Raw genomic sequence first — 57,671 nt, forward strand, 5'->3', positions numbered from 1 at the left:
ACCTCCATCCAACCGGACCGGAACACGCCCGCGCGCCTCTTCCACCTGCAAAACACCACGTCACAGGCCTACAGAACGACTTTGCCGGGGCCCTGGGCGCGGATCAGCCAGACAGGGCGCCGCGACGAGCGGCAGCCGTGGCGCAGCACATGGACATATCACAGCGGTGATGTGCTCGACCTTCGCCCATGGGTCACGCTTGGCATTCGATCGGTGACAGCTCATAGGAATCCCGTCGTCGTCACAAGGGTGGGCTCATGCAGAAGGCAGTCGGGGCGATCCAACGGCTTGTAGCGAAGTGGACCGCGGCCATTGAGGCACACCGCCATCTCGACAGAGAACCGATTTCTCCTCTGTCTGTGGAGTGGTCCTGTGAGCCCGCCTGGGAGACTTGGACCGCGGCGCGACAGATTGAGACTGTTCCGTTTGCCCGCAGACCAATCCGCGATGTAGCTCAGGGCCGTATCTCGACAACCAGTTACCCGCTGGCATGAGTAGGGCCATGAACGTCCTCGGAGTATCTGCGTACTTCCACGACAGCGCCGCCTGCCTGATCCGCGATGGCGAAATCGTCGCAGCTGCCCAGGAAGAGGCCTTCACTCGGCGAAAGCATGACCAGTCCTTCCCTGCACAAGCTGCGCAGTGGTGTCTGCAGTCTGCTGGCATCGACTGGTCAGATGTCGACTGGTTCGCCTACTACGAGTTGCCCTTGCTCAAGATGCGTAGGGTGTTGGCGTCAGCCGCAGCAGCCGGACAGCAGGAGCCGATTCGCGGAACGGAGCTCTGGGCGCAGCTCAACGTCAGCAGCAGGCGTGATGTCGGAGCGATGTTCCCTCCGGGCCGGCGCCGTGGGCGTGTGCTCGCGGTAGAACATCATCTGTCTCATGCAGCCTCTGCGTTCTTCCCGAGTCCTTTCGATGAGGCCGCGGTCGTGACCGTTGATGGCGTCGGCGAGTACACGACGACATCGATCAGTCTTGGCCGGGATCACAGCCTCACCCCCCTAAGGCGGCAGACGTTCCCCCACTCTCTGGGGCTGTTCTACTCAGCCTTCACTCACTATTGCGGATTCCGTGTAAACAGCGGTGAGTACAAGCTCATGGGCCTCGCCCCCTACGGCACGCCGCGCTACAGCTCCCTGATCGAAGACCGGATCATCCGAATCTCGCAGGACGGCTCGTTCCGGCTGAATATGGACTACTTCGACTTTCTCATCCCCTCCTCCCAGCGGCTGTCGGCGGATCGACTCGAAGAACTGATGGGCCGTCCCCGCCGCTCTGAAGAGACCGACCTCGACGAGTTCTATGCCGATGTTGCAGCGTCGGCGCAGGCCACCTTCGAGAAGGCGGTCGTTCGAATCACGCGCCACGCACGATCGATCACAGGGGCAAGGAACCTGTGCCTGGCTGGCGGTGGCGCGCTCAACTGCGTTGCGAACAGCAAGATTCAGGCCGAGAGCGGCTTCGAAGGGATCTGGGTTCAGCCAGCGGCAAGCGATGCCGGCGGATCTCTCGGGGCTGCTTCGTACGTTTGGCACCAGCGGCTGTCGAACCCACGTCGGCCTGAGGGGAGGGACGCCATGCGGGGTTCGCTCCTCGGCCCATCGTTCGACAACACGACCATCCGTAGCTACCTCGACAGCATTGACGCCCAGTACAACCAGGTCGAACACGAGGAACTGGCCCGCACTGCAGCCGAACTGCTTGCCGAAGGGAAGATCGTCGCATGGTTCCAGGGAAGGCAGGAGTTTGGACCTAGGGCGCTCGGCAGCCGGTCCATTCTCGGGGATCCAAGATCACCTGGTCTCCAGCGGCATCTCAATTTGGCGGTGAAGAATCGGGAATCGTTCCGACCGTTCGCGCCTGCCGTACCTGTTGAGGATGCGAAGGACTACTTCGAGGCTCCAAACGGCTCGCCCTACATGCTGTTCGTAGCGCCAGTCAGGAAGGACCTTCGGGTACCGGTGACCCATAAGGATGGCGGTCTCAGACCAGAGGAGCGTGTCAGGCAGGTCCGCAGCGTTCTGCCGGCCATCACACATGTCGATCACTCGGCGCGCCTTCAGACAGTCGACCGTGCCACCCATCCACTGTTCTGGGATCTACTTCGTGCATTCGGCTCCATAACAGGAACTCCGGTGCTAGTGAACACATCGTTCAACGTCAGAGGCGAACCCATTGTCTGCACTCCCGAAGATGCCATGAAGACGTTTCTTCGCACAGAGATTGACTATCTGTGCATCGGAGACAACCTTCTGGACCGTCGGAAGCAGTCTGCCGTCGACATCACCATCTCCCCTGTCGCAGACTTGGATTGAGTGGCGGAGCATGAGACCTCTCGATATGTACTATCAGGCGCTCTCGCTCATAGCGCCCCGCACTCCTCTGGTGCGCTCAAGAATCTTGAATGAGGCCCTGCACGGGATCCCCTACACTCGCCTTAGGAAGCCGCACCTCGGTATGTTCCAGCCGGACTCCCTGCTTGGCTGGTCGCACGTGGAGGGTACTCAGGCCGTCCATCCGTCGTTTGAGTTTCGCGCACGATACAAGATCGATGGCTCCGGCAGGCGTGAGACAGGATACTCCGGAAAATCATCGAAGGTTGCGATCCTGGGCTGCTCTTGGGCATTTGGGCACGGAGTCAACGACGACGAGACTTTTGCTGCTCGACTGTTTAGAGACCAGAGCGTACCCGTCCACAATTATGCGTGCATGGGCTATGGGCCTGCACAGGCCTATCTTCAGCTACTTCATCGAGTGGACCTGAAGCAGGCCGTGGAGAGCGACGGCGTCGTTGCGTACGTTTGGGTACCTGACCAACTCATGCGAGCTTGGCGCCGGCTGGAGTGGATCGTCCTGAATTCGTGGGTAAACCCACACGGGCCCAGCCACCCTGTGTTTGACCTGGATAATCAGGGGCTCCGGCATGTTGGACTTGTCGGGCGTGAAGGAGCCACAGTCGACTCGCCGCTTCTGCCGGGAGTCGTCGAGCGGACAGAGTGGCGAATAACCACTCTCCTTATCAGGGCAATGCATGAACTGGTCACTGCGACGGGGCGGCAGTTCATGGTGGTGGTGCCTCCCCTCCCTGACCGGAAGCAGGACCAGGCCGCTGGACAGATGCTGGCAGGACTCCTGGCGTGTAGCGGAGTTCCCTGTATAGACATGAACCACGAGGCGAATCTCAGGCGTAGCGACAGCGGTGCGATGTTCTACCGATTCGACGAACACCCAACTGCTACGTGGCATGCAATTGTCGCTGATTCCCTGGCGAAGGCAATCCTCGAATATACCGCCGCAAAAGAGAGCTGAGGCAAGGACACCATGATGAACTCATCGACAGTCATCAACCTCGAGCCGGCACGTCGCCTGGTGGACCGGCACCTGGCGCACGAGACTCCCTTCGAAGTCGCCATCGACTCTCTGAACCTGACCATCTTCCCTGGAGTGTTCTGCCCTGCGTACACCAAGACCAGCGCGTTCCTCGCGAAACATGTTCGGGTTGACCCCGGGGAGACTGTCCTCGATGTCTTCAGTGGGTCCGGCTACCAAGGGTTGCTAACCGCACATACTGCCGCCAAGGTGCTTTGTGTCGACAGCTCCCCCGAGGCAGTCCGCTGCGCCATGGCCAACGCCGAGAGCCAGCAGGTGTCTGACAGGGTTACTGCCCTGGTAGGCGATCTCTTTGATCCAGTGACCGAGCGGTATGACGTCGTCATCGCGAACCCCCCGCTACTGCCTGGAACCCCGGCCAATGCGATCGAAGCAGCGATCTTTGATCCCGAGCTCATCCACTCCAAGAGGTTCCTTGAGCAGGTCGGTGACTACCTGACCGACCGAGGGCGGGCGTACCTGATCGCCACCGATGCTCATCAGGGCATGGGGATCCTCGACGTCATCGCCTACAGCGAGGAGTGCGGCCTCAGCGCGTCGGCCATCGCCCGCCTGCCCCTTCCCTACGAGACTTATACCGTCTATCGGGTCAGCTCACCGAGGTCTCACTGATGGCGCGCATCATTGCCACCGCCGAGAACTTCGCCTTCGGTCCCGCCGGCAAGCTCATCACTGTTGCGGAGAGGCTTTCACAGCAGGGGCATCAGCTCACATTCGTTGGGTATGGCACGGCCTTCCAGCTCGCTCGGCGTTCCGGGTTTTGGGAGGAATTGGTGGAGCGAGACACCGACGGGGAGAGCTTCGGCCGGTACTGCCAGAATTCTCTTCGCGGCTTCGACCTCCTCGTCTCCTGCGTAGATCGATCAAGCGCCGAAGAGGCCAAGAGACTGGGCGTCCCCGTCGTCTGGCTCGATCCTCTCTCCTGGTGGTGGGATGAGCTACCGAACTGGGTCTCAGATCTCGACCTGCGGATCACACAACGGAGCATTGGTTCAGAGCCGGCAGGACACCCGTCTCATCAGCACAACAGTCGCAATCACGTCGTCGTGGGGCCGATCGTCGAGTCGATACCTCGCCCGGATACGCCTCCAAACGCCGTTGACCTGCTCGTCAACTTTGGCGGCGGGGAAGCAGCAGGATGGTACGAGTTGGGCAAGGACACCAATTACCCCCTTGTAGTGGTTGAAGTTCTGCATTCACATGTAGACCTGAATAGATTCAGCTCAGTCACCATCACTGGCGGCGAACGGTTTGTGTCTGAATGCAGTCGACAGTGGCCTGACAGCCCATACTCATTCGATTGTCTCGGGCATGAGGAATTTCTGACGCGACTCGCGTCTTCCTGTGCCTTCCTCACTGTGCCGGGGCTCGAAGCTCCCTTGGAGGCGTGGTCTGCCGACATTCCCACACTGTTCCTGCCCCCTTCCAATAGCAGCCAGTACGTTCAACTCGACGAGTACCGAAGGCAGGGGGTTGCTGCCGCCAGTATCCACCTGAGAGATCACCTGCCCGGGCTGGACCTGATGCGACTCCCGTTGCGGGATCGCTCAGCGCGCTTCCTGCAGCAGTTGACTAGGTTTGAAGTCGACCCGGAACTCCGTCGGTCGTGGGGCAGGCAACTCGAAGCGATGCTGAACGACAGCGACTCATGGCCTCAGTTGGTCAGTGACGCCCATGCATTCATCGAGCGGCTCGGCCGGAATGGGCTTGATGACTGCGTCGAAGCCATCGAAGCTCTACTGCGGCGGAAGGGGATCTGAGCCATGCGTGTATTCCTAGCAGGCATCATCCAGGGTGCTCGTACTGATGACGGTATACATCACCAGGGCTACCGCAAGGAGATCCGTGATGCTGTATCGGCCTCCTATCCGGAGGCTCAGTTCGTGGATCCCCACGAGGAGAACCTCGGCCGGTTGGAGTGGTCGCGAGACCTCCAGAGGGAGATGTTCCTCCGCTACGTGACGGAGGCGGGACGGTGCGACGTTCTCGTCGCTTGGCTCCCCGAACCCAGCATGGGGACATCGGTCGAGATGTACGAGGCCTACCGCATGGGGGTCCCTGTGCTCACGATCAGCCCCATGGCGGGGACTTGGGCAGTTTTCTCGCTCGCGACTAGAACTTTTCGGGATATGAAGGCGTTCTCGGCGTTCGTTCGCAGTTCAGGCTTGACCGAGTTGATGCCCTCTCCCCGAGGCAGGGGGACATCAGAGGTGGGTGGCATGAATGAATGAGATCATCAACAGCTGTGCGGACTGGCAGTGGAACGTCAACTCCTGGTCGAAGCAGGACAGCCCCGCTGCTGCGATCAATCACTTCCTGGCGCGCCGGCACACAGGCGCAACTGAACACTCTGATCGCCCCTTCGCATGGCTCTGCTACGGGCAGCGAGGTGATGCGACCGCGGTGGCTGCCTACCGTGCATACCGTGACTCGATGGGGGATGAGGGGCTGTTCGCCGCAGTACTCAAGGCTCACGGTCACCGGAAGGCGGACCTTGAGGAAGCCGCGGTGCATCTGGAGTGGCAGGCGCACAACCAGCCTCTCTCCCTGACTACAGGATGGGCCGCCTGGCGGGCCGGCGCCGCAAGCTCCGTCGAGGCCATGTTCCAGATACTGCTTGGCCAGAGCCACAATGGGAGCGCCTGTCAGCTGTACCGGGCGTGCTTCGACGAGAACCTTGCTGCGTTCTTCGAGGTGGTCAGCGTCAACGTGGCACAGCTCAAAGTGGGTGGGCACGACCACCCCTATCTCCACGGAGCGACACCGGATGCTTCCGTCCTGCGCGATCAGGTACCAACCGCAGTGGACGATCGCACCAGTCGAGGGGGCTGCTGAGTGCAGAAGTCACCGCGGGTGGATGTCATCGTCCCGTATGGGCACTCACCCGGTCAGCCTGAGCGTCAGGAGAATCTCCAACAGGTATTGGCAAGCCTGCAGAACAATCTTAAGTACAAGAACTGCCGTGTGATCTTGGCCGAGTTGGGGCCGAGGGCCACTCAACAGGACCTGGCTCGCAGCCTGAAGGCGGACTACGTCTTCACCAGATCGGATGAGGAGTTCTCACCTGGGCGGGCGATGAACGCGGGCTTCCTCAGCCGGCAACATCCGGCTGATCTGGTGTACTTCCACCAGGCTGACTTCCTCGTTGCCCCGGACGTCCTTGACCGCGCGGTACAGCTGATGCTGCGACTGGACTGTCCGTTCGTCTATCCCTACTGGGGAGAAGTGCATCTCTCGCGGATGATGAGCGAGGCGGTGCGCTGCTCCGTGGTGGAGCCGGGGCAGGTCTTCGACGTCCTTCAGCGGTGCGTCGCACATCGGCGTGCCAGTCAGGGGGCGGAGCAGGCCGCCTCTGATGCGTATGACGAGGTCGCCCTGAACAATGACGAGTTGGAGTCCCTCGTCAGCTCGCTCCCGGCTAGTCTCCGACAAGAGATCATCGAGGCCGACCAGGTCCGGTTGTGGGGAGCGGATGACCGCTCGTACGCGCCCTACCGGTGGGTCGCGAAGGGGACTCTCGCTGCCCGGCTCTGCCGGATCAGCGGAGGGCCCCGTGCCAGTGCCGCCTATCTCTGCTCCGATGCCGCATTCCGCCAAGCCGGCGGGGTGCCAGAACTTCCTGGCTGGGGATACGAGGATCTCATCTTCTGGCACACGGTACAGGCCTTCCATCCCTATACAGGCGACCGCAATGGGATCTCGTTCAGAGACAGCACCATCACGATGAATTACCCACTTATTCATCTATGGCATCCCATCAGCGGGCGTCCTGACTACTACGCCGCCACGGAACAGAACGAGCGGATCTTTCACGAGTTCCGCACCCTCACCACTGATCAACGACGCGCTGCCGTAAGACCGCTACCGCCTCGCGGCGAGTAAACCAACGGCACTCCAAGTAATGGAGGTGAAAATAGGATGGAAACCGCGCTAGGAATAGACCTGAACGCCCTCACGCCTATCGGACGATCCTCCTATCTTGGGTTGCTGGCATCTACAGGACAGCAGGTCAAGATAATTCTCGTCAAGGGTGCAGAGGTGCCGCCGCTTCAAAAGGCAGCTGCGCTCCGTCGGGAGCTCATCGAGGAATTAGCCGGCAAGGTTAGCTTGCCGGTGCCGTTTCCCGTCGAGATCAAATCCGGCCCGTGCATATTCGAAGGCTCTACTGCGTGGGCCTTCGTCAACTCCTACGTCCCAGGGTCAGATCTCACCAATATCATCCGACTGCTCACCCCTGGCCAGGACTCCGAACTTGTCCACGCGATGGGACAGGCCGCGGGGGTGTCCCTCGCAGTGCTGCATAGCACGTCCCAGCGTTGGATCAGAGCTCGACGCAAGGAAGACGCCGAATCCGTTTATCAAGAGAATGTCTGGCGAGACGCCACACTCGCCAGACAAGAGGCCCTGGCACGCCGAGTATCGGACGCCAGCAAGATCACGGCGTTGGATGACCGGCAGCTGCGACAGGCCCGTTCACTGGCCGGCGCATTCACCAACCGTTTCAAGACCACACGCCACCACGCCGCCGGTGAAACAACGGGCTGCTTGATCCATACGGATCTGCACGGTGGAAACATCATTCTGGACACCAGCGCACCAGCAGATGCCAGGATCGCTTCGTTCATCGATGACCAGCTATCCGTGGGCGATAGCGGATACGACATTGCCAGCATCCAGAACTGGGCGTTCGAAGTTATGGACGAGCAATCCTTCATAGCGTTCATCCATGGGCTCGAAATCGGATACAAGAGTCTCATTCCGCACTACACCCTGCGAAGTTCTGATCTGCTTCTCTATCTCACTGCCCGTTCCCTCGGGCGACTGGCCTATTACGCACGGTCTGCTCCACAGTGGGTCGAGCCGTATGGATCGGAGCGACTGTTCCGCCATCTCGACCTGCTCGACGGGATTGCCAGTGCGGCGGCCTCAACCGACAGTTTCACCGACCCTTTCGTAACCGTTAGGAGACTGGCTACATGAATGAGATCTCCCCGGATGGGACCGTTAAGGCACCCACTGGCGCACGCGTAACTGAAGCCCAGCTGGTGCAGTTCCAAGAGGAGGGCTATTGCGTGCTGCCCGCCATCGTTCCTCAAAGGTTGATGAACCTGCTCGACGAGGAATGTGAGCAGGCCGTTCGCAAAGTGCATAGTGAAATGGGCGCCAAAGGTGTGGACGTCCTGGGCGGTAGCAGGCGAGGATTGCAGTACACACCCGGTGGCTGCCGGAACGCACAGCCGCGGCTCCGCGAGTTCCTGTTCAGCGACCTACTCCAGGGGATCTGCGCTCAACTGATCGGGCCTGAGGCCTATCTGGTATGGGAACAGTTCTCGGTAAAGATGGGTGCCAAGGGCTCCGATGGAGCGGGTGCCCGCTTCGAGAACGATGGGAACCCTCAGTCGCTCGGCTACTTTTCGTGGCATCAGGATTCGGGCTACGTGCCCCTGGATCACGTCCCGTACCTGTCCTGCTGGGTCGCGTTGGACGACATCACTGCCGACAACGGTCCCCTCCGGGTCATCCCCTTCTCAGAACTCGGCATCCGAACCCGAGTCACACACACGCCGGACCCCCTCAATGGCGACCTGGTCGGGTACTTCGGAAGTCTGCCGGGGGTTGCAATCGAGATCCCAAGGGGCAGCGTGATCTGCTTCAGCAGCACCCTGTTCCACTCAAGCTCGACGAACGACACCAGCTCCCCCAGGCGCGCCTACTTGGCTCAATACGCGTCGACCACCAGTGCAGCCAGTGGGAACGTTCTCTGGCGGGATGCCGAACGCGTCCCCTCCGGGCCCGATGTCCCTGCGGAAGAAGGAAGCGCATGAACCAGCCACCTGCCCAGCCCGAGGACGAGAGGTCACTTGATGCCGCTGTAATCAGCAAGGTGTGGCCTCGCTTCCACGATGCCGAACTCGCCGGTACCCGGAGACTGAAGGGGCGCAGCCATCGCGTCTACGAGTGCACTGACGCACGTGGTGCTGCTGTTGTGGTGCGTTTCTCGGCTCCTCAACGTGCACGATTCGACATCGAGGCCTCCCTCGTTGAGCGGTGCCGCGATGCCGGCGTCCCCGTGCCAGCGATCAGATACGTCGGCAGCGAGGACACCGTGGCCGGGCCAGTCTCGATCATGGTGCAGGACAGAGTGGCGGGCGAGACGCTCAGGGAGCATGCCAAGCGAATCGGGCCGGAGGGCGCCGGTAACGCGGTGCGACAAGCAGGCGAGGTCCTGGCCAGGATCCACCAGTTGAGCACCACGGGGTTCGGCTCCGTGGACGCCAGCCTTCATGGAACCGACAGCAAGTTCGGCAACTGGTTTATTGACGGTCTGCAGGCAAAGCTCGACGACGCCCGGCGCATTGAGCCGACCTCTGATCGGATCCTGGACAGGGCAATGGCTCTAATGCACGCCCATCGGGCTATGCTCGATGACTGTTCTCCTAGACTGCTGCATGGCGATTTCAGCCCTGACAACGTCATTGTGGAGAGCGGGAGCATTGCCGCCGTCATCGACTGGGAGGCAGCAAAGAGCGGTCCACCAGAGATGGATGTTGGCTGGTGGGATTGCTTCTTTGACTCTCCCCTGACTCAAGCACGCGAGCTGGTCTCTGGTTACGAACGGCGGAGCAAGTTCGATCCCGGGCGCCTGACGACGCTGAGGCACCTCGCCGTACTCCGGATCATGATTGGTCACTTCTCTTGGACGCTCTCGGTAGGTGATCCAGATGGGATCAAACATGCTGCCGAACGCATCGCGCTAGAAGTTGACACAGCAGCTTCCTGGGCCAGCGCATGACGTGGTGACAGCCCCATCACTCCCTGCCTCATGGGTCAAGGAGCAACAGAGATACACGCATACGGCGATGTGCGCGTCTGTATCAGTTCAGCAGACGCGCACATCGCCGTATTAAGGGCCTAACGCAGGTTCAAAATGATCGGCTCTCCATGCCGCCCTCAAACCCGCTTTGGATTCACGTGACTCGCTGATAGTCGCTGCTTGCCGCTCGAGTAACCAGCTTCAGATCGACAAGGAGCCGCCGCAATGCTGCATAGTCCGAGTGCACTTGGCCCAGCAAGTCGTTCACTTCGGACTCCGACAAATGCCGGTCCGCGGGCAGGAGTCGAGCAAGGAGCTGTGCAACACGCCACCGGAAGTCGGGATTCTCCGGAAGCTTTACGAGTCTCCCGTGCTTGAAGAACCGTTCGAGATCGGGGTCCTCAGTAAGCAATCCAGTCACTGGCAAGGTTGCGTCGATCGCGTCAGCAGCCACGCTGAGCACTGAGAGGTCCGCCGCAAGGATGTGCCCCTCGATGGACACCAGTCCGACTTCCTTGAGCCGCACAGCGTCCTTCACCATTGACTTCGGATCTCGGCCGACCGCAGCCGCGACAGCACTCAGGGAACAGTCATCGCCTCTACTCTGCCGCTCGGCTACAGCCGCGAGCAGAGTCAGCCGGCTGGATACAGAGAGAGCGCCAAGCATCTCTGCCGCGCTGCTGAGTTCAGACATGCGAACTTCCTAAGAGTCGGTCTATCTTGCGTCAAGACGGCTTCTAGCGACCTCATCGACCCGACGTCGACAGGTTGCGGCGCCCGCAGATCCGCCGAATCAGACAGTGGAGCTGTCATCGTCGCCGTTCCAAGGCATGGGCAATCCGCGACGCCGCGCGAGCACGAACGGACAGCGATCCCCCCGTCGTCTGACACGCAAGCGTATGGGCGAGTTCCACTATAAGGACATCACTCCAGTGATATGGCCCTCCTTGACAGCCCGTTCGGGCGGGCACAAGCAAGGCGCATCGGGACCCTGGGCAGGCTGGAGATGGGACGGCGCATGCTGCACGCGACGGAGTGGTGAGACCTCGGTTGAATTGCGAAGCATGGGGCCTGTGATCTCGACTGGTACATCCAGACCGTCGAGGAGCATGACTATCTTGTCGATGTTGGTCAGCTTGCGATCCCCGGACTCGAGCATCGACAGGAACGCCTGGCTCAGGCCCGTCAGCTGAGCTATGTCATCCTGCCGCAGCCTTCCTAAGCTTCGTACCAGTGTGCAGAGCCTCCCGAAATCTCGCCCCTTCAGGGCTGACCGGACTTCTGGCATATTCCAGACGTACTCGGGTACACAGAGGGGGGCTGGGACATCTGCCCGCAGCCCGCGGAGACAGGCGCTGCAGCAGTCCTCGTTGTTATACCTGCTCAGTTGGCACCCACACTCTGTACAGCGACGCCTGTGCACGGCAGTCACGGTTCCCTCAGCGGTGCGCAGTCCCGACACGGACATCCACTCCTTGGTGAACTGACACCGATGGCGCACCGCTACGACCGCAGTGAGCTGGCCAGCATGTGACCGTTCCCGCTCATGGCCGTGCGTTGCGCTCACCAGCGCAGTCGCTCGTTGGACGGGCGATGTCCTCAAGACTGGCTCCAGTCAAAGCGAAGGACCCGGACAGACTGTCCAGGTCCGATTCCTTTTGCCATCAAGGCCATTACTCGCGGGTCAGGCATCCGCCCTTCCAGCCTCATCCAGCACGGCTTCCCACGGGTACCGACGACCCGGCATCCCAGCCCGCGGCTCAACGAGTGGCCACACCTCGTCCCCGTAGATCAACCGAACCCCCGCATCGCGCAAGGCCTTGATGTGGCCATCCCAAGCGGGGTGGCGAGCGTGCGCTGCGTTCACCCGTGGCCAGACCACAACCGGGAGGTCACGTGTCCCGATAGCCTCATTGACCTGTGTCAACGCCTGGTTGTCCGAGATGCCCAATGCGAGCTTGGCGACGATGTTGGCGCTCGCGGGGGCAACGACGTAGCAGTCCACTGGGGGATGTGGGCGGGAGTCGCCGGGAAGACGCGATTCAGTGCGAACGGGCAGGCCCGTCAGCTCCTCAAGCCTGGCGGCCTCTCCGCTGGAACGGAGCCACTCACCTGCTGTCGGCGTGAGCGTGACCGCGACAGTCCAGCCGCGTTCGAGGGCGGGAACAACGATTCCCGTACGCAGCTCCTCGACGCCGCCGGCGCCCGACCCCACGACGCCCAGCACCTTGCCCTGCATCAACCTCATTGCACCGCCCTGCACCGTTGGGCCATGGCCAGCAGCCCGGACGAGTGTCTGCCGCCAGTAACCGGGGACTGCTTCCTCAGATCACGAAGAGTCTCTCGTACCCGTGGGTTGTTCCGCACGAGCTGCGGCGACGCGTGCTCAGCCTCTCGCAGCTCGCTGAAGGCGTCGTCGACGCGTCCGCTGAGGCACAGGGCGCGGGCGTAGTCGATGCGGTGGGACACCGCGCGTTCCGGCGGCATGTGGTCGACGTCGATGTGGCCGTTGTCGATGACGTAGGGGATGTTCTCCAGGTCCAGCTCGATGGAGACGCGATGTAGTTCGACGTTCGTCGGGCCGAAGCAGGTCTGCCAGTAGTTCTCGTTGGAACCGAGCCGCTCAGCCAGCCTTGTCGCACGCTCAAGCAAAGAGCTGGCCGTGGACCTGTCCTGGTGACGCGCCGCGGCCACCGCCGCGCGCAGGTGAATCATCCCGAGCAGGCTCAGGGCGGCGGGCTCATCCTCGTCGACCTGACGCACAAGCCAGGCCGCCGCGGTGTCGCCCAATTCGAGGGCGTCTTCGTAACGCCCGTTGGCCAGGAGCGCATGAGTACCGGATCGCGCGGCAGAGGCGAGTGACAGCGGATCCTCGGACTCGTCGGCAGCCCGCATAGCACGTTCGGCCGCGAGCCACGACAGGTCCGACTCACCGATCTTGGCGAGGGTGGTTGCCGCCAGGTGGTGCGTACGGGCGGAGACCGCGAGGCCGCGCCGCCGTTGATCGCCGTGGGGAAGGTCTTCGAGTTCCTGGGCGGTCTGGAGCAGACCGGGGAGCGCAGCGATGACCTCCCCGAGAACGCCTGCTTGGTAGTCACCCCAGCTGCGTTCCACAAGCATCTGGGCTTGCTCCGGCCTGGGCAATTCCCGCTGTGCCGTCGGCCCGAACAGCAGCTTCGAGAGACGGCGAGGGCTCATCAACGCATCACGAACAGCGGGTACGTCGTCCATGTGCTTCTGATCGTCCTCCATGAGGAGTGGCTGCCCCATGAGGTCACCGAGAGGGACGCGTAGCACGCGGGCGAGCTCGGCGAGCTTGTCGACCCTCGGAGCTTTCCGCACACCTCGTTCGATCTTCGACAGCCAGTCGGTGCTACGCCCAACGAGTCCTGCGAGCACGGGCTGCGTGTAGCCCCGGCGCTCGCGGTAGTACGCGATCCGCTCTCCTATGCTGAGGTGATCTCCAAGACCCCGCATGTGGGCTGCCTCCCCGACTCTCCGTCTGCAATTCACAGTAGCGGCCGACCAGATCCCGGGATCAGGGAGTGATTCGGGTAGGTGGAGCCGGGCTCAGCATCCGCGCCCGGGTCAAGCGCGGGCCGGACACTCTGTCCGGCTTCGAGAGGCTCAGTGGATGCCTTGCTGTACTGGATGCCTGGGGCGCCGGAATCACCCGGCCGTTATGGGCTAACTTGGGCTAGGAGTCGTCAAGGACAGGGAGGCTGGCAGCCACCTCTCTAATCGCGTCGAACCGTCACTCTCTCAATGGACGCTTGAAGTTTGGAGAAATCTTCAAGGCTGTCGAGGACGATGTCGGCCCCTGCGGCAACAAGTTCGGCTCCCGTGGTCTTGCCCGAGGTCACACCGATTACCGAAGCGCCGCCCTCAAGGCCGGTGCGGACGTCCTCAAGGGAGTCTCCAATGATCACGGTGTTGTCGTGAGTGAAGACCGTCCCGTATTTGGCCTGGGCGCGCTTCTGCGCGATGCCGACGAGGGCGGGGCGATGGTCGTCGTCGGACGCGTACGCTCCGATCTCGGTTTCAAGGTAGGTATCGAGCTTGAAGGCCGAGAGCTTCAGAAGCGCGTTTGGCTTGAGATTGCCGGTGACGGCCGTAGGCACCCAGTTCCCGTGAGCGCGCACTGCTTCCAGCGCGACAACGGCTCCGGGCATGAGGTGACCATCGCGGCGGAGGTCGTCCGCGTGGGCTGCGAGCCGCTCGGGCAGCAGCTCCACCATACGCGGCAGTAGATCCGCGACCGCCTCTTCGGCCACGCCGTTGTCCAGGAGCAGGGATCGGACGGCGAGGGGCATGGTGACGCCGGTGCCGCGCGCCGGCAGACGTTTGGCCGGGCGGCCGACGACTTCGGCAAACGTCTCGCGGTACACCTGGCGGTCGATATCTCCGACGTAGAGCAGCGTGCGGTCGATGTCCCACAGGATGAGGGTCTGCTGGGCATCGGTCACGTTCACGTCTTCGCTCCCGTCACGGCGGTACGGTCCAGTAGTCCCCGAGCGTACGTATCATTCGCCACCGCTTGGAGATCGCTGAGCATCGGCTCTGTGTGCTCGTTCAGACGGGCTGGCTGGAGCTGCTCGGCGAGATCCAGAGTTTGGTGCGCGGCCCGGGGCCAAGAGGCAGGCCGAGCAATGTGTTCTTAAGTTCTACCGGCTCAGTTGGCAGCAGCACTGTTCGTTAGCGTCGTGGCGACCGCGCAAGCACGTCTTCATCGCCCGTTGAGCACGCACCTGCCACCTCAACTTTCCCTGGTAAGCCTTCAATCACTCCGGTGATATCACCCGGGGAATGTGTGCATCGGGCGCTTTCCCGTCACTCTGGGACTCCCGCAGTGAACAGCGTCGACGAACCCGTCCGGAAGCGGATCATTCTCGTGCACACCCTTTGTCCTGCGGGCGCGTAGTTGTCCCTGAATCCGTCTACCGGAGTCCAAGGTGTCCTCGGCCTTACACGTACGGCTCGCTCAGTCCCTGCTGCTGGTTCGGTCGCGGAATTCGGCACGCTGGCCTCTCTTCGACGGCGGCACGGTCTCCTCGGGGGTGAACCTTGGTCGTTAGCCTCTCCGCTGTCGTACTCCTCGGCGTCATTGTCTTCCTCCTCGTAAAGAAGGCTGGCCTGAACGTGGCACACGCCGTCATCTGTGTCCTGTTCGGCTTCTTCCTGGCCGGAAGCTCCGCGGCACCGAGCATCAGGAACGGCGTTCAGGGCGCGGTTCAGCTGATCGGAAAGATCAGCTTCTAGACCGGCCGTCGGGGCGCAGACGAGGCTCTGGCCCCCTCCCTCTCCCTGGGCCCTGACGGCCTTTCCAATCACTGGACGTAACCCATGGACCGTTGATGACACCGATACCAGCTGTGTCCCAGAGCCTGACCGAGGGTACGGCCGCCGTCGCTGTACCCCTGCCGTACATGCGAGCCATGCCGGCCACGACGCACGGTGAGCGTCACCAGGTCATGCGGGGAAGCGCCCTGTGCGTGGGGCCGCAGAATCTGTGCCTGCATAAGCGGGGCGGTCCGAGACGGGGGCAGTCGTGAAGCGTCGAGCATCGACTCTGGACAGGCATCCAGCCCGTGACGATACGCGACTGCAGGTAGTGGTTGAGGATGCGGCGATGGGCCGCTGGGAGGGTGCCCGAGAGCTGCTGGCTTCGACGGGGACGGACTGGGATCGGCGTATCTTCCGTCTTCAGGTGCTTGCCCGTGTCGGGGTGCGGCTGACGTTTGCCGATACTTGGGAGCAGGCCGAGCCGCGGTCTCCGCATGCTCTTGCGCTTTTGGCCCACGTGTTGGCCCTGCGGTCGATGGCAAACGGTCGGGGGCAGGGCCGCAGTGAGCTGATGGAGCAGGCTTGGGGGGTTTGTGTCGACGCTGCTGAAGCAATGCCCAGCGACCCATCCCCGCACATTGTCATGCTCGCGTTAATACGGTTTCACTCGCCTCACCGTGACCGCGAGTGGCGCGCGACTTTGCGGCACGTGTGGGGGCAGGTGATGCAGCGCGATCCGTGGAATCGGGAGGCGCACCACGAGCTCCTCACCTACATGTTCCCCTCCTGGCATGGCGTAGGAGGCGAGATGTTCCACTGGGCGCAGGAGCGATGCGCGCTCGCCCCTCGCGGTCTCCCGCTCCACACCCTTCCTTTGGCCGCTCTCGCCGAGTCCCACCGCCTGCGGATGGAGCAGGAGGGTCACCGCTATGGACTGACGGTCCACCCGTGGACGGACAATCCGTCGACGCGGCAGGCGTGGGAGAACTGGTGGGCGTACCGGGCTCCTGGCCGACCGCATGCCGCCTTCCACGAGGACGCCAACTACTTGGCCCACGCCTTGTGCTTTGCGAATCAGCACAGGGAAGCCGCGGAGGTCTTCGACGCGATCGGCCCGTACGCCACCGATGTCCCCTGGAGCTACTGCGGAGACGCGCAGACGCTCTTCACCCGCCACCGCACCTGGGCGGTCAAGGCGTCCGCGCCGTAACGCCCTCGCGTGACCCGTGGGCCACAAACCGTCTCATCCCCGTCCAGTTACTGCTGACAGAGAAGGGCATCGCCATGCCATTGGACATACCGAGCGTCACGCCATCGGAAGAGGAGCGCCTCGCAGAGCTCGGGATCAGACAGACTCTGGACCGTTCCATGTCGGGGCGCCAGAACTTCGCCGTCTCGTTCACGATCATCAGCATCCTGTCCGGCTGCCTGACCATGTACGGGTTCGGCATGAATACCGGCGGTCCTGCGCTGATCATGTGGGGCTGGGTGCTCGTCGGTCTCATGACGCTCCTCGTCGGCCTGGCCATGGCCGAGGTCTGCTCCTCCTACCCGACCTCCGCCGGGCTCTACTTCTGGGCCCACAAACTCGCCCCGCGCAAGTCAGCCCCGGCCTGGGCCTGGTTCACTGGCTGGTTCAACACCCTCGGCCAGGTCGCCGTCACCGCAGGCATCGACTTCGGCGCCGCATCGTTCCTCAACGCGTACCTGAACCTTCAGTTCGGGTACGCCGCGACCCCCGGTCACACCATCACTCTCTTCGGTCTCATCCTCCTGCTGCACGCCGTCGTGAACACCTTCCGGGTACGCGTCGTGGGCTTCTTCAACACCGTCTCCGTGTGGTGGCATCTGATCGGCGTCGTGGTGATCGTCGGCGCGCTGTTGGCCGTTCCCGCCAAGCACCAGTCGCCCGGGTTTGTGTTCACCGAGTTCGTCAACAACACCGGCTGGGGCTCCACGGTCTACGTCGCCCTCATTGGCTTGCTCATGGCCCAGTACACCTTCACCGGCTACGACGCGTCCGCCCACATGACTGAGGAAACGAAGAACGCCTCCGTGGAGGGGCCGAAGGGTATCGTCCGATCCATCCTCGTCTCCTGGGCCGCCGGGCTCGTCCTCCTCTTCGGCTTGACTTTCGCCATCCAGTCCTACACCGGTGCTCTGGAATCACAGACGGGTGTGCCGCCGGCGCAGATCTTCATGGACGCACTGGGCGCGAGCACCGGCAAGCTGATGCTTCTTATCGTCATCGGTGCTCAGCTCTTCTGCGGCATGGCCTCCGTGACCGCGAACTCCCGCATGATCTACGCCTTCTCCCGCGACGGCGCGCTGCCGTTCTCGACCGTGTGGCACAAGCTGCACCCGGGAACCCGCACCCCGACCAGTGCCGTCTGGCTAGCTGCCGGTGCTGCGTTCGTCCTCGGCTTGCCCTACCTGTTCAACACCACCGCGTACGCCGCCGTCACCTCCATCGCGACGATCGGTCTCTACATCGCCTACGTCGTCCCAACCCTCCTGCGCCTTCGCCAAGGAGAAGACTTCCGACGGGGTCCCTGGCACCTGGGCCGCTGGTCCAAGCCCGTCGGCGTGATCGCGGTGATGTGGGTGGCTCTGATCACAGTCCTGTTCATGCTGCCCCCGTCCCGCCCTGTGACTGTCGAGACGTTCAACTACGCGCCCCTCGCCGTCGGCGTGGTTCTCGCCTTCGCGGGAACCTGGTGGCTCGTTTCCGCCCGTAAGTGGTTCCTCAACCCACACCATCCACGGAACGCCGCACCGCTCAGCCCCGCGTCAGAGAGGGCCACTCGATGACACACACCAAGATCGGCGGCGTACGAACGTCGTGACAGGGCCGCAGGCGTGATTGCGGGCAGATCCATAGCCCACCACTTGGTCCAATGAGCCGATGCTCGCTCGGACTGGTCCCACGGGCGACCGGACCTCGTTTCTCGTTCCCCTGCTATGGCTCGTGTGGGTGCTGGAGGACGCCGGTCCTCCAGCACCCACACGAGTCCGCATAACCAGACCCGTCTCCTGTACGCACGGAAGCGAAGGGATGCCTGATCTCAGCGGAATTCCAGCGAGTGGATGACCTGCCAGCGGTAGGCCTGCCCTTCACGACGCAGTTCGACCAGCCGAACGTTCTGCACCGCTACATCCACCGCACCGAGTTCCCGGAGGGGCCGTATGGCGTTGCGCACGATGTCGGCGGATACGGGGCGGTTGCAGTAGGCGATGCCCAGGTGCGGGCGAAGAAGCGATGTCGGCTTGCGCTGCGGAATCCCCGACCCGGCGCCGGCTGCGAATAGGGCCTCATGCAGATGAAGGACGGGGTTCCAGGGGGCAACGCTGTAGCGGATCGCGCCGCGGGATGCAGTGAGCGGCACCGCCTGGAGGGTGAAACTCTCTGGTCTGCGTTCATGCGCCTTGGCGACCAGGCGGTCCAGATGTCCGGAGTCGATCTCGTCGACGCGGCCGATACGTCCAAGGGTCAGGTGCAGGCCGTCCGCATGAATGTCGTCGAAGGCGAGGTGGCGCAGCTCCTTCTGGCAATGGCCTGCGTGGTCGATGAGCGGGGTCGCGTCTGGGAAGGTGAGCATCCAGTAATAGGCGCGGGTCGAGGACGTCCAGCCGGGCCGGTCCCAGTGGTCCTTCATCTCCTCGACGGCATCGAAGGCGGCCCAGTCGTGCTCCGCGATCACGGTCGCGTCAGTTGTGCTGGGTGGTGGAGTGGGAGGAAATGCGCCCGGGTCGGCTGTGAGCTGCATCCGCGGCCCTTCTCGTCTGCTCCATCGGGCGTGTCAGTTTGGCAGACTTCGCCAGGTCCCTCGTTTGCGGGGCGGATTGCCATGAGCGCAGGGCGTCGTCGTACTCCCGTACGGCCGGCAGTTCCTGCCATCTGCTGGCTCCGGCGTAGAGTTCACTGGCGCGTTGGACCACGGAGCGGATGGGCGGACCACCACCGGCTTCGAGGACCTGGCGGCCGAGAACCATCGCGTGCTCGACGTCGGGGCGTGGGCCGGCCAGGAGAGCGGTGGCGACGTCCAGGCGGACCAGGGCCTGGCTCCAGGCGGAGTCGGATTGCTCGACGAGTTCGTCGATCTGATCGGCGTAAGCGAGAACCCGTGGGGCGTTGGCGAGCGAGACATGGACCGTCGCGGCGTTGGCCAATGTGCGAGCCATGCCGTACGGCTCGAAGGAGATACACGAGGTCAGCCCCACAGGAACAAGATGCTGGCTGCTCAGTTCTTCAGCGGCGGCGATCGCGCGTTCCGCGCCGGAGCGGTCGCCGAACTTACCCAGGGCCCGCGCGCGTCCATTTGACTGGAGTCGGATGGCTTGCGGATGCTTTGGGTCGGCCTGGAGGCCTGTTTCTGCCCACTGGACGGCCTGGTCGTAGTGGCCCGCGTAGTAGGCGTTCAGGGATCGCGTGCCTTGGATCCACATGATCAGCTCACGGTCTGCGATCTCCTTCGCCAGTTCCTCTGCTTCCTTGCAGTACGCCTCCGCCACGGCTTCACGGCCGGCATTGACGGCCATGTAGCCGAGCAGGCCTGAGGCTTGAGCTGCCAGCCGGAACAGGGCTTCGCGCTGGCGAGGTGGCTGCCGACCCTCCAGCCGATCCTGGATGAACTTTCGTAGATCGACGACTTCGGGGGCGAGGCGGTGCGGCCCTTCGGCCTCATAGCGGGCGACGAGGTCCGCCACGCCTTGTTCCAGGACCGCGACGGTCGCCGGATCGGTATTTGACGAGGTGGTGGCGTTCAGTCTCTTCGCGATGTCGAGAGGGCTCTCCCACTCAGGGGTGGGTAACAGCGTGGATTGTGTGCCGGAAGCCCGCAGATGATGCTGGGCGGCAGAGTCCTGGACGGGACGTGGTGCCACATGCGGAGAGACACCCAGTCGCTCAAGGACGGGGATGATCTTGTCGATGTTGACCAGTCGCCGCGTCCCGGATTCGAGCATGGACAGAAACGACTGACTCAGGCCGGTGATTGCCGACATGTCTTCCTGGCGGAGTGACCCAAGCTGGCGTATCAGGCGGAATGCAGTGCCGAAGTCCCAATCGGCCAGAGCAGCAGTCACCGTCGGGTTCTGCCATACGTGATCCGGAACGCTCAACGCCGCGGTGACCTCGTTGCCCGCAGCTCGGGTGCACGCGGCGCATCGCTCGTCAGTGTTGTACCGGCTCAGGAGGTTGCCGCAACGGGTGCATCGGCGATCGTCCTCGTGTGCCACTGCCACCTCCCATCAGGGCACCGAGATCATGGTCAGTGATCTTCGTGGGCGCAATCACCTCAGTGATATCACCAGGGGGATGTGCCAACGCGGGCTTTCCGTCAGACCCTTGGTTCCCAGCCAGCAAGAACGCGTGACCCGCAGACCACTCGCAACGTGACGGTGATCGTCTTGCAGAGAGATCACCCGGTCCGCATCGTCAGTGGCGGCTAGCAAGCTGCACACCCGTAGGGAAGCGCCATGTGTGTTCCGGTGATCACGCTGGGTGTCACGGGTAGGTTCCATGAACGGGAGGATGTGCCACAGTGACCGACATGCCCGAAACGGTCCGCCGCTTTGGCGACGTCGGTGACCAACAGTTTCCGCATCGTCGCCGACCCTTCATCGGCTGGCGAAGGACGCTCTGCCGCGCGGCAGAGCGAAGGCTCGGACGGGTGCCGGTGGCTTGGCGAACGCCATCTCGGACACAGGCCGTATCGGCGCGAAATCGACGAGACGTGCACCATGCTGTGGCATCTCCACGCCAAGTACAACGTCTGCCCAAGCCGAGTATCCCCGACGCGATGACCACCGCTCGCTGCCCCTCCTCACACGGAAGCCGGTGAGGGGCATGGACGATGCAGACTGGGATGAACTGGCGGCCGACGTATTGGCAGAGCAGTACGGGGTTACCGCCGAGGCGGTGGAGCGTGTGCCGATGGGCACGGACACCATCAACCGGCGGGTCCTGACTACCGATGGTCGCAGATTGTTCGTGAAGGAGTACGAACCGACAGCTGACTTGGACGCGGCTAGATCGGCGTGGGACATGTCTGAGTTCTGCCGGGCGGCCGATCTTCCCGTGCCACGTGTCTGGCCCGACCGCCACGGCAATCTGGTTGCCTTGGCCGAAGGGAGTGCCTGGGCCGTGGTCGACGAACATCCCGGCCGGGTGACCACCTCGGCGATGGGCGTGGCGCGTGCGGAGCACATCGGCATGGTGCTGGGACGTATGCACCGAGCTCTGGCCGCCTATCCGCTGCCCCGGCTCCGGCAGCACACACGGTGGCGAACCGGTTCGGTCGAAGACGCCATGGTCAAAGCCGGCGCCGTGCTGGCGGCCGCTAAGCGGCAGCAACACCCGGACGTGGTGCTTCTGAGCCATGAACTGAACCAGAGGTGCGATGACTTGCGCGCACACGTGGACGGTCTGCGAGCTGGGCTTCCCGAGGAGTTCGTGGAGCAGGCCGTGCACGCCGACTTCACCCGCACCAACATGCTCGTCCTCGCCGATGTCGTCACCGGCGTCATCGACTTCCGCGGAGCGAGGGCGATTCCGGCCTGGGAGCTGGGACGCGCTGCCTTCGATCCCCGTACGGTCGCCACCAGCGACCAGTGGGCTGACTGCGCTCTGGTGATGATTCAGGCCTACCGATCGGAGAACCCCACTCTGCCGTTGGCCGACGTCGTGGCGTGCGTACGTGTTGCGCTGCTCTACATGCTGTTCAGCTTCTACGGCGCGGTCACATCCGATTACGGCCTGCCTGCGGAAGCGGAAGCGGACTTGCAGCGGCACTGGCACGAGCGGCAGACCAGCATCCGCCGACTCCTGGACCGCTTTGAGGATCTCGAAGATGCGCTCCGCTCCTCCGCTGAGCAACTTGGAGGCCGACCGTGATCAATGCGCGGCACTGGCTCGTCTTGCCCCTGCCATCTGCAGGCCGTCTCGCGGACCGCGGGGCCCGCCAAGGGGTTGCACGAAAGGGTGCTGAAGGTGGCACGTTCCGGCGCTGAAGTGCGCCCTGGCTCAGTTTTGCGCCTCACCCCAGTAGTCCGAAAGCATCTCCGCTGGCCACTTCGGCTCCCGGACTTCGCCACGGGGACCCATTTCCGCGAAGTATGGCCCCAGGTCGTAGACGGGGGTGCCGTCGATAGCGTCGAGGTCGGTGACGTGCAGGTCCAGGCCGACGACCTTAAGGAGGCGTGGGAAGGACTGCGCGAGCTGGTTCGGGCGACGATGGTTTCGGTGGACGAACGTGCCGGTGGCTGGCCACCGCGGGTTGTTACGAGGGCTGCGTGCATGCAGGGCGACATCACTGGGAGACGCCTCGTGGAAGTGCCAGACGACCAGCAGGTGGGAGAACTCCTCAAGGCCCCGTACCACCTCGAGGGGGAAGTCACGGCTCAGTCGGATGATCGCGCTCCCGCTCCAGTGGTCGTCGGTGGCTTCGGTGCGCCCTCCCACCACGATGCCGATGGGCTTGATCTCCAGCGACTGCGTCATGCGCCTTCCCCTTGTCCCTCGTTGCGACGCCGTCAATCTACGTGGGCCAGCTGGGCGGCAGCTCGTGCATCCAGCTCGGCGGCGGCCGGGAACTGACTGACACGCTGCCGTGGCCCTCACGTTGGCCATCACGCCGTAGCGCGACGGAACACGGTCGCCCCTCAGTCATCAAACCTCAAAAGTCACAACCGCCACAGGCGTCGGCGTTTCGGCCAACTTCCGCCGCCCTGAAAGCCGTTCAGCACCGCGACCACGCGTTCGATCCCCCAGATTCCAAGCCTGCGAGTCGTCCGGAATCGAGCGCGTTCGATTCGCTCGCAGCCTCGTTGAGCCTGGCACCGCGACACCGCCCAGGTGCCGCAACAACCGCACAGGAAGGACGCAGTTGACCGCCACTCACACTCCGATCGAAGCCCCGCAGACGCCCCCTCCACCACCCCCAGCGACCATCTCGTTCGAGAGCAACTACGGGAAGAACCCGCTGGGAGAGGCCACCTTCACGGCCATGTGCGCCCGGCTGCCCAGCGTGTTGCGGCAGACCGCACAGATGGCCTGGGCCATCGACCGGCTGGCCGTCATCCTGCTCCTGGCGTGCCAAGTGCTCACCGGCCTCGCCGCCGCCGTAGTTCTGGCATCTACGGCAAAGGCCATGCAGCACCTCGTCGGCGACGAGCCCGTGTCCGAACGGCTGCACGCCGCCCTCACCACCCTCCTGGTCATCACGGCAGCGGTCGCCGTTGGCCGAATCTCCAGCGCGCTGTCCTCCTACTGCGACGGCCGAATCAGCCCCGGCCTGATCACCGCAGCCGACACCGCCTTGGTCGAAGCAGTCTGCCGCGTGGAAGCCTCCGCCTACAGCGAAGATGGGTTCGCCAACCGGCAGGAAGCCGCTGAAGTCGGCGTCTCGCGCACCACGATGATGGTCAAGGACGCGCAGCGGTTCACCGCCGCCTTCGTCCGCATGATCGCCGCCAGCGGAGTCCTGGCGACGCTGCACCCCCTGATGCTGCCGCTGCTACTCCTGGCTGTCGTGCCCGCCGGCCTCGGGGCCGTGCTCTCTGCTCGAGTCGACTACGAGACGCACTACGCCAACGTCGGCGACCGCAACGTCCGAGGCATGATGCGCTGGTGGGCCACCACCTCCCGGCACGGGGACGAAGTCCGCGCCAACGGCATGACCGACTACATCGTGTACTGGTACCGCACTCTGTCCAAACGCATCGATCAGCGCACCCTTACTGCTGCTCCCCGCATGCTGCGCATCGTGCTGGCCACCTCGGCACTCGGCGGCATCTTCCTCCTGGCCACCTGGGCCACCCTCGCCTGGCTTGCCGCCACAGGACGCCTCGACCTGGCCATTGCAGCCACCGCTGTCGTCGCAGTCCAGACCTCCCTGGCCGCCTTGTCCCAGCTCGTCATCAACGGCGCCGCGCTGTTCCACACCTCCCTGTACCTCGCCGACATGCGCTCCTTCCTCGACCTCGCCGCCGAGCGTGCCCCCAAGCGCGGGAAGGTGAAAATCTCCGCACCGGTCGAAGAGATCCGACTGGAGGAAGCGGTCTACTGCTATCCCGGGAAGGAACGGCCGGCCGTCGACCACGTCTCCCTCACCCTGCGCCGAGGCGAGATCCTGGCGATCGTCGGCGAGAACGGCTCCGGAAAGTCCACCCTCAGCCGACTGATCACCGGAATCCTCCTACCCGACAAAGGCCGCGTGACCTGGGACGGAGTCGACCTGGTCTCGGCTGACCCGAGCAGTGTGTGGGCGCACACCGGCCTGGTCCCGCAGATCTTCGCTCAGTGGCCCCTGCGCGCCCGGGAGAACGTAACGCTCGGACAGCCCCGCACCTTCAACGACGACCCCGTGTGGGAGGCCATCGACGCCGTCGGCATGCGCACCGCGATCGAAGAGCTGCCCAAGGGACTGGACACACTCCTCGCCCGAGAGTTCTTCGGTGGCTCCGAACTCTCCGGAGGGCAGTGGCAGAGGTTGGCCTGCTCCCGTGCGCTGTACCGACGCTCACCACTGTTGATCCTGGACGAGCCAACCTCGCAGATGGACCCGCGAGGTGAACACGACATCTTCGAGGAGATCAAGAGCATCGCCGCCGACCGCATCACGGTGGTGGTCACTCATCAACTCGAAAACACCAAGATCGCCGACCGGATCATCGTCATGCAAAACGGCCGGATCACCGAAGAGGGCCGATACGAGGAACTCGCCAACGGCGGCGGGCTCTTCGCAGAACTCCTCGCCCTGGCCAAGGACCGCTGATCACCCGACCAAGCCCATGCGCCTCGCCCTATCCAAGGAGTGAAGTGACCCACCAACCCGGAGGCGGCTGGACCCGCCATGGCCACCTGGAGCCCGTGCGTACCCAGGACTTCTGCATCAGACGGGACGACGTCACGCGGCCCGACGGCAGCCGGACCGTGTTCGAGTACCAAGAGATCGGGCACGGCGCGGCCGTCGTCGCCCAGCGTGGAGACGGAAAGATCGCACTCGTCCGCGTCTGGCACTACCTGCACGGCGGCACCCTCAACCTCCCCGGCGGAACGATCGAGCCGGGAGAAGACCCACAGGAGGCAGCTCGACGCGAACTGGAGGAAGAGGCAGGCGTGATCGCGCAGCAGTTCACCCCTCTCACCGTGACACGCCTGCTGAACCGCTCGACCGTACGCCTTCACCTGTTCGCGGCGATGGATCTCACCCCGGGCGAACGGAAGCTCAGCAGCAACGAGAACGGCATGACTGTGGAGTGGTGGGACCTGCAAGACGCAGTGGCCGCCGCTACCGACGGCTCCATCACGCTGGCTGGCGGGGCACTCGGAGTCCTGCTGTTCGCAGAGCACACGCGTTCGGGACGTCTGGGGGAACTGGCGGGGGAGAGGTGATCCCGCTCATCGGTAAGCGGGCGTCACTCCTGTCGTGAACGCTCGTCGTAGCGGGCGTGCGCCGCGCCCCTGAACGAATTGTGTGAGGAGGCCGGCGCAGCCGCCCGCGAGTATGGCGGCGACGATGGCGCCTGTTGTGTTCTCGGGCGTGCTGATGGTGATCGCGACGCCTACGGTGCAGGTGACGATAATCCCAAGTGGCCTGGTGGGCATGCGGTAGCACCACGGCGTGCCTGCCCCCTTGGGAGCCTCCCTCTCCAGGTGCCGGATCGCGTGAGCATCGTACTGACAGGGCTGTCCGACAGCTCTTCTAGCGTCGGTTGGATGGATCACGACAGCAACGAGACCTTGCACAGCGTGCGGATCAACGCTCGCGGCGCGAAGGCCGCGATCGAGATTGATGGGCAGCGCGTGGACCCGGGGGCCCTGAGCGGCTACACGGTCACCCACCGAGAGGGGGAGTCGCCACAGGTTGTCCTGTACTCGGGGGACTATGCCGAGTCGACCTTCGAGGGCCTTGCCCGTGTTTCCGTGGCAGACATACCTGACCCTGGCCCGGCTGCCGCGGTCTTCCTGTCGGCGATCGATGCCGAGGAGCTGGAGCGGTCCGCGCTGGCCAGGCCCGACCTCGGCACCGGCCCGCACTCCCTGACGCAGGCGATGCTCACCCAGCTCGTGGAGTGGGCTCGTGGCCTTTGACGTGGAGGGTGCGCGTCGGGTTGTCGACCGCATCCTGGACGACAAGCTCGAAGTGTGGCGGGACGGCGCCGGCCGCGCGGACGATGTGCTGGACGAAGCCACCGGGCAACTCGTGTCCCCGACGCCTGACGAGTGCTTGGTCTGGGGCGGGCTCGGTGCGGTGACGCCCGTCGGCCGCCCGGCCATCACCCAACCCGTCGGCGGGGCCGTTGCCGTCGAGCCGCCGACCACCGACTACCAGGCAGTGCTACCCGTGGACGTACCGGCGTTGGGGCGCGACGACGTGATCCGCGTTGCTGGTTCAGTGCGCCCCGGAGGCCCCCGCGACCCGATGCTGCTCGGGCGCCGGTTCCGCGTCTCCGACGAGGCGGTCGGCACCTACAGTGTGGTGCGCATCGTGCGGGTCCAGGTGATCGACTGATGGCCGCAGCGAAGCCGCACCCCAACGCCCACCCGGACGCGACCGCGTTCCGGGACCCGATCGCGCTGGCCGCCGCGCTGGCCCGGATGGGTCCGGCGGCCCGCGCCCGTACGCGGACGATCACCCGTCATCACGCCATGCTGCTGCGGGTCCGTATCCAGCGGAACGCGAGCGGCAGGCCCGGCCCTAACGTGATCACGGGGCAGTACCGCGCCTCGTGGGACGTGCGGATGCGGACTGGCGGCGGCGAGGTCACCGCCGAGGTTTTCTCCGATGCGCCACAGGCCAGGCGGCTGGAGTACGGGTTCGTCGGCGTGGACTCGATCGGTAGGCACTACAGGCAGCCGCCGTTCCCGCACGTCGAGCCCGCGTTTCGGCAGATCGAACCGGCGTTCATCCAGGCCCTGGCGGACGGAGTGCTGCCGTGACCGCACGTTTGCCGGTAACCCGTGCGCTCGCCGCCCTGGTCGAGCACGCCACCGGCCGCCCGTGCGGCATCGGTGAACTCCCTCGCGTGCAAGGGAAATCCGGCTGGGAACCCGCAGCCGCCCCGTACACCGTCCTCGACTCGCTGCCCGCTGAGTTCGGCGGACCGCCCCTGTGGGACTGGCACGCGGACGCGGCCTGGTCCTACCAGGTCACCTCGGTCGGAGAACGGGGCGACCAGGTCCAGTGGTTGGCCGACCGCGTCCGTGCCGGCGTCGTCGGCCGTACGTACGGCCATTGGACCCACGACCTTCTGATTCCCGAAGTGCGGGTCATCGACCGGGAGTTGACCTACGACGCCGGTGGGGAACCCTCAGTGTCCGCGGCAGGCGCTATCGTTTCCTACGTGCAGCGGGTCACGATCACTGTGACCCCGGCATGAAGAATTGCTTCTTCTGATCCTCACCGCGGAGGCCCGCGCGGACGCTAGGCCCCAGGCCAGGCGAACCCCCTTTGAACCTCAAGGGGCAGGGCCTCGGCACGGGACGCTGCCCCAGAAGTGGGAGCGGACCTGTGTCCACGAGCACGAAGAAGACCCAGACCCGATTTCTGCGGCGCGGCATTTCCAAGATTCTGTGGTCGAAGGATCTCAACGACCCGAAGTACCCCAGCCGCCGCGAGATCACCAACGCGTTCGGCCTGACCGATGCCGTCTCGGACATCGAGGGCTGGGCGCTGGAGAACGACCCGATCGAGACCCCCGACATGGGCTCGACCTTCAACAGCTCGATTCCGGGCAACGACAAGGCGGAGAACTCCAGCCTCACCTTCTACGAGGATCGGTTCTCCGACGACATCGAGCAGCAGCTCCCCAAGGGCGCCAAGGGCTACGTCATTCTGCTCCGCAAGGGCGACCTCCCCGGTTCCCGCTCGGTCGACGTGTTTCCCGTCCAGGTCGCCACCCGCGCCGCGACCTACTCGACCGGCAACGAGGCCGCCAAGTTCAAGGTTGACTTCACGATCACCGACGAGCCGTCTCTCGACCGTCCGGTGCCGCAGGCGCACCCCCGGCCACTGCCGGACGAGGACTGCGACGACGACCACGGTCACGGCCACCACGACCACGACGGCGACCACGTGGACGTAACCGTGGTCAGCACCACTAAGACCAAGACCGAGGCGACGGTCCGCGAGCACGACGCCGACGAGGGCTGATCATGTCGCGCCCTGCCCAGGCCAAGCGCCCGTCCTCCTCCGCCACGACGGCGGAGGGGGCGTGGTCGGCCAAGATGGAACGCCTCCGCCGCCGGGCCCGCCCGCAGAACCGGCTGCGTATCTGTGACGACGCCGAGCTGCGCCAGCGACACGACGACGCCGAGCAGGCCGCCCGCCGTACCCGGTTCGTCGCCGAAGCCAGCCCCGGTGACGAACTGGCCGAGCGCCAGGCCGCCGAGGCCGACACGGCACGCGAGCAGGCCCTCCAGGCGCTCGATGCCGTTTCGGAGTTCCTGATCTTCCGTGCGCTGCCGCGCCCGGTGCTGGAGGAGCTGATTGCCCAGCACCCGCCGACCGAACAGCAGGCGGAGGAGGGGGCGATCTTCAATGCCGACACTTTCCCCGCCGCGCTCGTCTCGGCGGCCTCCGTGGACGGCATGAGCCGCGAGGAGGCCGAGGAGCTGCTGAACGGCTGGTCGGCGCCGGACGCGAACGCGCTGTGGGACGCGGCCTGGCAGATCCAGCAGGAGAGCCGGGTCGAGCTGGGAAAAGGCTGAGCCGTGACGCCGGCCTGCGCGCGGAGCTGGAGCTGTGCGAGCGGTTCCAGATCCCGCACTCGCAGTTCCTCGGTGGCGACGGCCGCTGGTCCGACCTCGACCGCGCGAAGGCCCTGGCCTGGTCGGAGTGGCAGCGAGCGGTGTGCCCGGAGTGCAGCACCCGGCTGGAGGAGTGGGACCGCACCCGTGGTGGTGACCCCCACGCCTACGTCACCGACACCCTGCGCTGCCCCGGCTGCGAGCTGATCGAGCAGGAACGCGACCACGTCCCGCAGGACCGGTCCGGCTACGGCGTGAAGATCCAGCTCCTCCCGCGCGAGCAGTACGAACAGCGCCCCTGATCCACCCCCGCACCACGTAAGGAGGCCGCCGCGGTGGCCGGGTTCACCCTCACGGTCGCGATGCGCGCCGAGGTCCGCGACCTGATCGCGGGAACCCGTGCTGCCTCCGCACAGATGCGGACCCTGGGGGGCCGCACCGACGCCGCGAACCGATCCCTGGCCCGATTGGATGCCAACGGGGCCCGCCTCGCTTCGCAGTTCGCCGCGCTGAATCGTTCCGCCCGCGGTGCCGTCGGTGAGCTGAACCGGATCACCGCCCGCGCCGGGGCCGCCCGTGCGGCGCTGCGCTCGGCGGGGGACGACGGCGCACGGTCCATGTCCCGGCTCCAGCGGGCGACCGCCGGCGCCGGAAGGCGCGGCATGTCCGCCACCAACATGCTCGCCGGTGGCGGCCTGCTGCTCGGCGCGGGCGAGATGATCCAGGAAGGCAACCGCTACCAGAAGCAGATGAATCTGTTCCGGGCGGTCACCTCGGCCACCGCCTCACAGATGAAGCGCGCCTCAGTCGTGGCGCAGGAACTCGGCAACGACCTGTCGCTGCCCGGCTCGACGGCGGCTGACGCCGCCGAGGGCATGGTCGAGCTGAGCAAGGCCGGTTTCAGGGCCGACCAGTCCATCGACGCTGTCCGGGCCTCGCTCCAGCTCGCCTCGGCGGCCGACGTCAACGCCGCCACGTCGGCCAAGTACCTGGGCGACATCATGGACCAGTACGGTCTCGGCGCCGACCAGGCGGCACGCGCCTCGGACACCCTGGCTGCCACGGCCAACAACGCCTCGGGCTCGATCACCGACATCTACTACTCGATGCGGTACGCCGGGCCCGTCGCCAACGCCCTTGGCGTCTCGCTCCAGGACACCGCCGCCGCAGTCGGCATGCTCGGCAAGAGCGGCATCCTCGGGCATACCGCCGGAACGAGCCTGCGCGGGATCTTCGCGAACCTCGCGGCACCGACCCCCCAAATGCAGGGCGCCCTAAAGGACTTGGGCATCGACGCCTGGGACGCTGAGGGAAAATTCCGCGGGCTCCGGGTGGTCATCGATGGTCTCTCCAAGGCCGAACACAACCTGTCCCAGAAAGACTTCACCGCGGGAGTCACCAAGGCGTTCGGCAAGCCCGCGCTCAGCGGCGCCGCAGCACTCGCCCACCAGGGGACCGAGTCCTTCGACGCCCTGTCGGTGGCGGTGCGCCAAACCGGTGCCGCCGCGGCCATCACCGCCTCGCGCGGCCAGGGCCTGACCGGCGCGATGACCCAACTGCGCACCCAGGCACGGCAGACCGGTCTCGCGCTGTACGAGGGCATGGCACCTGGCCTGGAGTGGGTGACGCGCCTGCTGACGCGCGGCATGGCGGGTGCGACGCCGTACCTGACCACGGCGCTGGAGTACGGGCGCAACCTCGCCGTGCTGTACGGGCCCGAGCTGAAGGCCAAGACGAGTGCAGGGCTCGGCGGGCTCATCGATGAGGCCCAGGCGCTGATCGGTCCGCTGAAGGAGCTCGGCGAACACACGCTGGCCACCGGCCTGAACCTGCTGATCAACGCGGGCCGCACGCTCGGCGACGTCCTCAGCAACGCTGCCGACGGCGCGGAGCCGATCCTGAAGGCCATCTCCGGAATCGGACAGGACGGCGGGGCCGCGGCCGGCACGCTCGACATCATCGCGACCGTCGCCAACCTGGCGATGGACGCGGTCTCCGGACTGTCCGCCGTGCTGGTCCCCATCGGCCATGTCGTCGGTGGTCTCGTCAGCGCCTTCGGCGCGCTGCCCGCCCCCATTCAGTCGGCGGCCCTGGCGATGCTGCTGTTCCGCCGTGCGCAGCCGGGCCTGACCAACCTTGCCAACACCGTCACCGGACCTGTGCGCAGCGGCTTCGCCAGCTTCAACCAGCAGATGCGGGTCCAGCAGAGCCTGGCGGCGAGCGCGGGCGTATCGCTGTCCCGGTACGGGGCGGCGTGGGCGGCGGTGCAGGCCCGCGTCGGCTTCCTCGGCAACATGACCGCCGCGTTCCGCAGCGCGAACGGCGCGGGCGTGACGTTCATGGGGACGATGAACGGAGTGTCCCGCGCCGCCGGTTCGGGCCTGCGCTCGGCCATGTCCGGCATCTCTGGAGCACTGGGCGGGCCCCTCGGTATCGCGATGGCCGGCGTCTCCGTCGGCCTGGGGCTCCTCGCGGCCCGCCAGCAGCGCGCGGCGCAGGCAGCCGCCGAGCACCAGTCCCGGATCTCCTCCCTGACTTCCGCGCTGCGCGAGTCGGGCGGCCAGATCAACGGCAACGTACGAGGGCAGGCAGCTCAGGTCCTGCTCGACACCAAGGTCAGCCAGGGCCAGCTGACCAAGGTGATGGAAGACGCGGGAGTGTCGGTGTCCTCCCTGACCGACGCCTACCTCGGCCAGGGCACGTCCCTGGACGCGCTGCAGAAGAAGCTCCAGGCCACAGCCGACGAGAACAAGGAGTACGTCGACAAGGCCGGCGGGAAGGTGAGCACCCTCGAATACACCGACGTCGGGCAGCAGTACAAGGACGCCGCCGACGCCCTGGGCAGCGTCAAGGGCGAGATGGCCGAGTCCATCAAGAACGCGAAGGAACTGGCCAAGGCCACCAAGGGCGCGGGCGACGGCACCTCGGCGTACGACCGCCTCAAGGGCGCTGTCGGCGGCCTCGCCGACGAGACCGCCGACGCCGACACCCGCACCCGTTCCCTCAAGAGCGCCCTCGACCTGCTGTCGGGCGGACAGATCTCTCTCCAGGCCGCGAAGGCCAAGGTGAACAGCGCCGTCCTCGACCTGAAGGAGGGCGGCAAGAACGTCAACCGAGACCAGGGCTACGGCGGCAAGCAGCTCGTCAACGACGACAAGACCCTCAACACGACCACGCGCAACGGCCAGCAGCTCTACACCCAGCTCACCTCTCTGTCCGACGCGGCGGCCGATGCTTCCGTCGCCACCTTCGACCTGGCCAAGCGAAACGGTGAGACCCTGCCCGCCGCGCTTTCCAAGGCCCGCGGGGAGATGAGCCGGGCAAGAGCAGAGGCGATCCGGGCCGCCCGCGGATACGGACTGACCAAGGCCCAGGCCGAGGCCGTTGCCGACAGCCTCGGCCTGCTGCCCTCCAAGGTCAGCCTCCTGCTCCAGACCAAGGGCATGGACTCCACCCTGGCCAACCTGATCGCCGTGCAGGCCGAGTTCCACCGGCTCCCGAAGGCGAAGACGATCAAGGTCGACTCGCTCTCGGACGGGGCGCAGAAGAAGCTCCGCGAACTCGGGTTCACGGTAGAGACCGTGCCGGGCACCCGGCAGATCAAGATCACCGCGCCGACCGCGGGGGCGAAGAAGAACCTCGACACCCTGATCGACAAGCTCGGTCAGACCCCCAGCAGCAAGAACGTGAAGGTGTCCGCGCCGACCGCCGCGGCGATCAAGAGCCTGGAGGCCGTACAGGCGAAGGTCCGCGCGACGCCCGGAGCGAAGTCCGTCATCGTGTCCGCGCCAACGGCCGAGGCCCGCAAGCAACTGGAGGCGCTGGGGTTCCGGATCGAGAAGGTACCCGGCTCGAAGGACGTCAAGGTCACGGTGCCCACCAGCGGCCCGCGCAAGGCGGCCGACTCCATCCAGCAGCGCATCGACGCACTGCGCGGCAAGCAGGTCACGGTCACCACCCGGCACGTCTCGATCTTCGACGACCTCACCGAGCAGAACACCAACATTGCGGACGCCATCCGGCGCCAGGCCGACGCTCAGGCGCGCGCCGCCAAGAAGCACGCCGACGGCGCGGTGGTGGACTACTTCGCGGACGGCGGCGTCACCGGCGGTCCGCGCCGTGAGCGGCACGTTGCGCAGATCGCACCGGCTGGGAGCTACCGCATGTGGGGTGAGAGCGAGACCGGCGGGGAGGCCTATGTGCCTCTAGCCGCGTCCAAGCGCGGCCGGAGCAAGGCGATCGTGGAGGAAGTGGTCGGCCGGTTCGGCGGCCAGGTCGAGTGGTTCGCCAACGGCGGCGTCCGAGGAGCCCGTGGCCGCGACTACACGCCGATGCTCGCCAGCTCCTTCAAGCAGGCCCGAAGCGTCGCGGCCATAGCGGGTGTTGTGCGCTCCTTCGACCTGCGCACAGGCAGCGACCACGCCCGCACCCGAGTGGTCGACGCCCGCGCCGGTGGCCGGGTCCAAGTCGTGGTGGTGCGCGAGCAACAGCCGCTGATCGGCTCGATGCCGGTCACCGTCACCGACAGCGCCGCCACCCCCGAGCAGATCGGATCCGAGATGATGCGCACCCTGCGCAACGCGCAGCGGGGCGGGAGAGTGTGATGACCAGAGCACTGAACAAGAACCCCGAACTGGCCCCGTGGCAGTATGAGATCGGCGGCATCGTCCTCGGCAGCGGGAGCTCCGTCCCGGTCGGGAACGTCGAAGGACTCGGATCGCCAGGCACCCGGCTGCAGGACACTGACAACGCCAACAGCGACGGCTCGACCCCCGGCCGCGACTTCTACGGGCCGCGCCCCCTGCGGTTCGAAGCGGGCATCAAGACGCCCGGCGACCCGGTGAAGGCCGCCGATATCCTCGCCCGGCTGGAACGAGCCCTGGACACCCCGGACGCGCGCACCAACCCGGACGGGCGCCACATCCTGCGCGGCCGGTGGCCCGGTCACACAACACGGCGCATGTACGGGCGACTTCGCCGTATGGAGGCCACCAGCACCGCGACCGCCGTGCATGGATGGATACCTCTGGACATCGAGTTCGTCGGCCTGGACAACCCGCGCTGGTACGACGACCAGGTGTCGACGCTGACGCTCGGCCTTGACCAAGCCGCCCACGCGAGCACCGCGGACCGTACCGTCGACGAGGCGATGGACCGGCCCGCGGCCTGCCGCGGATCCGCCGCCCCGGAGCACCGCCCGGCCGACGACCGGCCCGGCTGGGTCACCAACCACGGTGACGTGCCGACCTACCCGAGCCTGCGCGTGCACGGACCGGTCACCGGACCGCGGATCTGGAACACCATCACCCGCCGCGTCCTCGAACTCGACGTGTCGCTACGTGAAGGTGAGTGGGTGGAGCTGGAGACCCGCCCCGGCACCTGCTGGGCCCTGTGCAACGGCACCGTCAATGTCGCCAACGCTCTGAGCCCTGCGAGCCGTCTCGACCTGTTCACCTTTCCGCCTGGTCGGTCCGAGATCGCCTGGACCGCGACCGACCCGTCCGGCACCGCGCGCCTCGAGGTGGCGTGGCGGTCCGCGTACACCACCCTGTGAACGGAGAGCATTCGTGACGCTGCAACCCCCCATGATGGTGCGCGGGGCCGACCACTCTGCGCGTGCGCTGCGCCTGATGATCCGCGATCTCGCCCGCGGCCAGCAGGGCGTCGCGGAGAGCGGGGACCTGAAGGTCCGGCCGCTGGAGACCCCCGGCCCCGGTATCCGCGTCGGTGATGGCTCGGCCCTCATCCACGGCGCCCGGCCGTGGCAGGGGGCCTATACCCAGAGCAACATCGGTGACGCCAGGGTCGATGTCGAGCCCACCGGTCCGTTCGCACGGACCGACCTGATCGTCCTGCGGATCGAGGACCCCGAGTGGGAAGGAGAACTCGACCCCCACACGCAGGAGATCGGCTACTTCCACGTCGTCAAGGGCGTGGCCCATGACGCTACCGCCGTGCCCGCGGACATGACCGGCCTCGTTCTGGCCCGCATCGCTCTGCCGCGCAACACCGCGGCGATCACCGCCGGGATGATCATCGACCTGCGACAGCTCGCGAATCCGCGCACCGAGCGCATCCTGCGCACCGTGCACCCGACGAAGACGGAGGAGGTGCCGGGCAAGCACGGCCAGTGGGCGGCATGGCCGCAAGAAGCCGCCTGGGATCTCGACGTCCCGGCCTGGGCGACGACGGCCACCGTCATCGTCACGCTGTCCGGCCTGCGCTCGGAGGCGGGCTCGGTGTACGCCGAGCTGCGCACCCGCCTCGGGGAGCGCGCCGCAGCGCCGACCGTCGTGGACGACGACGGGACCACCACCCGCCGCTCCGGCGCGACCCTGGCCGACACCCTCGCCGTGCCGCCCGCCTACCGGGGCACCCGCCAGCGCCTCGCCGTCGAGATCAACCAGAACGACAAGTACGGAGACGGCAAGTTGACCGTGGCCAAGGGCACCACGGCCGTGCTCGACATCGCCTTCACGGAAGGGCCTGCGTGACGATGGCCAATTACCGCTACATCGTCGCGCGGGCCGCGACGGGTGACGTCCTGCACTGGAACCTGCCGCTGAGCGAAGTCGAGTACGGCCCGGAGATATCCGGCCCCGGCTCGCTGAAGGCGACCTTGCCGACCGCGCTCCGCCGCTCGCTGAGCGACACGCTCGACGCCGGCGACACGGTGCTCCTGGTCGAGCGCAACGCCCGCCTCGACTGGGGCGGCATCCTGTGGCGCGCCGAACCGGAGGGCAACACCCTGCCCGTCGAAGCGTCCGGCTTCACCAGCTACCTCCACCGCCGATTCGACCTGCACGGCAACCTCGACGGCCGCGGCCCGTACATCGAGGCAGACCCCTGCCAGGTGATCCGCGACGTGTGGGCCTACGCCCAGTCCCAGCCGGACGGCGACCTCGGCGTGAGCGTGGACGACACGAAGTCGAAGGCGAAGACCGGCACCGCCAAGGACCCGTACACCACCTCCAAGACCGACCCGCGCAACCTCGGCGACATGGTGGACGAGATGGCCGAGATCGATGACGGCCTGGAATGGTCGGAGTCGGTTACCTGGCGCGGGCGCCGGGCCGAGCGGCGCATCCTCCTCGGCGCACCTCGCCTGGGGCGGCGCCGGGAGGACCTGACGTTCACCACCGGCGCGAACGTCGTCGGCACGCCGCACGTCATCAAGGACGCCGACTTCTACGCCCAGTGGGTCATCGGCCTCGGCGCGGGCGAGGGCAAGAAGCGCAAGGTCGTCGTGGACGGCGTCCGCAACGGCCGCCTTCGACTGGAACACCGGCTGGAGACCAGCGAGAAGGACGAGGCGAAGCTGAAGCAGCGGGTCCGCCGCGAGCGGCTGGCCCGTCAAGTGCTTCCCTCGCTGACCGAGCTGGAGATCACCGACCACCCCGCGGCTCCCATCCACGCACTACAGGTCGGGGACGACGTGCGGGTCCGCCTGTTCGAGCCCCATACCGAATTCGACGGCTGGTGCCGGATCGTCGGGTGGACGGTGCGGCCCAGCGAAGGCGAGACCGCGGAGCGCGTGACGCTGAAGCTGGAGCGTACGAACAAGCCCGAGGACGAGGCGGGCGAGGGCGAGGAACAGTAGATGCCAGACACGATCGCCACCCTCGGCCGCCGACTGGCCAAACTGGAGCGGAGGGTCACCACGCTGGAGCGCGCCCGCCGCGCCCCGTACCCGGAGTGGCGGGACCTCCCGCTCACCGGAGACACCGCCGTCCCGGACGAGGACCAGCCACCGCAGTTCCGCGCCAACCCGTGGAACACAACGGAGTTCTGCGGCCGGATCGGCCTGACCGCCGGCCAGGCAACGGACGAGCAACTCGTCGCGCTGCTGCCGGAGGGGTACTGGCCGGAAGTGCCGCGCACGGTCGACGTCGCCTCCGACGCCGCGCGCCGCGCCCTCCAGCTCGACGTCGACCCCAAGGGCCTGGTGCGGCTGCGTGTCCAGGGCGGCGGCAGCGTCCGAGCGACCTGGGTCAGCCTCGACGGCACGACGTTCCGCACCGACCACGACGACTCCTGACCGACGGTGCTGCGGCCCCAGCCGGAGCACCGCCGGTAGCATGACGCGCGGGTGACCCTCCACCCGCTTCGCACTCCCGAGGGACCGGACCGCCGCGGCGGCCACGGCCGACTGCCATCCGGCGCAGGGGAGATGGACGAAGCGCGTGGCTACACCGCTGAGCGCGGACAGGTTCCTGTCCGTACTGAAGGGCGCCGGGCTCGGCGTGGTCGAGCACGGGAAGTGGCGCACCCACAACCGCAACACGCACGGCAACTGGGGTCCCGCGAACGGGATCATGATCCACCACACCGGGCCGTACAGCTCCGAGAAGGACATGGTGGAGCTGTGTCGAACCGGCTATGAGGACTTGCCGGGACCGCTGTGTCACGGCGTGATTGACCGCTCCGGCACTGTCCACCTGGTCGGCTACGGACGGTGCAACCACGCCGGGATGGGTGACACCGACGTTCTGCTCGCCGTCATCGCGGAGAAGACGACTCTTCCGCGCGACAACGAGGCGGATACCGACGGCAACCGGCACTTCTACGGTTTCGAGTGCATCAACACCGGCAGCCAGCCGTGGCCGGCGGCCCAGCTCGATGCGATGGCACGGGCGGCTGCGGCCATCTGCCGCGCGCACGGCTGGAACGAGCACTCCGTCATCGGTCACAAGGAGTGGCAGCCGGGCAAGCCTGACCCCGGTGGCATCGACATGGACGACTTCCGCGCCTGCGTCGCCCGGCACCTCAAGAACGACGGCAAGCCGAAGCCTGACCCCAAGCCGAAGCCCAAGCCGGACCCCAAGCCGAGGCCGACGCCGAAGTACGCGGCATACCCGGGTGCCCAGTTCTTCCGAGAGGGGCGTTCCTCCCCGGTGATCGCCGCCATGGCGAAGCGGCTGGTCGCGGAAGGTTGCGACTCCTACGACACCCCGCCCGGCCCGGTGTGGAACGAGGCGCACCGCCGCTCCTACGCGGCCTACCAGATCAAGCGGGGCCACCACGGTGCCGACGCCGACGGGATTCCCGGCCCGCAGACGTGGGCGGATCTCCGCGTTCCATATCAGGCCAGTGCCGACCCGGCCCCTACGACCCCGAACCAGGAGCACGACCCGATGCCGCAGGCCCTTGCCGATGTCGCTGAGCGCACCATCGCCACCTACCTTCAGTCGCTACTGGGCCTGATGGCCGCCTCCAGCACGACGGACATGGTGTCGCTGTCGGCGTGGCAAGCCGCCGCGGTCTCCGCGATGCCCGCGGCGCTCAGTGCGCTGAAGTCCACGCTCGGCACCGTGCTCGGCAGGCCCGGCACGGCGTCGTGGCTGCCGATGAAGCGTGACCCCGCTACCCCCAAGCACTGACCGGCGAATGAGAGGAGAGGAGGGGACCGTGCCGGAGGGACAGGTCGCGCTCGCGCTGGCCGAGCTGCGCCAGACTCTGGAGGTCGGGTTCGCCCGCATCGACGGCCAGCTGGCCCTGCTCGTGCAGCGCAGCGACCAGACGGACAAGGCTCTGGAGGAGCTGGAGCAACGAGTGGCCGCGCTGGAGAAGACACGGTGGCCGCTGCCGACCGTCGCGGTGCTGGCCAGCATCACCGCCGTAGTGCTCACCGTGGTCAGCCTCGTGCGGGCGTGAGACGCCCCTTGGTGGGCCAGGAGGTGCTGTCCGACAGCGCACATAGCGTGAGGGCGCATTGTTCCTGCGGCCATGGGGGTCACGATGGATACGACACACCTGCTCGTCACCGACTTGGAGGTGGACACCGCGCTCGCGGACCAAGCGGTCCCGCCGGCGATCCGCGCGGTGTGGCAGTTGATCTGGGAGTCGGAGGTCGGGCTGGATGAGGTCCTGGCGTTCGATGTGCCGGATGCGGAGTTGGATGACCGGCTCGTCGTCATTCGGCACGCGAAGGAGGGCGGTGTCCTCGAGGCGGGGGTCACCGTCTCTGCGGCCAACGTGCTCCGTGAGCTGATTGGGGCGCGTACCGAGGGGCCGCTGTTCACCGTGGACGGGCGGCGGTTGACCAAGGCCGCGGCGGCGGCAGCTTTCCGGAAGGCGAGCGGCGGGCGCACGATCCACGCTCTTCGGTTCACGCGGCAGATGAAGGCGAGGCGTCCCACCCGGCTCAGCGCCGAAGCAGGGCAGCCGGAGGAGAAGTCCGCGTGAGGCGCGCGGAAATGCACACGGCCCCCGCCGAGGCGGGGGCCGTTTGGCCTCTTGGAGAAGACCGCCGCCACCATAGCAGCGTCTCGCTGGCGTGCGCGTGCGGCTACGCTGCCCTCTGCATCCAGGACGGACAGCGGAGGACGGGGATGAGCCGGCACGAGCCCAAGCCGTACTTGGTCGGGCACCAGGAGTTCGCCGCGCTGTACCGCGTCGATCCGAAGCAGGTCGCGCAGTGGCTGGCCCCGAGCCGGGGCGTGCTGGACCCAGAGACCTCCATCGTCGTCAGCGGGGTGCGGTACTGGCCGCTCGGCTTCGCGGCCGGGTGGGGCGCGACGACCGCGCGGTTCCGCCAGGTCGACCTCGACGTCAAGGCGCGGATCATCGCGGAGCAGGGCAAGGGCTGGGAGCCGGACCTGGGAGATGAGCTGCCGCCGATCGTCGGCCAGCAAGAGGTCATCGAGCTGTTCCACCTGCCCGCACAGGGCAACTTGGCGACGACCATCGCGACAGGGCGGTTCCCGGAGCACGACTGGCTGCTTTCCGGGTCGATGCTCTGGATGCTGGACACCGTCCTGGAGGCAGTTCCCCAGCTCCGCGAGAGCGCCAGGAGCCTGCCGTGGGATGTGGACGAGGACGTCGCTGCCGCCTTGCGCGACGGCACGTACGACGGTCCCGGCAGCCGCGTCCTGACCCGAGGCCGTCACGCCCGAAAGGCCCTCTGACCTGCGCAGAAACTGTACTTAGCCCCGAAATGCGAATAAGATACAAGTAATCCCCTTCGGGGGTTCGGATTCGCCAAGGAGGCAGCAGTGCAGTTCATTGCCACGCAGGATGGCGGAGAGGTCGCCATCATGGACGCCCGCGAGGCCCTGGTCGTGGAGGGTGCCCTCTCGCTCTACGTCCTGAAGCATCCCGACTCGAACGTCGCCATCGGCGCTCTGCGGGCGGCGTCGGCGGCCAATGAGGCGCGCGAGGCCCGCATGGACGACGCGGCAGAGCGGGCCTCCGCCTGATGTGAGGTGGGGTGCGAAGTCGTCCGGTAGCCGGTGGGGTTGATCATCTGTCCGCCGACCCGCAAGATAGGTGACATTCTTGAAAGATGTCATCAGGGGGTGGGTATGGCAGCCGTCCAGGACGAGATACCGGGCCTGGTCATCCACACCGTGAGGCAGCCGGAGGGCCAGCCCGCGTCGATCCAGGCTCAGTTCGAGACGTTCCACCAGCTCAACCCCTGGGTGCTCCGCGCCCTGGAGGCGTTGACCGCCGACTACTTGGAGCGCGGCGCGAGTCGCGTCGGGATCGGGATGCTCTTCGAGGTCCTGCGCTGGCGGTACGTCATGGCGACCGAGGGCGACGAGTTCCGCCTCAACAACAACTTCCGCAGCCGGTACGTCCGGTTGCTCATCGAGCGCCACCCCGAGTGGGCGCGCGCATTCGAGGTCCGCAGCCTGCGGACCGACTGACTCTTGGAGAGATCGTGACCGACGAACCATCCGCCGAGCCCGCCATCGTTGAGGGCACGGTGGTCGAGACCGCCCGAACGGCCATCCCCGCCGTCCGGCCGAGCGCCATCGTCCTGCGCGCCGATCAGGACGAGTTCGACCACAAGCAGCTCTCGACGCTGGCCCTGATCAGCCCCGGCCTGTCCGGCGCCCCGCGCGGCCACCTGGCGATGTTCTTCCACTACTGCGTACGGACCGGACTCGATCCGTTCGCGCGGCAGATCTACATGATCGGCCGCACCAACTGGAAGGCGGCCGACAACCCTGACGAGCCCGAGAAGACCTGGACCATCCAGACCGGGATCGATGGCTTCCGCACCGTCGCCCACCGGGCAGCGGCGAAGGCCGGGGAGTCCATCTCCTACGAGGACACCGTCTACTACGACTCCGAGGGCCACGCCCACGACGTCTGGCTGTCCAAGGCGTACCCGTCGGCGGTCAAGGTCACCGTCGTGCGCGGTACCGCGCGCTTCCCGTTCATCGCCCGGTGGGACGAGTTCGCCCCGACGTACTACGACCGCAAGGCCGGCGCGTACGTCGTGGCGAAGATGTGGCAGCAGATGCCCGCACACATGCTCCGCAAGTGCGCCGAAGCCGGATCGCTGCGCATGGCCGCGCCGCAGGACCTGTCCGGCGTGTACGTGGACGAGGAGATGGAGCGGGCTGATGCCGAAGCCGTCGTGCGCGAGGCGGAAGAGGCGACCCGACGGCTGCGCGAGGCCGCCGGACTCGAAGCGGGCAGCGGCAAGGACGGTGAGGCGAGCAGCAAGCCCGTCGGCACCCAGGAGGAGGACCAGAGCGACGGCGTGGACAAGCCCGCACCGAAGAAGCGGGCGCGTGCCGCGAAGAAGGCCGTCCCGAAGCCCGAGCCGGAGTCGGCGCCCGAGCCCGACCAGGCCGACGAGGCCCCCGCCCCGGCGAAGCGCGCACCGCGGAAGCGTCCCGCCGCATCCCGCCGCGCCGCCTCCTGACCCTGACGACTCCGGGCGCCGCCCGCTGTCGGCGGATGGCACCCCATCCTCTTGGAGAACACCGTGACCACCATGGCCATCGCGCCTGAGCGGCCGGTCAGCCTGTGGCCCGCCGCTCACGCGGCGGACGCACGCCGTCCCCGCTCCCAGCAGACCAAGCTCGGCGCCAGCGACACCGTTTGCGCACGCCGGGCCGGGTACCTTCTGCACGGCCGGACCCCCACCGACCTCGGCGAGAAGCGCAAGGCGATCCTCGGGACCTGGCTGCACGCCGGGATACTCGACGCCGCCCGCGAGGAGTACGGCTGGCTCGTCGAGCGCCGCGTCGAGGACCAGACTGTCCGGGGCCACATCGACGCGGTCCAGCTCGACCGCGCCACCGCCGCCCGTCTCCCGAAGCGGCTGCGCCCCACACTCCCCGCCGAGGAGACGACCGTCGAGGACGTGAAGACCAAGAGCACCTACCAGTGGGACAGCGTCCTGCGGTACGGGGCGAGCGAGGCCGAGCTGCGACAGGTGTACCTGTACGCCGACTTGCTCGGTACCGAGGGCTTCGCCAGTGTCCGGGGGCAGCGTCAGCTCGCCCACCTCGGGCCGGTGCCGGTCGCCCGTATCCGCTTCAGGTTCATCAACCGGGATAACGGCGACGACCACGTCCAGGAGATCGCCTACGAGGCCGACCGTGCGCGCCGCGCCCGCTGGTGGGTCCAGCAGGTGCGCGCCGCCGCCTCTCCGGAGGAGTTGCCCCGCACGTTCCAAGGACCGGGTATCTCCGCGATCTGCGACCACTGCCCGTTCCGCACCGCGTGCTGGGGGCCGCTCGTTGCCGGGCGTTCGCCGCAGAGCCTGCTCATCCACGACGACGTGGAGCGTGCCGAGGCGCTGACCGAGTACGCCGAGGTCTCCGAGCGGATGAAGCCGCTCAAGGAGCGGCAGAAGTTCCTGCGCGCCCAGCTCGACGGCTCCGAGCCCGGCGTCTACGGCGACAACGTCCTGAAGTGGAGCGGCGGCAACCCGACCAAGGTCGATGACGTCGAGGCGATGGTCGCGCTGTACCGCCGGGCGGGGCTTGAGGTGCCCATGGCTCCCGACGCGGCGGCGATGAAGGCGACGCTGAAGGAGGTGGGCATCCCCGTGCCCACGCGCCTCGACCACGACCGGCGGACCGCGGTGAGCATCAACGTCACCGCGTGCAAGAAGCCCTGATCGCCAGGTGCGCGGGCGCGGGGCCGGCGTGCTCCGCGCCCGCGCGGGGCGACAGGACCCGGACGGAATCACGGAGAGGTGCCGGTGAGCATCCAACTGATGGTGGTCGCTGCCTACTTGCCGAAGGAGGTGATCAACACCACGCAGAAGCTGGTCCTCATGAAGATCGCGGACTCGGCCGACGACCAGTCGAGGCTCGCCCGGCCGGGCCTGGAACGGATGATGGCCTGGGCTGGCGTGGGCGAGAAGCAGGTCATCACGGTGGTGACCCAACTCGTCGGGCTGGGCCTGGTCGAGCGGGTCACCGTAGGCCGCGTAGGCCGCCGTGCTGAGTACCGGGTGTTCCCGCACGGCGTGCCGCCGATCCCGTCGACCGAGGAGCTGATCGAGCGGCGTCGTGCGGCGCAGCGCGCCCCGACCAACCCCCGGCTGGCCCGCAAGACGCCCCGCCGCAAACCGTCGTCGGCGGCCCGTACTCAGCAGGACGTCGCCGCACGGGAAGAGGCGCGGGCCGCTGCAGGGGCGGCTTCCGGGCCAGGGTTGCCCCGGGGGAACCCTGCGGGGGCCGAGGGCAGGGTTGCCGAGGGGGAACCCAGTGGGTTGCCGCAGGGAAACCGGGCGGGTTCCCCTGAGGAAACCCCTTCTCTTCCCCCTCCTTCCTCTTCTCTTCCTTACCCCCCTACCCCCACGGCTGGCGCCGCAGGGGAGCCGGGGGCGGGGCAGGAGGAGGAGCAGCGTGCGGGCTGCCCGAAGCACGCCGAACCGGTGGCGAACTGCCGGGGTTGCGGTACAAACCCGCGTGCGGGGCGCGAGCAGGCGCGACGCGGGGCGGCCGACCGTGAGCGCCGTGGCCAACAGGACTGGCTCAGGGAGTTCTTCGCCGAGCAGGAGCGGCGCGTTGCGGAGATGGACCCTCAGGCGCTGGAGATGGCCCGCCAGCGAGTGAGGGACCTGGCCCGCATGGGGCGTGAGGCAGGGGCCAACTCCCGGCGCGGAGCAGGGCGTTCACGAGATCGGAAACATTGACGCCCAGGTGTGCGCCATTAAGATATAAGCATGAGTTCGGAACTGGTCGAACTCACCAACCTCTTGGAGACCGTCTTGACCGACACGCTCACCACCACCCCGGCCCCCGACGCCTACGTCGTGGTCGCCGAAGTGATCCATGGATCGCACCTCCCTCCGCGCCTCGGTCGCGGCCTGTACTGCTCGGCCGAGTGCGCCGAGCACGGCGTGCACGAACTCGTCGGTGAGCTGGCCAAGGAGGAGGGCGGCAGCGGCCTCGCCCTGCCCTACGAGGGGCGGACGATCGGCTGCGTCGTCACCCGCGGGGGCCGGATGTGGGCGGTGCAGATCCTCGCCCACAGCGAGCTGCCCACCGGCTGACGCTCGCGCCACATTAGATAGGTGACATTTTTCAACGGCGGGTGCGCATTCTGTGCGCCCGCCGTGCACACCCTCTTGGAGAACGGCACATGACCACCACGATCGCGGCTCTGCCCGACCACAACAGCACCACTGACCCCCTGTGGCAGGAACTCTTCCGCCGCTACAGCCACGTCATCAGCCCGCTGCGCTACGCGGGCTGGGTCACCGACATGGAGACCTGCGGCGGCGAGTTCTTTGTCCGCGCCGACCTGCGCGACGGCACGGAACTGATCATCGCCTCCGAGCACAGCCTGCCCGCCGACCCCGCCGAAGTGCAGGGGTGGAACGTCGTCCGCCAGAACGTGCAGGACCCGAGCCAGCACACCGTCCTGTACGACTCCACCCCCAACGGCCCGCAGCGCCACCACGGCAACAGCCTCATCCCGCCGATGGTGCGCATCGACGCCCTGGACGTGCCCAGCCGAGGGCCCCGGCTGATCGTCTCGGCCACGCACATCGCCCCGTACGGCGCCAGCCACAACCAGGTCGCCGGGACCGAGGGCGCGGCGATCGCTGTCGCCCGCCACTCGGAGTGGTCGCAGCGGCTCACCGGCGATGAGGGCTACCGCCGCGTCTGGCAGCGAAGCGAACGCGAGGGCTACCCGCTGTCGGTGTTCGAGAGCGCCGGACACATCACGACCGTCCGTGTCACCCGCAGCGATGACTGACCGGCCGCGCAGCGCACCACGCCCCACCGGGGGCGCGGACCGGTGATCTGGCTGCTGATCGTGTGCGCCCTCGGACTGCTGGGGTTCACCGCCCTCGGCATCGAGGACAGCCGCCACCACCGCGCGTTACGCGCCACCGACCAGTCCTGACCACGGCCGCCCGGCCCGCCCACCGGGCCGGGCGGCCCCGCCTCTTGGAGACCACGACCTTGCCCCGATCTATCCACCTGCTCTGCGGAGCGGGCGGAGATGGCCAGGGTCTGCTCGAAGCCGGATTCGAGCCGATCCTCGGCATCAATCACTGGCAGACCGCGATCGACACCTTCTCGATCAACCACCCGACCGCGTCGGCTCGCTGCGCCGACATCCAGAACTACCCCATGCGCTGGCTCCCCAAGGCCCTGGTGCTCTGGGCCTCGATCATCTGCACCGAGGTCAGCCCCGCCGGCGGGCGGAAACGCCCCGACCCCGTGCAGGACGCCCTCTTCGAGGAAGAGGAGCAGTGGCGCGAACTGCCGCCCGAGGCCTTCGAGATGACCCGAGTGACCGCCTGGTGCGTGCTGCGCGCTGCCGAGGCGAAACGGTTCCCCTGCGTCGTCGTGGAGAACGTCGTTGAGTTCATCACCGACTGGCTGTTGTTCCCCGAGTGGATTCGCGCGATGAAGAAGCTCGGCTACCGGGTCCAGATCGTCTCGGTGTCCTCCGCGCACATCGGCTCGGAGACCAATGCGTACGCCCCTCAGTGGCGCGATCGCGTGTATCTGGTTTTCACCCTGTCCGGCATCCGCCGCCCCGATCTTGCGCCGCGCCCGCTGGCCTACTGCGTGGAGTGCGGGCGGGACGTCAAGGCGCGCCAGAGCTGGCGCGACCCGCGGGTGAAGGTGGGCAAGTACCAGCAGCAGTACGACTACCGGTGCCCGAACACCCGCTGCCGACACGCCCTGGTGGAGCCGTATGTCCGGCCCGCCTCCGACGTGATCCTTTGGGACAACATCGGCCAGCGGATCGGGGACCGCACCAAGCCGCTAGTGCCCAACACCATGCGGCGGATCGCGGCCGGTCTGGACAAGTTCCCCTACAAGCCGTCCGTGGTCACGCTCACCCACGGCAAGGACGGAACGGACCGGGCCTTCTCCCCGCACGCCCGGCCGCTGCCCACCCGCACGGCCAAGCTCGGCGAAGCCCTCCTGGTGCCGGTCGGCGGCTCGTGGAACGACACTGCGACCTCGGCGGCCGAGCCGATGCGCACCCGCACCACCCGCGAGAGCGAAGCCCTCGTCACGGTGGACCCGTTCATCGTGGAGTTCCGCAACAACTGCGACGCCGCGCCGATCGACGCTCCGCTCAGCACGATTGCCACGGCCCGCCATCACGGCCTGATCGTGCCTGATGGCGACGTGCGGACCAGGGCTCGCAACACCCTGGTCATCCCGTACCGCAAGGCGTCGCCGAAGACCGCGGCCGGGCCGCTGCACACCCTTTCCACCCGCGACTCGGCGGCGATCGTGCGCAGCGCCCCCGCCATCGAGGACTGCTACTTCCGGATGCTTCAGCCCCGCGAGCAGTTGTCGGCCCAACGGTTCCCCGAGACGTACGAGGTCGTCGGCACCAAGGCTGCCCAGACCCAGCAGGCCGGCAACGCGGTGAGCGTCAACGTCGCGCGCTGGATCGGTGAACGCCTCAAGCCCGTCCTTGCCTGACCCCCACCTCCGAAGAAGAAGGGATATCCCTGCCATGACACCGGCAGCCCACGACGCAGTGATCATCCTCGCCAAGCAGCGAGACCACTTGGCCCTCGCGCTCCGCCGAGCCGAGCAGGCTCACTGTCTGGGCATCACCGACCACCTTGCGGCCAAGATCCGCGCCCGCTGCCCCCAGGCCGCCTACGTGGCCTTCGACCGGAGCGGCGAACACCGCAGCGTCACCGTGCACGGCGTGCTCGGTGAGCAGACCAGCCCGCTCGGGGGGTGCCCCTGGCTGTGGGACGGCACCGAGCCGGGCCATCCGCTCAACGAGATCGCCGAGGACATCGCCCTCGACACCGAGCACGCACTCATTCCCCCGACCTCACCGGCGTGGGCGCTCGTGCACCGCAACACGGCCATGGACGGCAGCTGGCTCCTGGAGTTGCCACCGGTCGACCGAGTGGCGCGCGTGGCCGAGCTGATACGCGGGCACCACCCGGCAGCCACGGCGGTCGTGGTGGACGGCCGCGCTGGCGGGGGCCGCGTCGTCGGAGTTGTCGAGGACCAGCACGACGGTGAGGAACACGTTCCCGCGGTCCGGCCGCGCCTCAGCGACTCCTGCGACGACGCCCTCACCCGCCTCGTGGCGCAGATCTTCCTTCTGCCGCCGCTGGCTGACCGTCACCTCACACCGGTGCCGCCCGGCTTCGCCCACCCGTACGGCTCCAGCGTCAGCGACCAGGCGCGCCTGATGCCGCTGCCGCCGACCGCCTAGATCGAGAGGAGGAGCAGATGAGCGGCATCGGGTGGGCCGGCGAAGCCCCCTGCGCCGGGGATGCCCGCTTCACGTCTGAACAGACGGCGGCAGAAGCCCCGACGGAGCCGCTGGTGCGCGCCCTCCTCGCGATCTGCCAGAGCTGCCCGTTGCGATCCCAGTGCATCGACCTGGTCCTGCCAAACATGAGCCTGTTCGACGGCGTGTGCGGCGGGCGGTTCTGGCGCAACGGGCGGGTCCTTGAGACCTGCAAGGGCGCGCGGCCCGCCGAACTGCTCGAACGCGGCCGTCGTCCGATCACCCACGGCACCGAAGCCGGTGCCCGCGCCCACAGACGGCGCAGGGAGCGCGCCTGCTCCCTGTGTCTGGAAGCCGACAAGCTCGCCCAGCGGGCCCGCCGGGCCCGCAAGCGTACTTCCGGCTTCCGTCCTCGCCCCGACAACTCCTGCGGAGAGTAACTGTGTTCACCATCAAGGCCCGAGACCTGGCGGTCGTCCTCGACCAGGCCGCCCCGCACCGCTACCAGGCCGACGACACCTGCGAGCCCGAAACTCTGATCCTCGACTGCGCTTCCCGCTACCTGCACGTCGTCGGATGCAGCGCGCGGACGCTCGCCGTCGCTCGCGCGTCGGGCAAGGGGAGCGACGTGTGGACAGCGCCTATCGGCTTCGACGACGTCGCCGCGCTGCGCGGCTGGCTGGAGTCGTCCGACACCGTCACCATCGAGCACCTGACCGTCGAAGGCCACCAGTTGCTCCGCTTCACCGAAGGCGTCGCGCAGCTCACCGTTCCCGCCGCATCGCACCTTCACCGCCTGCCCTGGCGCGTGCTGCTGCGCATCATGCTCGACGCCCGCAACCACCCGCTGGCCCAGGGGCGCCCCGTGCAGCTCAGCCCCGATGACCTGTCCCTGTGGCTGAACGCCGGCGCCAACGGGGAGGCGATCGAGTTCCGCTCCCTGGGCCCGGTGGGCACCCTCGTGACTGCCGGAAGCGACTTCCTCGGCCTCCAGACCCCGCACGGCTGGGACGGCCCCGAGCCCGGCGAAGGGTGGTCCACGTCGCTGCGTGTCCGCCGGTTCTCCTTCGCCGGTCAGTTCCTTGAGGTCGGGGCGCGCTACGCCGATGCCACCGGCACGGTGTGGATCGTGCCCGGCAAGCCCGGCCGCGGTGAGGAACCGCACCTGGTCTCGGCCGACTTCGTGGCCGTCGCTCTGCCCATCTCCCAGGTTCTCGCGGCCGGGAAGCTCCTGGTCCGTGTGCACGGCTGACTCAAAGTAGGTGACATTTATGAATCATCATGTGTGCATTCGTGGTCCGGCCTGTGAGCAGTGTGCGGACCCCGGCTTCGGGCTGCATCCCTGGCCCGCGGCGTGGCGTGCGCGCCCCTCGACTCCTGCGAACCACTCGAATCGGAAGGAAGACCCAGTGAACAAGGCCCAGCTCATCGAGGTGGTGGCCGCGGCGACCGGCGACCGCGCTCAGGCCAAACTCGCCGTGGAGACCACGCTCGACGCGATGGTGCGCGCCGTCGTCGGCGGTGAAGTCGTCTCCGTCACCGGCTTCGGCAGCCTGACGCCCGAGACGCGCCCGGCGCAGACCTGCCGCAATCCGCAGACGGGTGAGCCGGTGGAGCTCGCTGAGCGCCGGGTCGTGAAGTTCCGTCCCGGAGCGCGGTTCCAGGACCTCGTCGCGTACCGCCGGGCGATGCCCGAGTCCGGCAACTGCATCCAGAAGGACCCCAAGACCCCCAAGGCCGCCCGCCCGTAACGCTGCACACCTGGGGCCGTCTCGGCGCGCGCCGAGACGGCCCCACCGAAGGAGTACGACATGAACGACCGTTCCGTGGGCGTTGAGGTCGACGCCACCGCGACGTGGCTGGAGGGGCGGGGACTGTCCGGCGCGGCCAGCCTGTTGCGTCGCGTCGCCCGGCAGAGGGACGAAGCCGTGCGCCAACTCGGCCCGCGCCCCGCCGCCGCACTCGCATTTCAGGCGGGCGGTGCCGAGCCGACGGCACCGCGCGATCTGGACGCCGCAGCCGAAACGGCCATGCTTCGCACCGACTTGGCCCGCCTCCAGGCCCTGGCGGAGCGTGCCGGTTGGGTGGCCGACTCCGACGCGAAGCGCCTGGTGCGCTGGCGCGACGGCTGGTGGGAGCTGGGCCACCGCCGTAGGAACCCGAAGGACGGCTACCACGACACCGGCTGGTACCTGTGGGGCCCGGCTGGCAGCTACGAGGGTGAGTTTGTCGACCGGCGCCGGAGCCCGGCCATGACCGAGGCCGACCGGCTGATCACCAAGCACCTGGCCATAACCCGAGGGGACAGCCGGTGAACGGTCAGTTCGAGCTGGTCAGCGCCCGCGCTGTGAGCGGCCCCGAGCCGGTGCCCGACCTTGCTTCCGCTCACCGCATCATCGTCAGCAATTCCGGCGGCAAGGACAGCATCGCCGCAATGGACGAGGCGGTACGCCTGGCCGACGAGGCCGGGGTCCGCGACCGCATCGTGGTCCTGCACATCGACCTCGGGCGCACCCCGCGCCGTCACAGCGTGGAGTGGCCCGGCACGGTGGACCTGGCACGCCGTCAGGCAGCCCACTACGGGCTTCCGTTCGAGGTCCGCCGGATGACGAAGTGGCCGTCCCTCGTTCACCGCATCCGGGCGCGCGGACAGTTCCCGCACCTCACGACCAGGTTCTGCACGTCGGAGAAGCGGGGCGTGGCACACCGGTTCATGACCGAGCAGGTGAACGGCCTCGGCATCCCTGGCCGCACGGCGCGGATCGTGCACGTCATGGGCTTCCGGGCGGAGGAATCCCGAGCCCGCGCCCGGCGTCCCGCCGTCGAAGTCGACCACCGGGCCAGTAACGGGCGCCGCACGGTGACCCAGTGGTACCCGGTCCTGCGCTGGAGCACCGCCGAGGTATGGCAGCGCATCCGGGAACAGGGCCTGCCCTACCACTGGGCGTACGACGCCGGCATGTCCCGCCTCTCGTGCAGCCTGTGCGTCCTCGCCTCCGCCCCGGACCTGGAGTGCGCGGCCAGGCTCCGGCCCGAGCTGGCGCGCGAGTACGCCGACCTGGAGGAGGAGATGGGCGTCCCGTTCCGGCGGGAGCTGTCGATGGCGGAGGTCATCCGGCGCGCGGGAGGTGCCGCGTGACCGCGGAGTTCCAGAGCGCGCCGGTGACCTTGCCGAGCGTCCAGGAAGAGGGGGAGTGGCAGCCCCGGGTGGTGGGCCTTGACCTGTCGCTGACCTCGACCGGCATCGCGGGCACGGACTGGGCGCACGCTTGTCGGCCCGGTCGACGCCGGAGCCATGAACGGCTGGACTGGCTGGTCGCGGCCGTCGCGCTGAGTGTGAAGGACGGAGCGGACCTGGTGGTCGTCGAGGGCGCCGCGTACGCCCAGGGTGCGCAGGCCGGGCACCACGAGCTGGCCGGGCTGTGGTGGTTGGTCACCCAGTACCTGTGGCGGCACCGCATCCCGTATGCCGTCGTCACCCCGCACGGGCGGACGATCTACGCGACCGGCCGGGCAAACCCCGCGCACGAGTGGCCTCGCAAGGACCGGTCCCGCGTCGCGAAGGGCATGGTGCGCTCGGTGGCCGTCGAGCGGTACGGGGTCGAGTGCGAGGGGCCGGGCCGCTACGACCAAGCGGACGCCACGATCCTCGCCGCGATGGGCCTCGACTGGCTCGGCTACCCCACCGTGCCCGTGCCCGACTCGCACCGCCGCGCGCTGGAGTCGGTCCGCTGGCCCGAGCTCATTCCGGCCGCCGCGAATTAGGGAATTGAATTGCGGAAACTAAATGCGCATTCGTTTGGGTGTACCTTGCTTTTGGGGTATTTGCCATTAAGATATAAGTAAGGAATTCGGGAAATGCCCGAACCGGAAGGGGAATTGGAAGTGGAAACCCAGAACCAGGGATGCGGCTGCGAGTGCAACAGCGGCGGCTTCTGCGGTGGCTGCGGCCACGCCGGATGCGGACGCCGCTAGCCCGGCCCGAACCCCGGAGAACCCCGCGCCCCCGGCTTCGGCCGGGGGCGCACCCATACGCGCAAGCGCCTCTTGGAGAACCCCATGAACGACTACTCAACCGGAGTCCTGCAACTCGCCCACGAGATAGGGCTCGACCCCGAACACGTCGCTCACGCCATGCGCCTCGCCTCGCGCACCTTCGCCCGGGTGCAGGTGTCGACCGGCATGACCCTCGACCAGTTCCGCCGCCTGTTCACCCAGGACCGGCACTCCATCGTCATCGTCGCGAACATCGCCATGCGCCACGCCGGCCGCCGCGAAGACGCACAACTCCTCATGGACATCTACAAGGCCGCCGTCGGCCGCCTGCCGTACGAGCGCCCCATCCACACCGGCGTCGGCACCCTGCCCGAGCACCACAGTCACCCGCACGTCCAAGAGGCCGTGCGCATCCTGACCGCCGCCGGAATGCCGCCCATCCACACCGACGGCATCCACGAACTGCGCCCCGGCTTCCAGGTCATGCCCGACGACACCGGCCAGTTTCCCGGCTGGGTGTTCATCCAGCCCGACCCCGGAGCCAAGGCCCGCACCGGCTTCGCCGGCGGAGACCTCGGCTACCTCGCCGTCATGCGCTGGGCCGGATGGGGCGTCATCACCGAACGCCTGCCCGGCGGCGTATACGCCGCCTGCCACCCCGACCACAAGAGCGACCCCTTCCCCACCGCCCCCACCTCCTGACCACACCCGTGCCCGGCCGCACCACGCGGCCGGGCACGGCCCACCTGAAAGGCACCAGCCCGTGAAGCTCCCCGTTGACGACGCCACCCTGACGTCCTGGGCCCAACTGCTCGGCCTCACCAACAACCAGACCGCGACGACCCTCGCCGAGATCGAAAAGACCCTGCGCGTCGGCTACGAGCACCGCCCCGACGAGCTGCGCGACTCAAGCTTCGACGAGCTCATCAGCGACATGGACGCCGAGGAGGCGGCCCTGATGTTCCTCATCGGCGGACTGCGCCAAGCCGGACACCCCGAAGCCGCGTACGCCATCGAGGTCCGCGGCATCTTCGCCACCCTCCGGGACCTCCAGCAGACCAGCTGATCCCGCTCCCAACCCGCTCCACGCACCGCCCCGGTCGCGCACCGCGCACCGGGGCGGACCTATGCGCGCCCGCAGAAAGGAATCCGCAGCCATGTCCGACGACTTCTTGCCCCGCGCGGCAGCCCCGGCCACCGCCGCGCGGCCCGCGCCCTCATGGGCGAAGAAGCCCCCGCCCCGACCCAAGGCCCGCCCCACGGGCAAGATCACCGCCCGCCGCTACGCCGCCCCACGTGACCCGCACGAGCATGCCCGCAAGATCGCGGAGAACGTCCTCGATGCCTGGTATCAGTCCTTCGGCGGCAGCAGCATCGACGTTCCCCTCGGCACCGTCGCCGGGCTCTCCCTGCTGCGCAACGTGCCCGGCATGGCGGACTGGGTGCTCAACCTACGGCCCGAGCAACTCCCGCAGCTGTTCAAGGAGATCTACCTCGGCCACTGGATCAAGCGCCCCGACCTGATCAATCGTGCGATACGCCTGCACGACTGGGCCTGGAACCCCGAGCCGGACAAGCAGCAACTCCGCGCCGTCCACACCGTCACCCGCGCCGCCATCAACACCGGCCTGATGGACCTCACCGGCCACGACGACGTCTGGCGACGCTCCGAGGCCGACGTCCTCAGCCCCCTGCTCACCGGCCTGCGCCACAAGAGCGACAAGAAGTGGCGCGGCGAGTACCACACGCCGGCGTGCATCACGGACCTGATGGCCAACATGACAGTGGACAAGGACTTCGCCAAGCCAGGCATGTCCTTCCGCGAACCCGCCGTCGGCTCCGGCACCATGTTCCGCTCCGTCGCCCAGCGCCTGCGCGACCTCGGCCTCAACCCGCACGACTTCCACTGGTACGGCAACGACATCGACTCGCTGTCCGCCGGGTGCGCCGCCGTCAACGCGATCATCTGGGACCTCGGCCCTCGCTGCCTCATCGGCTGCGCCGACTCCCTCGCGCCGGACGACGACTACGCCAAAACCCGTGCCGAAGCCGCCGAAGCCTTCGAGCAGCGCGACGAGTACATGGACACAGCCACCACCATCATCGCCCACCGCCGGGCCCTCGCCCTCCTCGACGAGCTCATGCCCAGCAAAGAGAAGGCCGCGTGACCGAGCCCGACCCATTCGCCCGACCCGGCACCACCCCCACAACACGCCGCCGACGCCCGGCCTTCGCCGGGCCCCGCGACGAAATCGACGTGCCGCCCCTCGACCACATCGCCCCCACCCTCGACCCGCCATGGCACAAGGAGGACACCGACACACCCGAACGCACCGCCACCTACCACCACCCCGACGGGCACCGCATCGGCCTGCGCATCCAGCCCCGCGGCCTCGCCATCCAGACCTGGATCACCGCGGGCCCCGACCTGCCGCCGATCCCCGGCGGCACCGACATCGAGCAGGCCGAAGCGCAAGCCGCCAACGACGCCCGGCTCCAGCCCGGCCGCACCTGGCACACCGTCCTGACCACCCGCACCAGCAAGGCCCTGGCCACCGACCTCGCCGCGCTCGTCCGCGAACGGCTGCTCCCCGCCCTCACGAACAAGCCACGCGGCATCGCCGCCCCCGCTCCGCCCGCCCGCATCGGGCAGACCGACCCCGAACCGCAGGAAGAAGGAACCCAGAAGTGAGCACGACCGACAACACCGTGCAGGTCACCACCCTGCCCAACCTCGCCCAGATCCTGCCGTACCTCCTCGGCCACTACCCCGACGACAGCATCGCTCTCCACGCCCCCGGCCCGAACTTCCATGACGGGCCGACCATGACCTGTCCTCTTCCCGACAACACCGCCGAGTGGCAGGCCGCCGCCGAGCACGCCGCCCGCCAGTTCGTGACCTACGCCCGCGACCGCGGGCACGACCCAGCCCAAGGCGTCCTCATCTACCTTTGCCGCGAACCGCGCCCCGGCCAGAGCCCCGAGGACACCGCGGCACTCCTCGCTCCCATCAGCACATGGCTCACCGATGAGTTCCACGAGAACAGCGCCACCGTCCTCCAGACGATCGGTCTTGTCGCGAACCGATGGTGGGCCTACGAGTGCGACATCGACGGATGCTGCGAGGGCGAACCGCTCCCGTCGCCCGACGACCCGACCAGCGTCGTCGCACAGATGACGCGCCTCGGCCGAACGCCTGGCCCCCGCACCCGCGACATCATCAAAGAGTTCCGGGCCACAGCAGATCCCGACGTAATCAACGAACTCCACACCGCCGCCGACCACTTCAAGTCGCGCAGTGCAACCAACGCCGGGCGCGACGCGGCGCTCATGGCGACGGTGAACCAGATCGACGCCGCCATCGGCAAGTTCCGCGACGGGGCCACCGCCCTAAGCCGCGACCTGACCACGCAACTGATCGTCGGACTGAACGATGACGTCGCCGTGGAAGCCGGCATAGCGCACGCCGAGGACCACGACCTTCCCCACGCCCGACGTCTGTGGGCCTACCTCGCCCGGCACTGCGCCGAACCGTTCGCCCAGGAAGGCGTGCCCATCCTGACTCTGTACGCGTTCGTCGCCTGGAGGCAAGGTGACCTCATCGCGGCCCGGCTCGCCCTGCGCGACGCCATCACCACCAACCCTGACTACGAACTGGCCACCGGCATACACCTCGGCGCCATTGACGGCGAAGACCCCCGAGACTTCCTCGCAGCCGCCCAAGCGGGTCGCGCCGAACGCCTGACGCACCTCCGGCACGCCGTTGAGGTCGCCAGCGAGTACCGCCCCATCACCGACACCACCGCCGCGCGCTACCGCGAAGCCCTCGACACAGCCACCATCAGCCACTACTACCAGGACGTAACCGAGACCGAACGGCTGCTCACCCGCCACGCCACCGTCGACATCATCAACGGAGCCTTGGCCGACTTCCGCAACGGCCGACCCCAGCTCACGGACGACACAGCCGCCCGCATCATCCACGGCCTGCAAGACCTGCACGCCAGGGACGCCGCACTGTCCACCGGCGAAGAGAGCGACCTTCCCTACGAACGGCAGCTGTGGGGCTACCTCGCACGGCGCTGCGTACCGCCGCACACGGGAGACGCGCCGCCGCTCCTCACCCTCCTCGCTTGGGTCGCCTGGCGACAGGGCGACACCGTCACCGCCAGCCACGCCCTCCACGAAGCCATCGCCATCTACCCCGGCTACACCCTGGCCAAGCTGCTGCTCGACGGCATCCGCAAGCAGTGCGACACGGCCCTGCTCCTGGCGATGTACCGCGAAGCGGCGGCGGAGTTCACCGCAAGCCGACAGGACCTCGACACCCCTTGACTGACACCGTGGCCCCGGCAACCGCCGGGGCCACCGGCCCGGAGACCCCATGGCTGCTCACCGCAGACAGGGCCGCGCTCTCGGGTACAGACGGCACGGCCCTGTCGCATCGGTCAGGAGTGCGGCTAGCGATGCTCGCACTACACAAAGGCGAGGCACGCCTCCCCTTAGAAAGTGCTCCATGCCGATGCGTGCGCCTCCGGACCGTAGGGACTCCACCCATTGAGGTGTGGCTTGAGATCTTCCGGCTCGAACGCTAGCCCGGACGGCATAGTCGGTAGTTGTGTCAGAGGGTCGAGGGTCTCCGCGTAGTCGCGTGCCCACCGCAACCAGGCGCGAGCCGCTTCGACGTCGACGTCCTCTTCTGTCGCTGCGTTGAGCCTGCGCTCCAGCGCGTCGCAGTACTGGCGTAGCGCGTGCGCATCCTGCCACTGCCTTGCCTGCTCACGGAGAATCGTTGCGAAGTGAGTCTGAGCAGCCTTCTCTCTGGCGGTGGCCATGGCCGCTTCCCAGCGGATGCGGCGCTCTTCCTTCGCGCGTTCCTCATCCAGCTTCCTCTGCTGCTCCTCGACCGCGCGAGTCTCCAGTTCCCGGAGCACGATGCCGAGGACGTCCTCGAGTTTCGACCGCTTGCGGTCGCCCCAGTGATGCTGCCTCTTGGACCGGCTGTACCCGATGTCCAGAGCGAGCTGTTGAGAGCGGTCTGGATCGGCAGACTGGGGAAACTCCTGCTTGAAAGTGACGCAGCTGGTGAAGCCGTCGATAACGATCTCCAGCACCCCTTCCCGACAACTCGCGGGGAAGTACCGGCCGTTGTAATAGTGCGCTGAACGATGGTCACGCTCAGGGACCCGCTGCTCGCGTACCTTGTATCCCCGGCGTTCCGCCTCTGCTGCGAGCCCTTGCAGCAGCAACAAAGCACGGCGACGCAGAGAGGGCGGCATAAGAAGCCGGCGGTCGCTGTCTCGCAAGGCCGCCACAACGCGGTGCGGCGAGCGCAACTGCGCGGGGACTGCAACCCTCGGGTTCTCCTCCGGCGACCTCCGCCCAGAGTTGGCATGTAGGCCGTCTACCAGCGAGATTTGCAGATCACGGCCCGCCTTCCACAGTCGCTGCTTTTCGATGCGTTTGCCCGTCGGCGCGAGTTTGTGCCGCTTGGCGAAGTCGATGACACGTCGCCACTCGGTGATCTCATCCTCGTCAGGCTCTGCTATGACCACATGGCGCTCGGCGACCAATCGCTCCACGAGCTTGGTCGCTTTTGCGCGGCGTGCGACGGGGATGGGCCTTTCGCTGTACGGCGTTGGCTGCTTCTTATGGGTGGTCGCCGGCTTGCTCCCATGAGCTGTCGCCGTTGTCGTGGAGCCGCAGACCCTGCCCTTCGCCACGGTAACCGGTGCCTTCGACTCACCAGCAGCCGTGCGCCCGTGTGCCGGATGCTCCGGATGATGACCGTGCTGCAGGTAGAACCGCCCTGCCTCAGTAACCTCCGTCCGCCAGCCGCCACCCCGGCGGCTCACCGTCACGAGACCCCGATCGCGCAGCGCATAGGTCGACCGCCGCATGCCCGGATCCTGAGCGCCGGGATCCTCGCCGCCAGCAATGCTCCTGAGGAGCGTGAGTTGCCGATCGTTCAACGCTTTCCAGCGGTGCATGCGAC

The 57,671-nt window shown here is 67.0% G+C and carries 59 protein-coding genes and 1 pseudogene; 52 read left to right on the forward strand and 8 right to left on the reverse strand.

Going from position 1 to position 57,671, the window contains the following annotated elements:
• Positions 1-502 precede the first annotated feature (502 nt).
• From ABZ848_RS00005 to ABZ848_RS00050, 10 genes are read left to right on the forward strand one after another with little or no spacing between them, the layout of a single operon-like run.
• On the forward strand, positions 503-2,317 hold the full coding sequence (locus tag ABZ848_RS00005) for a carbamoyltransferase (protein ID WP_360822616.1): 1,815 nt from the start codon (positions 503-505) through the stop codon (positions 2,315-2,317).
• Positions 2,318-2,327: 10 nt separating this feature from the next.
• Entirely contained in the window at positions 2,328-3,311 is a 984-nt protein-coding gene (locus tag ABZ848_RS00010; protein WP_360822619.1) for a hypothetical protein, read from the forward strand.
• A gap of 12 nt (positions 3,312-3,323) precedes the next feature.
• On the forward strand, positions 3,324-4,004 hold the full coding sequence (locus tag ABZ848_RS00015) for a methyltransferase (RefSeq protein WP_360822622.1): 681 nt from the start codon (positions 3,324-3,326) through the stop codon (positions 4,002-4,004).
• Positions 4,004-5,152 (forward strand): hypothetical protein, encoded by a 1,149-nt coding sequence (locus tag ABZ848_RS00020; RefSeq protein ID WP_360822625.1) that lies wholly within the window; start codon positions 4,004-4,006, stop codon positions 5,150-5,152. The genes ABZ848_RS00015 and ABZ848_RS00020 overlap by 1 nt, the downstream gene beginning before the upstream one ends.
• Positions 5,153-5,155: 3 nt before the next feature.
• The gene (locus ABZ848_RS00025) at positions 5,156-5,623 is read left to right on the forward strand and encodes a hypothetical protein (protein ID WP_360822628.1); all 468 of its coding nucleotides are present in this window, start codon (positions 5,156-5,158) and stop codon (positions 5,621-5,623) included.
• On the forward strand, positions 5,616-6,227 hold the full coding sequence (locus ABZ848_RS00030) for a hypothetical protein (protein ID WP_360822631.1): 612 nt from the start codon (positions 5,616-5,618) through the stop codon (positions 6,225-6,227). Before ABZ848_RS00025 ends, ABZ848_RS00030 begins: the two co-directional genes overlap by 8 nt.
• Before the next feature lie 18 nt (positions 6,228-6,245).
• The gene (locus ABZ848_RS00035) at positions 6,246-7,274 is read left to right on the forward strand and encodes a hypothetical protein (RefSeq protein ID WP_360822634.1); all 1,029 of its coding nucleotides are present in this window, start codon (positions 6,246-6,248) and stop codon (positions 7,272-7,274) included.
• Between the two features lie 36 nt (positions 7,275-7,310).
• Complete coding sequence (locus ABZ848_RS00040) at positions 7,311-8,372, forward strand: aminoglycoside phosphotransferase family protein (protein WP_360822637.1); 1,062 nt, start codon at positions 7,311-7,313, stop codon at positions 8,370-8,372.
• Positions 8,369-9,217, forward strand: a complete 849-nt coding sequence (locus tag ABZ848_RS00045; protein WP_360822639.1) for a phytanoyl-CoA dioxygenase family protein — start codon at positions 8,369-8,371, stop codon at positions 9,215-9,217. Before ABZ848_RS00040 ends, ABZ848_RS00045 begins: the two co-directional genes overlap by 4 nt.
• The gene (locus ABZ848_RS00050) at positions 9,214-10,185 is read left to right on the forward strand and encodes a phosphotransferase (protein WP_360822642.1); all 972 of its coding nucleotides are present in this window, start codon (positions 9,214-9,216) and stop codon (positions 10,183-10,185) included. The genes ABZ848_RS00045 and ABZ848_RS00050 overlap by 4 nt, the downstream gene beginning before the upstream one ends.
• Positions 10,186-10,360: 175 nt before the next feature.
• Here ABZ848_RS00050 and ABZ848_RS00055 read toward each other — a convergent pair whose 3' ends face one another.
• From ABZ848_RS00055 to ABZ848_RS00070, 4 genes are all read right to left on the reverse strand, one after another.
• A complete protein-coding gene (locus tag ABZ848_RS00055) occupies positions 10,361-10,900 on the reverse strand; it encodes a DUF2087 domain-containing protein (protein WP_360822645.1) in 540 nt (179 codons plus the stop codon).
• A 990-nt stretch (positions 10,901-11,890) separates the two neighbouring features.
• The gene (locus ABZ848_RS00060) at positions 11,891-12,445 is read right to left on the reverse strand and encodes a flavoprotein (protein ID WP_360822648.1); all 555 of its coding nucleotides are present in this window, start codon (positions 12,443-12,445) and stop codon (positions 11,891-11,893) included.
• 5 nt (positions 12,446-12,450) lie between these two features.
• Positions 12,451-13,683: a helix-turn-helix transcriptional regulator gene (locus ABZ848_RS00065; protein WP_360822651.1), complete on the reverse strand. Its 1,233-nt coding sequence runs from the start codon at positions 13,681-13,683 to the stop codon at positions 12,451-12,453.
• Positions 13,684-13,943: 260 nt separating this feature from the next.
• Positions 13,944-14,672, reverse strand: coding sequence for an HAD hydrolase-like protein (locus ABZ848_RS00070; RefSeq protein ID WP_360824281.1), 729 nt, complete (start codon positions 14,670-14,672; stop codon positions 13,944-13,946).
• Positions 14,673-15,270: 598 nt separating this feature from the next.
• Between ABZ848_RS00070 and ABZ848_RS00075 the strand changes: the two genes are divergently transcribed.
• The 3 genes from ABZ848_RS00075 to ABZ848_RS00085 all read left to right on the forward strand — a co-directional run bounded on the left by ABZ848_RS00075 (position 15,271) and on the right by ABZ848_RS00085 (position 18,300).
• The gene (locus ABZ848_RS00075; RefSeq protein WP_360822654.1) at positions 15,271-15,465 is read left to right on the forward strand and encodes a hypothetical protein; all 195 of its coding nucleotides are present in this window, start codon (positions 15,271-15,273) and stop codon (positions 15,463-15,465) included.
• 748 nt (positions 15,466-16,213) lie between these two features.
• On the forward strand, positions 16,214-16,699 hold the full coding sequence (locus ABZ848_RS00080; protein ID WP_360822656.1) for a hypothetical protein: 486 nt from the start codon (positions 16,214-16,216) through the stop codon (positions 16,697-16,699).
• A gap of 74 nt (positions 16,700-16,773) precedes the next feature.
• The gene (locus ABZ848_RS00085; protein WP_360822659.1) at positions 16,774-18,300 is read left to right on the forward strand and encodes an amino acid permease; all 1,527 of its coding nucleotides are present in this window, start codon (positions 16,774-16,776) and stop codon (positions 18,298-18,300) included.
• A 254-nt stretch (positions 18,301-18,554) separates the two neighbouring features.
• On the opposite strand, the gene ABZ848_RS00090 is transcribed toward ABZ848_RS00085, so the two are convergent.
• Both ABZ848_RS00090 and ABZ848_RS00095 read right to left on the reverse strand, forming a co-directional pair.
• Positions 18,555-19,190: a 2'-5' RNA ligase family protein gene (locus tag ABZ848_RS00090; RefSeq protein ID WP_360822662.1), complete on the reverse strand. Its 636-nt coding sequence runs from the start codon at positions 19,188-19,190 to the stop codon at positions 18,555-18,557.
• A 7-nt stretch (positions 19,191-19,197) separates the two neighbouring features.
• On the reverse strand, positions 19,198-20,727 hold the full coding sequence (locus ABZ848_RS00095) for a helix-turn-helix transcriptional regulator (RefSeq protein WP_360822665.1): 1,530 nt from the start codon (positions 20,725-20,727) through the stop codon (positions 19,198-19,200).
• 610 nt (positions 20,728-21,337) lie between these two features.
• Here ABZ848_RS00095 and ABZ848_RS00100 point away from each other — a divergent pair.
• Positions 21,338-22,384 (forward strand): phosphotransferase, encoded by a 1,047-nt coding sequence (locus ABZ848_RS00100; protein WP_360822668.1) that lies wholly within the window; start codon positions 21,338-21,340, stop codon positions 22,382-22,384.
• Positions 22,385-22,513: 129 nt separating this feature from the next.
• Here ABZ848_RS00100 and ABZ848_RS00105 read toward each other — a convergent pair whose 3' ends face one another.
• A complete protein-coding gene (locus tag ABZ848_RS00105; RefSeq protein ID WP_360822671.1) occupies positions 22,514-22,990 on the reverse strand; it encodes a TrmO family methyltransferase in 477 nt (158 codons plus the stop codon).
• A gap of 385 nt (positions 22,991-23,375) precedes the next feature.
• Here ABZ848_RS00105 and ABZ848_RS00110 point away from each other — a divergent pair, with 385 nt between their 5' ends.
• The 38 genes and pseudogenes from ABZ848_RS00110 (at position 23,376) to ABZ848_RS00295 (ending at position 56,011) form a co-directional block, all read left to right on the forward strand.
• Positions 23,376-25,265 (forward strand): ABC transporter ATP-binding protein, encoded by a 1,890-nt coding sequence (locus tag ABZ848_RS00110; protein WP_360822673.1) that lies wholly within the window; start codon positions 23,376-23,378, stop codon positions 25,263-25,265.
• Between the two features lie 95 nt (positions 25,266-25,360).
• Complete coding sequence (locus ABZ848_RS00115; protein WP_360822676.1) at positions 25,361-25,885, forward strand: NUDIX domain-containing protein; 525 nt, start codon at positions 25,361-25,363, stop codon at positions 25,883-25,885.
• A 324-nt stretch (positions 25,886-26,209) separates the two neighbouring features.
• On the forward strand, positions 26,210-26,584 hold the full coding sequence (locus ABZ848_RS00120) for a hypothetical protein (protein WP_360822679.1): 375 nt from the start codon (positions 26,210-26,212) through the stop codon (positions 26,582-26,584).
• The gene (locus tag ABZ848_RS00125; protein ID WP_360822682.1) at positions 26,574-27,005 is read left to right on the forward strand and encodes a DUF6093 family protein; all 432 of its coding nucleotides are present in this window, start codon (positions 26,574-26,576) and stop codon (positions 27,003-27,005) included. Before ABZ848_RS00120 ends, ABZ848_RS00125 begins: the two co-directional genes overlap by 11 nt.
• Entirely contained in the window at positions 27,005-27,433 is a 429-nt protein-coding gene (locus ABZ848_RS00130; protein ID WP_360822685.1) for an HK97 gp10 family phage protein, read from the forward strand. The genes ABZ848_RS00125 and ABZ848_RS00130 overlap by 1 nt, the downstream gene beginning before the upstream one ends.
• On the forward strand, positions 27,430-27,873 hold the full coding sequence (locus tag ABZ848_RS00135) for a hypothetical protein (protein ID WP_360822688.1): 444 nt from the start codon (positions 27,430-27,432) through the stop codon (positions 27,871-27,873). Before ABZ848_RS00130 ends, ABZ848_RS00135 begins: the two co-directional genes overlap by 4 nt.
• A 131-nt stretch (positions 27,874-28,004) precedes the next feature.
• The gene (locus tag ABZ848_RS00140) at positions 28,005-28,646 is read left to right on the forward strand and encodes a hypothetical protein (RefSeq protein ID WP_360822691.1); all 642 of its coding nucleotides are present in this window, start codon (positions 28,005-28,007) and stop codon (positions 28,644-28,646) included.
• A gap of 2 nt (positions 28,647-28,648) precedes the next feature.
• Positions 28,649-29,203, forward strand: coding sequence for a hypothetical protein (locus ABZ848_RS00145; protein WP_360822694.1), 555 nt, complete (start codon positions 28,649-28,651; stop codon positions 29,201-29,203).
• Positions 29,146-29,544, forward strand: coding sequence for a hypothetical protein (locus ABZ848_RS00150; RefSeq protein ID WP_360822697.1), 399 nt, complete (start codon positions 29,146-29,148; stop codon positions 29,542-29,544). The genes ABZ848_RS00145 and ABZ848_RS00150 overlap by 58 nt, the downstream gene beginning before the upstream one ends.
• A gap of 33 nt (positions 29,545-29,577) precedes the next feature.
• Positions 29,578-33,846: a phage tail tape measure protein gene (locus ABZ848_RS00155; RefSeq protein ID WP_360822700.1), complete on the forward strand. Its 4,269-nt coding sequence runs from the start codon at positions 29,578-29,580 to the stop codon at positions 33,844-33,846.
• Positions 33,846-34,796, forward strand: a complete 951-nt coding sequence (locus ABZ848_RS00160) for a hypothetical protein (RefSeq protein WP_360822703.1) — start codon at positions 33,846-33,848, stop codon at positions 34,794-34,796. The genes ABZ848_RS00155 and ABZ848_RS00160 overlap by 1 nt, the downstream gene beginning before the upstream one ends.
• Before the next feature lie 13 nt (positions 34,797-34,809).
• Positions 34,810-35,736, forward strand: coding sequence for a hypothetical protein (locus ABZ848_RS00165; protein WP_360822706.1), 927 nt, complete (start codon positions 34,810-34,812; stop codon positions 35,734-35,736).
• Complete coding sequence (locus ABZ848_RS00170) at positions 35,733-36,842, forward strand: hypothetical protein (RefSeq protein WP_360822709.1); 1,110 nt, start codon at positions 35,733-35,735, stop codon at positions 36,840-36,842. Before ABZ848_RS00165 ends, ABZ848_RS00170 begins: the two co-directional genes overlap by 4 nt.
• Entirely contained in the window at positions 36,843-37,280 is a 438-nt protein-coding gene (locus ABZ848_RS00175; protein ID WP_360822712.1) for a hypothetical protein, read from the forward strand.
• A gap of 145 nt (positions 37,281-37,425) precedes the next feature.
• Positions 37,426-38,322, forward strand: a pseudogene (locus ABZ848_RS00180) (peptidoglycan-binding protein); the annotation flags it as partial.
• A gap of 328 nt (positions 38,323-38,650) precedes the next feature.
• Positions 38,651-38,896, forward strand: coding sequence for a hypothetical protein (locus ABZ848_RS00185; protein WP_360822716.1), 246 nt, complete (start codon positions 38,651-38,653; stop codon positions 38,894-38,896).
• A 72-nt stretch (positions 38,897-38,968) separates the two neighbouring features.
• The gene (locus ABZ848_RS00190; protein ID WP_360822719.1) at positions 38,969-39,427 is read left to right on the forward strand and encodes a hypothetical protein; all 459 of its coding nucleotides are present in this window, start codon (positions 38,969-38,971) and stop codon (positions 39,425-39,427) included.
• Positions 39,428-39,573: 146 nt separating this feature from the next.
• A complete protein-coding gene (locus ABZ848_RS00195; RefSeq protein WP_360822722.1) occupies positions 39,574-40,149 on the forward strand; it encodes a hypothetical protein in 576 nt (191 codons plus the stop codon).
• A gap of 87 nt (positions 40,150-40,236) precedes the next feature.
• Positions 40,237-40,440, forward strand: a complete 204-nt coding sequence (locus ABZ848_RS00200) for a hypothetical protein (protein ID WP_360822725.1) — start codon at positions 40,237-40,239, stop codon at positions 40,438-40,440.
• Positions 40,441-40,545: 105 nt separating this feature from the next.
• Positions 40,546-40,890, forward strand: a complete 345-nt coding sequence (locus ABZ848_RS00205; protein ID WP_360822728.1) for a hypothetical protein — start codon at positions 40,546-40,548, stop codon at positions 40,888-40,890.
• A gap of 14 nt (positions 40,891-40,904) precedes the next feature.
• Positions 40,905-41,900 (forward strand): recombinase RecT, encoded by a 996-nt coding sequence (locus ABZ848_RS00210; protein ID WP_360822730.1) that lies wholly within the window; start codon positions 40,905-40,907, stop codon positions 41,898-41,900.
• A 72-nt stretch (positions 41,901-41,972) separates the two neighbouring features.
• Entirely contained in the window at positions 41,973-43,106 is a 1,134-nt protein-coding gene (locus tag ABZ848_RS00215) for a PD-(D/E)XK nuclease family protein (protein ID WP_360822733.1), read from the forward strand.
• 84 nt (positions 43,107-43,190) lie between these two features.
• Positions 43,191-44,132, forward strand: a complete 942-nt coding sequence (locus tag ABZ848_RS00220; protein WP_360822736.1) for a helix-turn-helix domain-containing protein — start codon at positions 43,191-43,193, stop codon at positions 44,130-44,132.
• Between the two features lie 30 nt (positions 44,133-44,162).
• Positions 44,163-44,492, forward strand: coding sequence for a hypothetical protein (locus tag ABZ848_RS00225; protein WP_360822739.1), 330 nt, complete (start codon positions 44,163-44,165; stop codon positions 44,490-44,492).
• 89 nt (positions 44,493-44,581) lie between these two features.
• Positions 44,582-45,202, forward strand: a complete 621-nt coding sequence (locus tag ABZ848_RS00230) for a hypothetical protein (protein WP_360822742.1) — start codon at positions 44,582-44,584, stop codon at positions 45,200-45,202.
• Between the two features lie 209 nt (positions 45,203-45,411).
• The gene (locus ABZ848_RS00235; protein ID WP_360822745.1) at positions 45,412-46,902 is read left to right on the forward strand and encodes a DNA cytosine methyltransferase; all 1,491 of its coding nucleotides are present in this window, start codon (positions 45,412-45,414) and stop codon (positions 46,900-46,902) included.
• Positions 46,903-46,936: 34 nt separating this feature from the next.
• Positions 46,937-47,662, forward strand: a complete 726-nt coding sequence (locus ABZ848_RS00240; RefSeq protein WP_360822748.1) for a hypothetical protein — start codon at positions 46,937-46,939, stop codon at positions 47,660-47,662.
• 17 nt (positions 47,663-47,679) lie between these two features.
• The gene (locus ABZ848_RS00245; RefSeq protein ID WP_360822750.1) at positions 47,680-48,120 is read left to right on the forward strand and encodes a hypothetical protein; all 441 of its coding nucleotides are present in this window, start codon (positions 47,680-47,682) and stop codon (positions 48,118-48,120) included.
• A gap of 2 nt (positions 48,121-48,122) precedes the next feature.
• Entirely contained in the window at positions 48,123-48,932 is an 810-nt protein-coding gene (locus ABZ848_RS00250; RefSeq protein ID WP_360822753.1) for a hypothetical protein, read from the forward strand.
• Positions 48,933-49,089: 157 nt separating this feature from the next.
• Positions 49,090-49,431: an HU family DNA-binding protein gene (locus ABZ848_RS00255; protein ID WP_360822756.1), complete on the forward strand. Its 342-nt coding sequence runs from the start codon at positions 49,090-49,092 to the stop codon at positions 49,429-49,431.
• A gap of 60 nt (positions 49,432-49,491) precedes the next feature.
• On the forward strand, positions 49,492-49,995 hold the full coding sequence (locus ABZ848_RS00260; protein WP_360822758.1) for a hypothetical protein: 504 nt from the start codon (positions 49,492-49,494) through the stop codon (positions 49,993-49,995).
• Entirely contained in the window at positions 49,992-50,819 is an 828-nt protein-coding gene (locus tag ABZ848_RS00265; protein WP_360822761.1) for a phosphoadenosine phosphosulfate reductase family protein, read from the forward strand. The genes ABZ848_RS00260 and ABZ848_RS00265 overlap by 4 nt, the downstream gene beginning before the upstream one ends.
• The gene (locus tag ABZ848_RS00270; RefSeq protein ID WP_360822764.1) at positions 50,816-51,445 is read left to right on the forward strand and encodes a hypothetical protein; all 630 of its coding nucleotides are present in this window, start codon (positions 50,816-50,818) and stop codon (positions 51,443-51,445) included. The genes ABZ848_RS00265 and ABZ848_RS00270 overlap by 4 nt, the downstream gene beginning before the upstream one ends.
• Before the next feature lie 294 nt (positions 51,446-51,739).
• The gene (locus ABZ848_RS00275) at positions 51,740-52,378 is read left to right on the forward strand and encodes a hypothetical protein (RefSeq protein WP_360822767.1); all 639 of its coding nucleotides are present in this window, start codon (positions 51,740-51,742) and stop codon (positions 52,376-52,378) included.
• A gap of 61 nt (positions 52,379-52,439) precedes the next feature.
• On the forward strand, positions 52,440-52,742 hold the full coding sequence (locus ABZ848_RS00280; protein WP_360822769.1) for a hypothetical protein: 303 nt from the start codon (positions 52,440-52,442) through the stop codon (positions 52,740-52,742).
• 91 nt (positions 52,743-52,833) lie between these two features.
• Positions 52,834-53,844 carry an N-6 DNA methylase gene (locus ABZ848_RS00285; protein WP_360822772.1) on the forward strand — a complete coding sequence of 337 codons (1,011 nt, stop codon included), beginning with the start codon at positions 52,834-52,836 and terminating at the stop codon, positions 53,842-53,844.
• Entirely contained in the window at positions 53,841-54,368 is a 528-nt protein-coding gene (locus ABZ848_RS00290; RefSeq protein WP_360822775.1) for a hypothetical protein, read from the forward strand. Before ABZ848_RS00285 ends, ABZ848_RS00290 begins: the two co-directional genes overlap by 4 nt.
• A gap of 17 nt (positions 54,369-54,385) precedes the next feature.
• Positions 54,386-56,011, forward strand: a complete 1,626-nt coding sequence (locus ABZ848_RS00295; RefSeq protein WP_360822778.1) for a DUF4192 family protein — start codon at positions 54,386-54,388, stop codon at positions 56,009-56,011.
• Between the two features lie 167 nt (positions 56,012-56,178).
• On the opposite strand, the gene ABZ848_RS00300 is transcribed toward ABZ848_RS00295, so the two are convergent.
• Complete coding sequence (locus tag ABZ848_RS00300) at positions 56,179-57,666, reverse strand: hypothetical protein (protein ID WP_360822781.1); 1,488 nt, start codon at positions 57,664-57,666, stop codon at positions 56,179-56,181.
• Positions 57,667-57,671 lie beyond the last annotated feature (5 nt).

This window comes from Streptomyces sp. NPDC047081, from assembly GCF_040643775.1.
In the GTDB taxonomy this organism is placed as follows: domain Bacteria; phylum Actinomycetota; class Actinomycetes; order Streptomycetales; family Streptomycetaceae; genus Streptomyces.

What these genes read in the sequence shown, in the direction of transcription:
- ABZ848_RS00050 (WP_360822642.1), top strand. Translation starts at nt 9,214, where the DNA reads ATGAACCAGCCACCTGCCCAGCCCGAGGACGAGAGGTCACTTGATGCC.
- ABZ848_RS00285 (WP_360822772.1), top strand. Translation starts at nt 52,834, where the DNA reads ATGTCCGACGACTTCTTGCCCCGCGCGGCAGCCCCGGCCACCGCCGCG.
- ABZ848_RS00260 (WP_360822758.1), top strand. Translation starts at nt 49,492, where the DNA reads ATGAACGACCGTTCCGTGGGCGTTGAGGTCGACGCCACCGCGACGTGG.
- ABZ848_RS00205 (WP_360822728.1), top strand. Translation starts at nt 40,546, where the DNA reads ATGGCAGCCGTCCAGGACGAGATACCGGGCCTGGTCATCCACACCGTG.
- ABZ848_RS00045 (WP_360822639.1), top strand. Translation starts at nt 8,369, where the DNA reads ATGAATGAGATCTCCCCGGATGGGACCGTTAAGGCACCCACTGGCGCA.
- ABZ848_RS00230 (WP_360822742.1), top strand. Translation starts at nt 44,582, where the DNA reads ATGACCACCACGATCGCGGCTCTGCCCGACCACAACAGCACCACTGAC.
- ABZ848_RS00030 (WP_360822631.1), top strand. Translation starts at nt 5,616, where the DNA reads ATGAATGAGATCATCAACAGCTGTGCGGACTGGCAGTGGAACGTCAAC.
- ABZ848_RS00245 (WP_360822750.1), top strand. Translation starts at nt 47,680, where the DNA reads ATGAGCGGCATCGGGTGGGCCGGCGAAGCCCCCTGCGCCGGGGATGCC.
- ABZ848_RS00195 (WP_360822722.1), top strand. Translation starts at nt 39,574, where the DNA reads ATGAGCCGGCACGAGCCCAAGCCGTACTTGGTCGGGCACCAGGAGTTC.
- ABZ848_RS00065 (WP_360822651.1), bottom strand. Translation starts at nt 13,683, where the DNA reads ATGCGGGGTCTTGGAGATCACCTCAGCATAGGAGAGCGGATCGCGTAC.
- ABZ848_RS00225 (WP_360822739.1), top strand. Translation starts at nt 44,163, where the DNA reads ATGAGTTCGGAACTGGTCGAACTCACCAACCTCTTGGAGACCGTCTTG.
- ABZ848_RS00085 (WP_360822659.1), top strand. Translation starts at nt 16,774, where the DNA reads ATGCCATTGGACATACCGAGCGTCACGCCATCGGAAGAGGAGCGCCTC.
- ABZ848_RS00005 (WP_360822616.1), top strand. Translation starts at nt 503, where the DNA reads ATGAACGTCCTCGGAGTATCTGCGTACTTCCACGACAGCGCCGCCTGC.
- ABZ848_RS00010 (WP_360822619.1), top strand. Translation starts at nt 2,328, where the DNA reads ATGAGACCTCTCGATATGTACTATCAGGCGCTCTCGCTCATAGCGCCC.
- ABZ848_RS00160 (WP_360822703.1), top strand. Translation starts at nt 33,846, where the DNA reads ATGACCAGAGCACTGAACAAGAACCCCGAACTGGCCCCGTGGCAGTAT.
- ABZ848_RS00105 (WP_360822671.1), bottom strand. Translation starts at nt 22,990, where the DNA reads ATGACGCAGTCGCTGGAGATCAAGCCCATCGGCATCGTGGTGGGAGGG.
- ABZ848_RS00190 (WP_360822719.1), top strand. Translation starts at nt 38,969, where the DNA reads ATGGGGGTCACGATGGATACGACACACCTGCTCGTCACCGACTTGGAG.
- ABZ848_RS00025 (WP_360822628.1), top strand. Translation starts at nt 5,156, where the DNA reads ATGCGTGTATTCCTAGCAGGCATCATCCAGGGTGCTCGTACTGATGAC.
- ABZ848_RS00015 (WP_360822622.1), top strand. Translation starts at nt 3,324, where the DNA reads ATGATGAACTCATCGACAGTCATCAACCTCGAGCCGGCACGTCGCCTG.
- ABZ848_RS00055 (WP_360822645.1), bottom strand. Translation starts at nt 10,900, where the DNA reads ATGTCTGAACTCAGCAGCGCGGCAGAGATGCTTGGCGCTCTCTCTGTA.
- ABZ848_RS00300 (WP_360822781.1), bottom strand. Translation starts at nt 57,666, where the DNA reads ATGCACCGCTGGAAAGCGTTGAACGATCGGCAACTCACGCTCCTCAGG.
- ABZ848_RS00040 (WP_360822637.1), top strand. Translation starts at nt 7,311, where the DNA reads ATGGAAACCGCGCTAGGAATAGACCTGAACGCCCTCACGCCTATCGGA.
- ABZ848_RS00215 (WP_360822733.1), top strand. Translation starts at nt 41,973, where the DNA reads ATGGCCATCGCGCCTGAGCGGCCGGTCAGCCTGTGGCCCGCCGCTCAC.
- ABZ848_RS00145 (WP_360822694.1), top strand. Translation starts at nt 28,649, where the DNA reads ATGTCGCGCCCTGCCCAGGCCAAGCGCCCGTCCTCCTCCGCCACGACG.
- ABZ848_RS00060 (WP_360822648.1), bottom strand. Translation starts at nt 12,445, where the DNA reads ATGCAGGGCAAGGTGCTGGGCGTCGTGGGGTCGGGCGCCGGCGGCGTC.
- ABZ848_RS00130 (WP_360822685.1), top strand. Translation starts at nt 27,005, where the DNA reads ATGGCCGCAGCGAAGCCGCACCCCAACGCCCACCCGGACGCGACCGCG.
- ABZ848_RS00275 (WP_360822767.1), top strand. Translation starts at nt 51,740, where the DNA reads ATGAACGACTACTCAACCGGAGTCCTGCAACTCGCCCACGAGATAGGG.
- ABZ848_RS00240 (WP_360822748.1), top strand. Translation starts at nt 46,937, where the DNA reads ATGACACCGGCAGCCCACGACGCAGTGATCATCCTCGCCAAGCAGCGA.
- ABZ848_RS00020 (WP_360822625.1), top strand. Translation starts at nt 4,004, where the DNA reads ATGGCGCGCATCATTGCCACCGCCGAGAACTTCGCCTTCGGTCCCGCC.
- ABZ848_RS00175 (WP_360822712.1), top strand. Translation starts at nt 36,843, where the DNA reads ATGCCAGACACGATCGCCACCCTCGGCCGCCGACTGGCCAAACTGGAG.
- ABZ848_RS00120 (WP_360822679.1), top strand. Translation starts at nt 26,210, where the DNA reads ATGGATCACGACAGCAACGAGACCTTGCACAGCGTGCGGATCAACGCT.
- ABZ848_RS00100 (WP_360822668.1), top strand. Translation starts at nt 21,338, where the DNA reads ATGGACGATGCAGACTGGGATGAACTGGCGGCCGACGTATTGGCAGAG.
- ABZ848_RS00080 (WP_360822656.1), top strand. Translation starts at nt 16,214, where the DNA reads ATGCAGCGCGATCCGTGGAATCGGGAGGCGCACCACGAGCTCCTCACC.